The organism is Nocardia veterana NBRC 100344, assembly GCF_000308855.1.
In the GTDB taxonomy this organism is placed as follows: Bacteria; Actinomycetota; Actinomycetes; order Mycobacteriales; family Mycobacteriaceae; genus Nocardia; species Nocardia veterana.
In genome coordinates this window covers 1-57,256 of record NZ_BAGM01000102.1, presented here as the reverse complement: position 1 = coordinate 57,256, position 57,256 = coordinate 1, and the positions used below count along the sequence as shown (strand labels likewise).

At 69.7% G+C, this 57,256-nt stretch carries 27 protein-coding genes and 1 pseudogene; 12 read left to right on the top strand and 16 right to left on the bottom strand.

The window, feature by feature from the left end; translation table 11 throughout:
* The 3 genes and pseudogenes from ON37_RS19790 to ON37_RS19780 all read left to right on the top strand — a co-directional run.
* Positions 1 to 328, top strand: a pseudogene (locus ON37_RS19790) (hypothetical protein); the annotation flags it as partial.
* Entirely contained in the window at positions 329 to 1,501 is a 1,173-nt protein-coding gene (locus ON37_RS19785; RefSeq protein WP_040721317.1) for a WXG100 family type VII secretion target, read from the top strand. It begins immediately after the preceding pseudogene.
* An 18-nt stretch (positions 1,502 to 1,519) separates the two neighbouring features.
* Complete coding sequence (locus ON37_RS19780; protein ID WP_040721315.1) at positions 1,520 to 2,275, top strand: ESX secretion-associated protein EspG; 756 nt, start codon at positions 1,520 to 1,522, stop codon at positions 2,273 to 2,275.
* A 17-nt stretch (positions 2,276 to 2,292) separates the two neighbouring features.
* Here the strand turns inward: ON37_RS19780 and ON37_RS19775 are convergent, their stop codons facing one another.
* Positions 2,293 to 2,757 carry a DUF4254 domain-containing protein gene (locus tag ON37_RS19775; RefSeq protein WP_085997344.1) on the bottom strand — a complete coding sequence of 155 codons (465 nt, stop codon included), beginning with the start codon at positions 2,755 to 2,757 and terminating at the stop codon, positions 2,293 to 2,295.
* Positions 2,754 to 3,044: a hypothetical protein gene (locus ON37_RS19770; protein ID WP_040721313.1), complete on the bottom strand. Its 291-nt coding sequence runs from the start codon at positions 3,042 to 3,044 to the stop codon at positions 2,754 to 2,756. Before ON37_RS19770 ends, ON37_RS19775 begins: the two co-directional genes overlap by 4 nt.
* 170 nt (positions 3,045 to 3,214) lie before the next feature.
* Here ON37_RS19770 and ON37_RS19765 point away from each other — a divergent pair, with 170 nt between their 5' ends.
* Both ON37_RS19765 and ON37_RS19760 read left to right on the top strand, forming a co-directional pair.
* Complete coding sequence (locus ON37_RS19765) at positions 3,215 to 4,084, top strand: helix-turn-helix domain-containing protein (protein WP_040721311.1); 870 nt, start codon at positions 3,215 to 3,217, stop codon at positions 4,082 to 4,084.
* A complete protein-coding gene (locus ON37_RS19760; protein ID WP_040721309.1) occupies positions 4,084 to 4,440 on the top strand; it encodes a DUF397 domain-containing protein in 357 nt (118 codons plus the stop codon). Before ON37_RS19765 ends, ON37_RS19760 begins: the two co-directional genes overlap by 1 nt.
* Positions 4,441 to 4,516: 76 nt before the next feature.
* Here the strand turns inward: ON37_RS19760 and ON37_RS19755 are convergent, their stop codons facing one another.
* The 5 genes from ON37_RS19755 to ON37_RS19735 all read right to left on the bottom strand — a co-directional run bounded on the left by ON37_RS19755 (position 4,517) and on the right by ON37_RS19735 (position 8,292).
* Positions 4,517 to 5,416: a hypothetical protein gene (locus ON37_RS19755; protein ID WP_157171513.1), complete on the bottom strand. Its 900-nt coding sequence runs from the start codon at positions 5,414 to 5,416 to the stop codon at positions 4,517 to 4,519.
* Between the two features lie 139 nt (positions 5,417 to 5,555).
* Positions 5,556 to 6,191, bottom strand: a complete 636-nt coding sequence (locus ON37_RS19750) for a hypothetical protein (RefSeq protein ID WP_040721305.1) — start codon at positions 6,189 to 6,191, stop codon at positions 5,556 to 5,558.
* Positions 6,184 to 7,434, bottom strand: a complete 1,251-nt coding sequence (locus ON37_RS19745) for a hypothetical protein (RefSeq protein ID WP_051031807.1) — start codon at positions 7,432 to 7,434, stop codon at positions 6,184 to 6,186. Before ON37_RS19745 ends, ON37_RS19750 begins: the two co-directional genes overlap by 8 nt.
* Positions 7,431 to 7,757, bottom strand: coding sequence for a hypothetical protein (locus ON37_RS19740; protein ID WP_157171512.1), 327 nt, complete (start codon positions 7,755 to 7,757; stop codon positions 7,431 to 7,433). The genes ON37_RS19745 and ON37_RS19740 overlap by 4 nt, the downstream gene beginning before the upstream one ends.
* Before the next feature lie 139 nt (positions 7,758 to 7,896).
* Positions 7,897 to 8,292: a RidA family protein gene (locus ON37_RS19735; protein ID WP_040721301.1), complete on the bottom strand. Its 396-nt coding sequence runs from the start codon at positions 8,290 to 8,292 to the stop codon at positions 7,897 to 7,899.
* A 99-nt stretch (positions 8,293 to 8,391) separates the two neighbouring features.
* Here ON37_RS19735 and ON37_RS19730 point away from each other — a divergent pair, with 99 nt between their 5' ends.
* The gene (locus ON37_RS19730; protein ID WP_040721326.1) at positions 8,392 to 8,799 is read left to right on the top strand and encodes a MarR family winged helix-turn-helix transcriptional regulator; all 408 of its coding nucleotides are present in this window, start codon (positions 8,392 to 8,394) and stop codon (positions 8,797 to 8,799) included.
* Between the two features lie 18 nt (positions 8,800 to 8,817).
* On the opposite strand, the gene ON37_RS19725 is transcribed toward ON37_RS19730, so the two are convergent.
* The 5 genes from ON37_RS19725 to ON37_RS19705 all read right to left on the bottom strand — a co-directional run bounded on the left by ON37_RS19725 (position 8,818) and on the right by ON37_RS19705 (position 14,821).
* Positions 8,818 to 10,017 (bottom strand): DUF1444 domain-containing protein, encoded by a 1,200-nt coding sequence (locus ON37_RS19725; RefSeq protein ID WP_040721298.1) that lies wholly within the window; start codon positions 10,015 to 10,017, stop codon positions 8,818 to 8,820.
* A 95-nt stretch (positions 10,018 to 10,112) separates the two neighbouring features.
* A complete protein-coding gene (locus ON37_RS19720) occupies positions 10,113 to 10,691 on the bottom strand; it encodes a Uma2 family endonuclease (RefSeq protein ID WP_040721297.1) in 579 nt (192 codons plus the stop codon).
* 101 nt (positions 10,692 to 10,792) lie between these two features.
* Positions 10,793 to 11,794: a ribosome small subunit-dependent GTPase A gene (gene rsgA, locus ON37_RS19715; protein ID WP_040721295.1), complete on the bottom strand. Its 1,002-nt coding sequence runs from the start codon at positions 11,792 to 11,794 to the stop codon at positions 10,793 to 10,795.
* Positions 11,791 to 13,110, bottom strand: a complete 1,320-nt coding sequence (gene aroA / locus ON37_RS19710; RefSeq protein WP_040721293.1) for a 3-phosphoshikimate 1-carboxyvinyltransferase — start codon at positions 13,108 to 13,110, stop codon at positions 11,791 to 11,793. The genes rsgA and aroA overlap by 4 nt, the downstream gene beginning before the upstream one ends.
* A 175-nt stretch (positions 13,111 to 13,285) precedes the next feature.
* Entirely contained in the window at positions 13,286 to 14,821 is a 1,536-nt protein-coding gene (locus tag ON37_RS19705) for an aldehyde dehydrogenase family protein (RefSeq protein ID WP_040721291.1), read from the bottom strand.
* Positions 14,822 to 14,966: 145 nt separating this feature from the next.
* On the opposite strand from ON37_RS19705, the gene ON37_RS19700 reads away from it, so the two are divergent.
* A complete protein-coding gene (locus ON37_RS19700; protein ID WP_040721289.1) occupies positions 14,967 to 15,806 on the top strand; it encodes an SOS response-associated peptidase in 840 nt (279 codons plus the stop codon).
* Between the two features lie 24 nt (positions 15,807 to 15,830).
* On the opposite strand, the gene ON37_RS19695 is transcribed toward ON37_RS19700, so the two are convergent.
* The 3 genes from ON37_RS19695 to ybaK form a co-directional block, all read right to left on the bottom strand.
* Positions 15,831 to 16,136 carry a hypothetical protein gene (locus ON37_RS19695; RefSeq protein ID WP_040721286.1) on the bottom strand — a complete coding sequence of 102 codons (306 nt, stop codon included), beginning with the start codon at positions 16,134 to 16,136 and terminating at the stop codon, positions 15,831 to 15,833.
* A gap of 143 nt (positions 16,137 to 16,279) precedes the next feature.
* Positions 16,280 to 16,795, bottom strand: a complete 516-nt coding sequence (locus tag ON37_RS19690) for a MarR family winged helix-turn-helix transcriptional regulator (RefSeq protein WP_040721285.1) — start codon at positions 16,793 to 16,795, stop codon at positions 16,280 to 16,282.
* Positions 16,796 to 16,931: 136 nt separating this feature from the next.
* Complete coding sequence (gene ybaK, locus ON37_RS19685; protein WP_040721283.1) at positions 16,932 to 17,420, bottom strand: Cys-tRNA(Pro) deacylase; 489 nt, start codon at positions 17,418 to 17,420, stop codon at positions 16,932 to 16,934.
* 445 nt (positions 17,421 to 17,865) lie between these two features.
* On the opposite strand from ybaK, the gene ON37_RS19680 reads away from it, so the two are divergent.
* A complete protein-coding gene (locus ON37_RS19680; protein WP_036504644.1) occupies positions 17,866 to 18,480 on the top strand; it encodes a sigma-70 family RNA polymerase sigma factor in 615 nt (204 codons plus the stop codon).
* A gap of 44 nt (positions 18,481 to 18,524) precedes the next feature.
* The gene (gene rsrA, locus ON37_RS19675) at positions 18,525 to 18,791 is read left to right on the top strand and encodes a mycothiol system anti-sigma-R factor (RefSeq protein WP_040721323.1); all 267 of its coding nucleotides are present in this window, start codon (positions 18,525 to 18,527) and stop codon (positions 18,789 to 18,791) included.
* Between the two features lie 156 nt (positions 18,792 to 18,947).
* On the opposite strand, the gene ON37_RS34740 is transcribed toward rsrA, so the two are convergent.
* A complete protein-coding gene (locus tag ON37_RS34740) occupies positions 18,948 to 19,022 on the bottom strand; it encodes a 50S ribosomal protein bL37 (RefSeq protein WP_373282057.1) in 75 nt (24 codons plus the stop codon).
* Positions 19,023 to 19,815: 793 nt separating this feature from the next.
* Between ON37_RS34740 and ON37_RS33755 the strand changes: the two genes are divergently transcribed.
* From ON37_RS33755 to ON37_RS19660, 3 genes are all read left to right on the top strand, one after another.
* Complete coding sequence (locus ON37_RS33755; protein ID WP_051031806.1) at positions 19,816 to 36,384, top strand: SDR family NAD(P)-dependent oxidoreductase; 16,569 nt, start codon at positions 19,816 to 19,818, stop codon at positions 36,382 to 36,384.
* Between the two features lie 26 nt (positions 36,385 to 36,410).
* Positions 36,411 to 51,998 (top strand): SDR family NAD(P)-dependent oxidoreductase, encoded by a 15,588-nt coding sequence (locus tag ON37_RS34835; protein WP_306306496.1) that lies wholly within the window; start codon positions 36,411 to 36,413, stop codon positions 51,996 to 51,998.
* Between the two features lie 22 nt (positions 51,999 to 52,020).
* On the top strand, positions 52,021 to 57,256 hold a 5,236-nt coding region (locus tag ON37_RS19660; protein ID WP_040721281.1), incomplete at its 3' end, for a type I polyketide synthase.

Here is a 57,256-nt window from a genome sequence, read left to right as displayed (position 1 = left end):
AATGACACGAGTGTCGCAGCAGGATCACTGGGGCTTAGGAGAAGGCCACGTCCCCGACGACGGGCGTGATCTCGTGTCTGCGAAGACAATGGTGAAGCGCTGGCGGGAGAAGTCCAGGGGTTCCGAGAACGGGGTGTGGGAGGTCCTTGATTCGCATCTCCAAACCGTCGACGACTTCCAAACCCTGTTCCGCACCATCCGTGAGCAGATGACCGCCCAGGACGAATCCCTGGCCGCCCGCTATGCCGAGCTGGAAAAGTCGTTGCCGCAACAGAATCCGGCCCCGCAGCGCCTGCTCGGCGCGCTCGGCATGCATTTCGGGGGATAGATGGCCAGAGAGAACGAAAAGCCGCAGATCACAAATCCCGAGAACGTCTTCGGCTGGGATCATTCGCAGATCGAGAACGCCTTCTCCCAGCTCGACCCGTCCGACGCCTACAAGATGGCGCAGAACTATGCCAAGGCCGCTACCGAGTTCGATCAGGGTTTGGAAACCTTCAAACGCTCGGTCGGCAATTCCATTGCCGAAGCCTGGGAGGGTGCTGCGGCGGAGGCGGCGAAGAATGCGATCAAGCAGTACACCGACCACGCCGCGGATCTGACCGATCTGCTGGCCGCCCTGAGCACCGATATCGACGCGGCCGGCACCACCATCATCAATACGAAGAAGGCGATTCCGGCCGCCGCGGCGCATTCGTGGACCGCGAATATCTGGCCGCCCCGGGCACGGGAGGAGGAGCGTTCGCGTTCGAAGGTCACCTCGGATTCGCGAGATGCGATGCAGCAGCACTATGTCGCGGGGTTCACCGGGTTCGATCGCACAGTACCGGTGCTGCCGCCCGCGCTGAATCCCACGCAGCCGGGCGACGGCAGGCCCACCGCATGGCCGGGCGGCCCGAACGGGCCCACTGGGCCTGGTCCCGATGATGGAGGTCAGTGGGATCCGGGCGCGGAGAAGCCGGGGAAAGACGGAAACGGGGAGCAGGACGGGAAGAGCGGAACACCGGACTCGCAAGCTGACAACGGGCCGACCGGCCAAGTCCCGAATTCGACTGGTTCGCAGACCTCCACCAGCGGGGTCGGACCCGACGCCGGTGTCGGTACCTCTGGTTTCGATCCGAATGGTTCGCGAACCACTCCCAGCGGTATGTCGTCCGGCGGTCTGCACACCGGAGGCCCGGGCGGTTCGGGTGGTGGCTTCGGTGCCCTCTCGGGCGGACCCGGCCGCAGTGTGCCGGGTTCGGGAGTCCCGGGGACCGCGCAGAACCCGGCCGCCGCCTCGGGGCGCCCCGGTGCGAGCCCGGGAGCGCCCGGCCTGCCCGGTATGGGTGGGCTGGGTGGTGCCGGCAAGAGTAAGGAAGAGGAACGCACGCACCAGCGCGCCGATTATTTGACCACTGCGGAGAATGCGGCCGAACTGCTCGGCGAGCTGCCGAAGACGCTGCCCGGCGGTGTCATCGGCGGCGATACCCACGACGACAGCGGCGAGACGCGCAGATAGTTCGAAGGTGACAACACAGTGACGGAATGGGCGTGGGAGCCGGACGATTTCGCTGCGCTGTGGCTCGGCGACGCGAACGACCGGATCCCGGAGTTGTTGCGCTTCACCAGCCGTTTCGCGTATCGGAACGAATTCGAGGCGCACCGCGCGACGGTCCGCGAGCGCTACGATTCCGACGAATTCGAGCAGATCCAGCTCGCGCTGCACACCTTGAATACGTCCGTGATGAAAATCGAAATCCTCGGCGGTACAACGAAATACAAGGGCAGCGATGGCACGCAACGGGTCTACCGGATCGTCGGGGCACGTAATCTGTACCACGCGGCCGTGCTGTACCAGTTCACCCAGGGCGACACCGACGGACGAATCCGCCTGCGGCTCTGCCGCCCGGAGAGTCTGGCGGCCGCACTGGCCGCGCCGATACCGCAGCGCGATCCCGGTACCAGTGCACCGATCACGGTTCACCCCGCGGACCTGCGGGACGGGCAGAACGGCCTGACACGCAACACACCTCGGGAGCGCTATCTCGATCTGGTGAACGGCCCGGTGGACGGCGGCGGCTCGGCGTCCTTGCTGGTCGGCGCGTTCCACGCCGACGTGCGGCCATCGAATGTCGTGCAGTGGTACGACCTTCCCGACGGTCGCTACGTCGAGACCCGCGCCGAACAGATAACCGTCCGCCCGCTGCATACCCGAGACCTCGTCACCCGCTTCGACTCCTGGATCGAACGAGCCCTGCAACGCCTGCGTGAGGACGAGTTGGACTCCTGGTGAGCACGCCGGATCGGTGCTCACCTCGCACCGCCGACGGCCGGTATCACCGGATAGGTGAACTCGGGTAGCCGACGATGGCCGCCGGCGAGATCGGCGGCCAAATCGTCGTAGGCCAGCGAGATTTCGGCCAGGGAACGCCATGCGCAGTGCAGGGCCCAGTTGGTGGTGGGCGCGGTCAGAGCAGAGTGGGCCGTGGCGCAGTACCGGGCCAGGCGATCGACCACCATCCCCACGGTCTCGGTGTGCATGGCGGCCCCGCCGTGCGGACGCGGCATCTCGCCGGCCACCCACCGGTCGATGAGGCGTGTCAATCGCGCACGCTCGCAGTCGATGTCGCAGGAGCCGAGGCCGCCGTCCCTGAGCCGATCCCGATGGAGCCGAGCCAGTTGCGATGCGGCGTGCGCTACCGGGTGTGTGCTGGAGATGTCGTCGGCACACACTCGCAACAGCAGATCGCGCGCCGGAAGCCGAGTGCCGATCACCGTCGCGCCTCGAAGACTCGGAAACTGGTGTCCCCCGGCGACTTACGGAGCCGAGACGGCCACAACGCGTAGCCGACCGCCTCCATCGGCGTAAGCCCGATGAACGGTGTCAGCAGCGCCAAATCCACTGTCGCCTCGGCGATTTGCAATGCGGCGACAGCCTGCTGCGTGGTCAAGGTGCGCCCCGGCAGAAAGGACACCGCCCACCAGCCGTCCCCCACGGACCTCGCATGATGCGCCGTCCGATCCCCGCGCATCGAACACCCCGCCACAATCTGCACCGCCATGGCAACCCACTTCCCACCCGAATGGACCGAACTGAGGAGAGCTTGACCGTCGGAACATACCATTGATCGGTCAACATGACCTAGCAATGGATGATTTCCCTGACAGCTCGCTGATCAGCAGATGAACCCTGTACTGTTCGGTCAACGATCTCGGGTGGAAGGAGCTGGGTGTGGCGCCGCTGTCGCCGACGGTCGCACGCTGGGAGCTGACCTCGCGGATACGCATGTACACCGCAGAGCGTGATTTGACCGGTGCGGCCATCGCGAAGCACCTGGGCTTCTCGCCGACGTACTGGAGCAAGTTCGAACGAGACCGCAAAATCCTGTCGGAAGACAAGCTGCAGCTGCTGTTCGGGGTGCTCGATTTGAGTGCTGACGATCGCGAGGATTTGCTCGCGCTTCGTGCTGCGGCGAGTGGTCGCGGATGGTGGGCTGAGTACTCGAACCTGTTCGGCGTCGAGCATCAGCGACTGTGGGGGTTGGAGTTCGGAGCCTCCGAGATCAGCGCTTACGAAAGCCTTCTGATCCCAGGTTTGCTGCAGACCGAGAGCTATGCCCGCGCACTGATCGACCAGGACGACGTGTTCATCCCGAAAAAAGAGGTAGCGCGACGCGTCGAGGTTCGTATGCGTCGTCAGGAGCGCCTCACCGGCGCTGATCCGTTGCGCTTCAACGCCATCGTCAGTCAAGCGGCGCTGCTGCAGCAGGTCGGTGGGCCGGATGTACTCCGCGAACAGTTGCAACATCTGGCCCATCTGATTCGCCGGTACCCGGAAACCCTCGATGTCAGGGTGATGCCCTTCACTTCTCGGAGTGGCTATCTGTTCGGCGGCGCAGCCTTCTATGTGATCGAATTCGATCGGCCGTTCCTGCCGCCGCTCGGCTGGCACGAATCGACGGCCGTCTCGGGAGTGATCGAGAATTCCGATCAGGTCCGTGATCTGACGATCGCGTTCGAGGCCGCCCAGCGCAACGCCTTGGGTAAGCGCGATACGCTGGCCTTGATCGAGGAGTCCGCGGGCAGGTTAGGAACGACGTAATGAGGCAAGCCGGTGAGTTCGGACGGCGCAAGTGGTACAAGTCCTCATTCAGCAAGGACGCCAACAGTTGCGTAGAGGTCCGGTTCACCGGCAACGCGGTCGATGTGCGCGACAGCAAATACGTTGGCCCGGAACAGGATCAACCGATCATCACTGTCCCCGCCGACCAGTGGCCGGCCTTCTTGGGGCTCGTCATGACGAACTCCTCCGGCGTGCTACCCGATGCCGTGGCCGTGGACGTACATGCGGACGGCGGCGCCACGATCACGCACCGCACCACCCGGCTGAACTACAACGCCGACGAATGGGACGCCTTCCTCGAGGGCGTCGCTGACGGCCAGTTCGACCGGTCCTGACGGCCGGTCGGCCGGCAGGCGTCGGTCGGCAGGCGTCGGTCGGCAGCTCCGTCCGGCCGCCACCTGCCGGCGAGGTTCAGGATCGACGCAGGTCACGTCGACGCACGGCAGTCATGAAGTAGTTGCCGGGTCGGTCGGGCCCGGTACCGTCACCGACAACTGCCATCGGCAAATACAAATGAAACCACCAGGTCGCGAACAATCGTCCGAAAGTGGGGAAGCGGCCCGTATCGGGCTGAATCGCCACGAGCCCGAAGACGGCTTTTCCGACAGTCGTGTGAAAGACGGCCTGGAGCAGGACTCGGTCGATGAACGACAGTCCGGCGAAGCAGCACAACGCAATGAAGGGATTGAAACCCAGCTGGTGAAAATCCTGAGTACGCAAGAGTTCCGGTGAGAATCCGGGGCTGAGAACAAGCGCGATCGCGGCACCTCCGCCGGCATGCACAGTCAGGTCGAGCACGAAGCCGCCGACGCGACGCAGGGTGCGCGGAGAAGGGAAGGCGCTGTCGCTCGAGCTCCCGCACCTGACGGGGTTTCCGCGTGCATCCACTGCGGACACGGCCGGCGCAGCCACCTCGGCCGATGGTGGCCGTATCCGTTGCGCGTAGCAGATATCGCCGCCGCCCGGCGTCGAGACGACACCGTGGCGCTGGGGATCGCCGGCGAACCAGATTTCGAATGTCTGAGCATTGATCAATTTGCCCACCTGGGTCGACCACGTACTCAGAATCAGAGTGGAAATAGTTTCCCCCTGCCCGCCGAGCAACTGAACATACTCGTAGCGGCCTTCCTGCAGGTAACGAATCCGATAGGAATACCAGGGAAACCGCTTCAGGCTGCGCACTTTTCGTCGCCGAATCCACAGCATGCTCGCACCGAGAACACCGGCGCAGAAAAGGACTACGGTGCCGAGTGTGACGACAGTGAGGACCGCAGCCGCAGCATCACTGTGGTGTGAATCGCTGATTGTCACAGCGACCACCCAGGCCGGAATGCTGAGGATCCCGAGTATCAGCGTAACCCACGGCCAAGTCCCACCTTTCCGAAGTGCCGCGCGCGTAGCAGGGTGGGCTGCAGCCGGCGGGAGCGATGTTGTGACGATGGCGAGGTCCTTACCAATTCAGGGCGGAGGAGTTGGAGAAATCGCTGTGAAATGCGGCCGATCGTGCCATGTCGAAAATCATCCGCCGAAATTCTGGCCCGTCGTCGATGTAGGCGGTCGACAACTCGACCGCCGCCACCGCTGTACCGGATTCGGCGGGCAGGACCGCTTCCAGCTGGTACGTCGAGGCGGTCTCGGAGTCGTAGGGCGAGCCCGTGAACCGAGGAGAGGGCAGTTCGCGAATCCGCTCCGAGAACAGGATCGGACGCGTATCGACGTCCACGAGTTCGATGCTGCCCAAGTCGTCGCCGGCGGCAAGTCGGGTCTCTACGAGGTCTTTCAGCACGAGCCGCGGGTTGAGCTTGTCACCACCAGTCTCGTACAGGCAGACGGTCAGACACGAGGTGACCGGGGTGCCGCTCGACGCAACATGACGGCCGAACCCGCAGTAACGCACGTCCCACTGTGCGAGACCTTTCAGCAAGATCGAGATTATCGGCAGAACTCCTGCCGCCATCTCTCTTGTTTCCGAGTCGGAGAGACTTTTCGCCGTATTCGCGACCGCGGCGACGTGCCGGTCGATATCGGTGAGCGGTAGCGCGGCGAAGCCTTCCGGTATCCAGATATCCAATTCGACGTCAGTCATCGGCCAGCTCCAAGGTGCCGGTTGTGATCTTGCCGGAGCCCAGCCCGGCCTTCGCCGCCCGCGAAACGAGTTCGATTCCGGAAAGCGATGTCCCGACCCCCGGGCCGAATCCGTTGGCTTTACTCATATCTTGCAACCAGTTCGTCACCCCTTCGGGCCGCGGAATCTTGTCCAGTTTCGTGGACAGGTAACTGGGGGACTGCGCTCCCTCCGCGAACGCCTTGAACACGGCCCCGGACTCCTCCGCGCCCTTGAAGGCGGCTCCGGTGCCCTTCAGCACGCCTCCCGTCCCGGGGATGACAGCCAAGGAATCCAAACCCACGGTGGTGCCGATCTTCATCAGATTGTCCTTGCTGAAATCGCCGTGCAGAACGCCACCGAATGCGTCTTGGACCTCTGGGTCCATGAAATCCATCGCCAGCGCGCCTGCGCCTGAAACCAGCGCTATGGCGCCGAATATCGCATCCGCCGGGAACGGGGTGACCAATGCGAGTAGTCCTGTCACCGCCGATACTCCGGACAGAATGTCGTGGATCTGCTTCTTGTGATCACTGATCCACTTGCCAACCCCCTTCACCGCGTCCGAAATCTTGTCCCAGATGCTCTTGTCGGGCGGGCTGGGCGCGAAATCTTTTGCCGCCGCATCGAGTTCGGCCGCAATGCGTCGTGCGAGACTATTGTGCTCGGTCTCGAGATCGTGCGCGCGCTTGATGATGGCATCGATAGTGCCCTGCGCGTTGTCGACCGCTGCGCTCGCCGAACGTACCTGTGCCGCAGCGGCATCCAACCGGCGCTGTGCGTCGGCCAACTGGTTTCGGTCCGAGAACTGCATGTTGGCCAAGCCCAGGTCAGGATTCGCCTGGGCCTGCCGGAGGGTGGTCTGCGCTTTGGCGTATTCGCCGCGAGCGGTCGCGGCCTCACTTTCCAGTCCTTTTGCGGTCTCCTGGTAGCCGACCAGGGCGGTGTGCCATTCGTCGAGCAAGGCGACGGCGCGCTCGAGCGAGCTCTGGGCGTAGCCGAGATCTTGGGCCAGAGTCGCGTCGAAGGACGCGCGGAACGCGTCGCCCCCGGCGCCGGTCCACACGTTGTCGTGGCTGTTGCGCAAACGGGTCAGTAAGCCATTCGTTTCCTTGACGGCGTCGAAAGCGGAATTGATCTGACCGCGCAGGCCCGCCACATCGGCCGGCGCACCCGGGACCGGGTTGAAGCCCAAGTTGGGGTAGGGATTTGCGGCCGCACTCATGCCTTGATCTCCCCGGAGTCAGGCGACCCGGCAGCCGCTTGCGCGATCACCTGCGCGAACTGATTATCGACCTGCTGATAGACATCGTGGCACTGAGAAATTCCTTCTGCTGTAGTGCCGGCTGCCTCGCCGATACGTTGGATTCCGAAATGCCACCGGCGCTGAAAGCTGTCGGCCGCATCGTTGAGTTCCTTGGTGCCGATGTCCCCATGGCCGTCCCGGGCCATGGCCTTCATCGCATCGTTCAACACCTGTTCCGAGTTGCGCAAAAGCTGGGCCGCCCTACCCAAAGCCTCGATATCAACCTGTAGAAAGCCTGCCACTCCACGCACTCCCTCACCCGCCGACGACCTTGGCACGAGGATCGGTCGCCGGCGCTCGACACCGGTTCGTAAGGGTAGACGGATGTGGTTGGGCGTCGGTTCCGTCGACCGGTCGAGGTGTGGGTGGCGAGGTCGATGGTCAGGGCGCCAGGGCGGTGACTTCTACCTCGATCTGCCAATCGGGCTGGGCGAGCGAAGACACTTCCAGCAGGGTGTCTGCGGGGTAGGGCTCGCGGAGGAACTCCTCGCGGAGGACTTTGATCTTCTCCAGGTTGGCGGCCATGTCGGTGACGAAGATGCCCACCTTCACCACATCGGTGAGGTCGGAACCGGCCTGGGCCAGAACGCGTTGGATGTTGGCGAAGGCCTGCCGTCCCTGCGTCAGGAAATCGTCGGAAACGGTACGCCCCTGTTCATCGATACCTGTTTGCCCCGATACGAACACCAGGCCGTTCGCCTTGATCGCCTGCGAGATCTTGTACGGCTCGTACCAGTCGGGGGTGGTCGCGATCTTTTCGATGCGCTGTGAGGTCATGGCGAACCTTTCTCATCGTTTGTATGTACATACATTAAATGCATGTGCATACAGATGATGTCACCGCATGTATTCTGTTGTCAACGCGGAGGTGTGCTGATGGACGCGGAATTCTGGGATCAGCTGGTGACCCTGCATGCGATGGTGACCCAGCGGCTGGCCAAGGAGATGCAGCGACGCCACGGCATCGGACTGTCGGAATACCAGGCCCTGTGCCGGCTCGCGCGCGCGGACGGCGGTGAACTGCGGATGCAGGAGTTGGCCGAGCTCATCGGTCTCAACCAGAGCTCGGTCAGCCGGCTGGTCGCCAGGCTGGAATCCGGAGGCTTCACCCGCCGTGATCTGTGTCCGGACGACCGCCGAGGCGTCTACACGGTGATCACCGAGGCGGGCCGCGCGCTCCAGCGGCAGGCCGAGCCGACCTATCAGGACGCCCTGAACCGGGCTCTGGACGAGGCCTCCGGCGACGCCCGGGTGAGCGAATGCGTCGCCAAGCTCATCGCCTGATCGCCCGTTCCGGACAGGTCAGGCCAGCACCACGTCGGCGCGTACCAGCGCCGCGAGGGTATCGCGATCCGGCCAGTGCCGGGCCTCGTAGCGGGGCGGGGTGAGCCCGGGGACCGGGGTTATTCCGGTGAGCTCGATCGCGGTGGTGAACGGGACGGTGCACAGGGTGGTGATTTCCTCCTGCTCGTCCATGACGCAGAAGGCGATGTAATCCGCTCGGGGCAGGAGGTATTCCACCCCTTCGCCCCAGGTGGTGACGGTCCGCGGACCGGATTCGTCCTCGTGGACGTACGGGGTGGCGATGAAGGCGGGGGCGAGGTCGAGTTCGTCGATGTCCGACCCGTCGTCGAAACGTGTTCGGAGCCAATCGGCTTGGATGGAGTACTCGGTGACGGCCAAGCCGGTGGCGGCGCGGCGGGCGGCCGGCAGGAGAGCGTGCGGGCCGGCTGTGTCGAACGGGACCACGACGCCGTGGGCGTCGAGCGTGTAGGCCTGAGGGGAGAGGGGTCGGGTGGCCTCGCGATACTGGTCTTCGGCCATCTCGAACAACGAGCCGAGGAGTTCGGGGTCGTCCGGCGCGACGATCAGCGTGTCCACATCCGGAACGAAGGCGACCGGGCGGGTGTCCGGCCCGGCCAGTCCGGCCAGCCAGTCGGGGTCCAGCAGGTACGAGCTGAAATAGCCGTTGCCGTCGTCGACGAAACGGATTATCGAGCCGGGCTCCAAATCCATCGGCGCGATCCCGTTCCGGAGGTTGGCGCGAGCCTGGGCGAAGATGTCCTCGCTCGGCACGCCCCATTTTTCGGCATCGCTGACGGTGACGATGGCGCGGCTGTCGGGTCGGTCGATCGCGACCATCTCGACCGTGAACGGGAACGCCGCCCGCGTGAGTGGCCGTGCCCCGTCCTCGGCGATGCCGTAGGTCGCGGGACGCAGAATCGGCCGCAAACGCTCCCGGACCTCGTCCCAGGTATTCTCCGGCGGCGCCGGTCGCAGCATGGCCGAGACGAACCGGTCGATTCGCGCATCGCGGTCCGCGCCGTCCATGTCGGCCGTCTCGTGAAACAGATTGCCCAGGTAGAGAACATGGTCGTCGCCGACCTCGATGGCGAACTCCTCGGGCTGGCACCGCAACCGAGCCGAGCCCGCTGCCCTGGATTTGGCCAGCCGCAACACCACATGCTGCGCGAACGCATATTGCTGATCTTGTAACCCCACGGGAGCCGAACTCTAGCCCAGGGCGGGGACACCTCCCACGGAAATATTCCCCCGGCGGGGAACTTCGAGTGGCCGTGCGGACCCCGCGGCGTGGATCACATCCGCTGATATTCGGTCAGGTCGATATCGAGGCCGAAGGGGACCGACAACGTCAGCCGGTCATGATGGATCCCGGTCGGTGCGTAGACGTTCGTCGCCGGGTCCAGTTCGTAGATGTAGACAACGGCCCGCCCGTTGTCGTTCTCCACGCGCCAGAAGTGGGGAATCCCGGCGCGCGCGTACAGCTGTGGCTTACGCTCCCGGTCGCGCACAATCGAATCCGGCGAAACGACCTCGACCGCCAGCACGACGTCCTCGGGCCGATACGTGGTTTGGTCGGGCCCTCGATCCGCCGATTCGTGAACGACGATGACGTCCGGCTCGGGGCGCTGCCGCGGTCCCAATGTCACCGTCATCTCGCGCCGAACCCGAAGAGCCGGCGGCGCGGACGAGCGTAGCGCCAGGACGAGCAGATCGATCACCAACGCGTGGAATCTCATCTGCGGGCTCACGAAGACGAGGCTCCCGTCGATCAGCTCGGTATGTGCCGGCAGGTCGGGCAGTCTGTCCAGGTCATCCGCGGTGTAGCCGCCGGGCGGCGGGACGGCCCAGGCGGGTAGTGGATCCGCGCTCATCGGGCTCCCTCCTGATTCGAACGACTATTGCGGGCGGCGTCCGGCTGCAATGTCAAGTATTGCATTCCGGTGGGCCCGGCCGGCTGCGGTGCGCTGCGCCGTCAGTTGCTGCCGACCGTCCACGGGTCGTTGGAGTTCAGTGCGGTCAGCAGCAATCGGATGGCGGCCACCCGGCGCTCCTTGCCGGGCAGTTCGTCCAGGGCGCATTCCGGGTCGGCGGGCGGGCCGAGGTGGGTGCAGCCGCGCGGGCAGTCCTCGATGGCCTCGGACAGGTCGGGGAAGGCGGCGATCACGTCGTCGGGGGAGATGTGGGCGAGACCGAAGGAGCGAATGCCCGGAGTGTCGATCACCCAACCGCCGCCCGGGAGCGGGAGCGCCACCGACTGGGTGGAGGTGTGGCGGCCCTTGCCGACGCCGGAGACCGTGCCGACGGCTCGATCCGCCTCGGGGACAAGGCGATTCACCAGGGTCGATTTGCCGACGCCGGAATGGCCGAGCAGGCAGGTCAGGGAATCGCGGAGCAGGTCGCGGATCGGTTCCAGCGGATCGTCGCGGCCGCCGTAGACGATGGTCAGGTCCAGATCGGCGAACTCCGCGGCGAATTCGGAATCTGCGGCCAGGTCGTGTTTGGTCAGGCACAGAATCGGTTGCAGCCCACCGGCATACGCGGCCACCATGGCGCGCTCGACGAATCCGGTGCGCGGCGGCGGGTCGGCCAGCGCCACCACGATGAACAGTTGTTCGGCGTTCGAGACCACGATGCGTTCGAACGGGTCGGTGTCGTCGGCGGTGCGGCGGAGGACGGTTCGTCGCTCGGCGACCCGCACGATGCGGGCGAGGGTGTCGGGCTTGCCGGACAGGTCGCCCACCACATCGACCCGATCACCGACGACGATCGGAGTGCGACCCAGTTCCCGGGCCCGCATCGCCACCACCGGCCGGTCGGGATCGCCGTCCAGCACACAACCCCAGCGTCCGCGATCGACCGAAACGACCATGGCCGACACCGCATCTCGATGTTCGGGGCGGGTCTTGGTGCGCGGACGCGAGCCCTTGCCCGGGCGCACCCGGACATCGGACTCGTCGTACTCGCGCCGCCTCAGTGGGCCGCTCCTTCACCCGACAACGCGCCGGCGCCCGCCAGCATCGACTCCCACAGGCCGACGAATTCCGGCAGCGTCTTGGCCGTGGTGCCGATGTCCTCGATACTCACTCCGGGCACGCGCAGACCGAGAATCGCACCGGCGGTGGCCATTCGATGATCGGCGTAGGAATGCCACTGCCCGCCGCGCAGCGGCGCGGGCTCGATGTGCAGCCCGTCCTCGGTTTCGGTGACGTTGCCGCCGAGGCGGTTGATCTCGGTGGTCAGCGCGGCCAGGCGATCGGTCTCGTGGCCACGCAGGTGGGCGATGCCGCGCAGTCGCGACGGTGAATCCGCCAGTGCCGCCAGCGCGGCGACGGTCGGGGTCAGCTCGCCGACATCGTGCAGATCGATGTCGATACCGGCCAGGCGCTGCGGCCCGCGCACGGTGAGCTTGCCGTCGAAGCGGCGTGCCTCCGCGCCCATCCGGACCAGGATCTCGCGGATCACGTCACCGGCCTGGGTGGTCAGCTGTGGCCAATGCGGGATGGTGACCTCGCCACCGGTCACCGCGGCGGCGGCGAGGAACGGCGTGGCATTGGACAGATCCGGTTCGACCTCCCAGTCGACGGCGTGGATCGGCCCCGGCTCGACGGTCCAGAGCTGTTCCTTGCGCGGATCCGCCGGCGCCTGTACCCGCACCCCGGCCTGCTGCAGCATCTGCACCGTCATCTCGATGTGCGGCATGGACGGTAGCGGGGCGCCCGCGTGGTGGACGGTGATGCCCTCCTCGAAATGCGCCGCCGACAGCAGCAGACCGGAGACGAACTGCGAGGAACCGGACGCGTCGATGGTGACCCGGCCGCCGCGCAGCGAACCGGTGCCGTGCACGACGAACGGCAGGGTGTCACCGTCGATGTCCACGCCCAGGCTGCGCAGCGCGTCGAGGATCGTGTTCAACGGCCGCAGCCGGGCCTGTTCGTCGCCGAAGAAGGCCACGTCACCGTGCGCGAGAGCGGCGACCGGCGGCAGGAACCGCATGACGGTGCCGGCCAACCCGCAGTCGACGGTGGCGTTGTGCAGCTGGTCGGCGGGGGTGACGGCGAGGGTGTCCCCGTCGCCGGTGATCTCGGTGCCCATCGCGCGCAGCGCCGCGATCATCAGCTCGGTGTCCCGGCTGCGCAGGGCACCGGTGATCGTCGAGGGGCGGTCGGCGAGTGCGGCGAGAATCAGTGCCCGGTTGGTGATCGATTTCGACCCGGGCAGGGTGACGGTCGCGTGCACGGCATGGTCGATGTGGGGCGCGGGCCAGAAACTCACCGGACCATCTTCGCGCATGAGAGCCGAACCCGTGTGCAGGGAGCGCGGTTTTGTGATTTCCGACGTATGGCCGTTTATCAGCCGAATTCGGACATTTGCGGCCTCGGTCGGTTTCCGCAGGTCCAGAGGACGGGCCGGAGAACGCGGCCGGGCCCGCACCGTGCGGTGCGGGCCCGGATCCGAGAGACGGCATTTACTTGTTGCGCCCGTGCAGCAGCGGAACCACCTTGCGCAGCAGCTTCATGGTGCCCTCCGTGCGCTTGTAGCTCAGCAGTGCCATGCCCGGAATCGCGAAGCGCTGCACCGCGATCGAGTGCGGGCTGGAGAATTCCAGCAGGCCCTGGGCGCCGTGGATGCGGCCGATACCGGAATCGCCGACCCCGCCGAACGGCAGCGCGGCGATGGCCGCGAAACCCAGCACCGAGTTCACGGAGGTGGCCCCCGCCCGCAGCCGGCGCGCGATCTCCAGGCCGTGTTTACGGGAGTAGACCGCCGAACCCAGTCCGTACTTGGACCGGTTCGCCAGCTCGATTGCCTCGTCCACGTTCTCGACCGTGCGGATGGTGACCGTCGGGCCGAAGGTCTCCTCGCAGACGGCCTCGGAATTCTCGTCGACGTCGACCAGGACGACCGGCTCGATATAGGGCGCGTGCACCGATTCCGGCCCGCCCAGGACGGCGGTGCCGCCGCTGGCGAGCGCCGATTCGATGTGGCGGCGCACGATGTCCACCTGCGAGGGCATGGTCATCGGACCGTAGGAGGCCTTGTCGTCGGAGCCCGCGCGCACATCGGCCAGGATCTTTTTGACCTCGGCGACGAACGGTTCCCGGATCGACTTGTCGACGTAGACGCGTTCGACGCCGGCGCAGGTCTGGCCGCTGTTCATGGTGGCGCCGTAGGCGACGGCATCGGCGGCGGCGGCGATATCGGCGTCGGCGGCGACGATGACCGCATCCTTACCGCCGCATTCCAGCAGCACTGGGGTCAGGGATTCGGCCGCGGCGGCCATGATCTTCTTCCCGGTCGCGGTGGAGCCGGTGAAGGCAATCTTGTCCACCCCGGCCCGCACGAGTGCGGCGCCGGTCGCGCCGTAGCCGTTGATCGTGACGAAGACGCCGTCGGGCAGGTCGGGGTTGGCGTCGACGAAGGCCTGTCCGACGAAATTGCCGATGCTGGTGGAATATTCACTCGGCTTGAACACCACCGTATTACCCGCGGCGAGGGCATAGGCCAGCGAGCCGTTCGGCGTGTAGACGGGGTAGTTCCACGGCCCGATCACCCCGACCACGCCGAGCGGGCGCTGCTCGATCGAGGCCGAGAAGTTCGACATCAGCGCGCCGGGGGAGACCTTCTTCGGTTTGAGGACCTTCTCGGCGTTCTTCGCCGCCCAGGCGATGTGCTCGAGTGCCAGCATCAGTTCCAGATAGGCGTCGTCGCGCGGTTTGCCGTTCTCGGCGTGGATCAGATCGCAGAATTCGTCGGCGCGCGCGACCAGGCGGCTGGACCAGCGCAGCAGTGCCCGCTTGCGGTCGGCGAAGCCGAGTCCACCCCAGACGGCCGCGGCCGCGCGGGCCTTGTCGACGGCCGCGCGCACCGCCTCGTCGTCGGCGATGGGATGGGTGGCGATGACCTCGCCGGTCGCCGGATCGACCGACGAGAACTCGGTAGGCGGTGCGGTGTCGGATGCTGTCGCCGATGCTGCGGCGGCGGTGGACTCGGTGGTGGACATGATTCGGCGACCCCTAATGAGAGAGTTACGGCAAGAAGTTCTCACACCCGAGATGTGATGTCAACCGCCTTCAGTTGGAATTGCTCGTCGCGCGGATAGGTCCGAGTTTACGGAGACTGTCGGTAGCGGATGGCAGCATGGAGATATGTGCGGCAGATATGCGACCACCGCGAATCCGGCCAGGTTGGCGGTCGAACTCGACGCCCTCGACGAGACCGGTGACGGGTCCGCGAACGCCGCGTCGGCCGCGGCCGGCGCATCGGCCACCGAGGTGCCCGCGGCGCGCGACGGCGCGAACTACAACGTCGCGCCCACCAATCAGGTGCTGACCGTGGTCCGCCGGCACGATCACGACCATCCCGACGACGATCCGGCGTTGCGGATCCGGCGGATGCGCTGGGGGCTGATCCCGGTGTGGACGAAGGCGGCGGAACCCGGCGTACCCGCGAAGGGAAAGCCGCTGTTCAACGCGCGCGCCGATCGTGCCGCCACTGCGCCCTCGTTCCGGGATGCGGTGAAGAAGCGGCGCTGTCTGGTGCCGATGGACGGCTGGTACGAATGGTTGACCGAACCGCATCCGACCGGATCGGGAAAGGCCGTCAAACAGCCGTACTACATGTCCGACGCCGACGGTAACCGCCTGTATATGGCCGGCTTGTGGTCGGTTTGGCGCGATCCGGCGCAGCGGGATATGCGCCCCCTGCTGTCGTGCACGATCCTGACCACCGACGCGGTGGGCGATCTGACCCGCATTCACGATCGGATGCCGCTGATGATGCCGCGCGAGCACTGGGACGCCTGGCTCGATCCCGATCATCCGGCGCCGCACGAACTCCTGGAAACGCCTGCGCCGCAGGTGGTTTCGTCGATCGTGGCGCGGCCGGTCTCGCCGCTGGTGAATTCGGTGCGCAACAACGGGCCGCAGTTGCTGGACCCGGTGCCGGGTGCCGACAGCGAAGAGGCCGGGCAGATCAGCTTGATCTGAACCCGGCCTCGGAGTGCTCGGCGGCTATTCACATTTCACGGTCGGCGCCACGATGTTGAGCCCGCACTTCAAGATGTTCGCGCCCATTTCGATCAGCTTGGTGACGGTGTTGCCGCCCAGCTTCTCGGCCTTCTCCGCGCGCTGGTCGCGCTGCGGCGCACCCGGGTGCTCGGTATCCCCGCCCAGGGGATAGTTCGGGTTGTGGACGGGCATCACCACGGCGGGCGCCGCGTTCGCGGGCGCTGCGACCAGGAGTCCGGGGCTCAGCGCGAGTAGTGCGGTACCGACGCCGGTGGCGATCAGGGTGCGCAGACGTGGACGGTGGGTCATTTCGCATCACATCCTCGGTTCGAAACGAATCGGGGGTCGAACGAACTGCTCGACAAGTAACGCACAGATACCGGTGTGATTGGAGTGATTTATGTGAATGAGGGGCGATCCCGGCGTGCCCGGCCGCGATGGGTCGGCGGTGATCAGCGCTCGGCGGGCGTCGAGGCTTCCTGGGTCGGAGGCTCCGGACGCGGATCCGGGGCGGTGAGGATGGCCGGCCGCGCGGATTCGTAATCGTCGACGAACCGGTGCAGCAGGGTCGCGAACTGCTCGCGATCGGCCTGGTTCCAGTCGGTCAGAATTCGGGCGATCATGTCGTTGCGGCGCGCTCGCAGCTGGGTCGCCATCTCGCGACCGTCCTCCGTGACGATGAGTACGCTCGCGCGGCCGTCGTTGGGGTCGGCCTCGCGGCGGACCAGGCCGCGTTTGACCAGCCCGGCGACCTGGCGACTGATGGTGGAGGCGTCGGAGTACAGGGCCTCCGCCAGGGCTCCGGAACGCATGGGGCCGTCGGCGAGCAGATGGAAGATGATGCGGTAGGCCGACAGGTCGATCTCACCGTGCGAGGCCGCGGCGACCTGTGCGTTCGTCCGCTCCCGAATCCGTCCGAGCCGAATCAGTTGCTGGCCGATAAGATCGGTGACCTGCTCGCCGTCCATATCGGACCTCCTGGTTCCGTCGCGGGCCCGACCGCGCAGTACGCGGCAAACTACTTGCATCCAACAACTACTTGTATACACCAAGCAGTTGTGGACAACAAATATTTCCGATCACGGTGGTCCGATCGGGTCGCCGTCAGGCGACGATCGGCGCGGTGGTCGCGCCGGTGAGGGCGATCAGATCGTCGGGTGCGAGTTCGATCTCCAGTCCGCGCTTACCGGCGCTGCACAGAATGCGGTCCCAGCCACGCGCCGATTCGTCGATCACGGTCGGCAGCGCGCGCTTCTGTCCCAGCGGGGAGACCCCGCCCAGGACGTACCCGGTGATGCGCTGGGCCTTGGCCTTGTCGGCCATGGCCGCCTTCGGTGCCCCGAGGGCAGCGGCGGCGGCTTTGAGCGACAGTGAATGCGGGACCGGCAGGACGGCTACCGCGGGCGTACCGGTCGACAGCTCGATGATCAGTGTCTTGAAGATCTGGGCGGCCACCACCCCGAGGCGCTCCGACAGCGCAGCGACCGCCTCGTCGCCGTAGGAATCGCTGCGCGGGTCGTGTGGATAGGAGTGCACCACGTGCGGCACCTTCGCCTGCGTCAGCGCCCGGATCGCCGGTGTCGATGCGGCCATGCCGCACACCCTAACGACGCTCGTCCCGGCCCGGCAATCGGTTTTCCGCCGGTCGCGCCCGGATCGGGAACACAGCGGTCGTTCGTCCTGTTGCACTGTTCCGCCAGCACAGCACGGCGGCAATCGCAGCCGTTCGACAATCAGAAGTCCGGAGGAGGCACCGGTGACCGTTCTCGTCGACGAACGTCCGGTAGCGACCGTCGAGTCGTGGTACCCGCTGATCGACACCGTCAGCGCGAACACCGGGTTCGGTCGTGACGTCTCGCGCGCGGTAGATTCAACTGCTACGGCGACCGAAGGGATTTCCGTGACGAGCGACGACGAATTGGCGGCCGATCGCCCCCAGGGTGATACCGCGGGCGGTTCGCGACCGGAGGATATCGAGATCCCCGACGACCCCGTGGAGGACGACTTCGCCTCGGCCGACGACGAGGGCGCCGGCACCGTGCGCAGCACGGCCGACGAGGCCGAACTCGCCCGGCGCTTCGAACGCGACGCACTGCCGCTGCTGGATCAGCTCTACGGTGCGGCCCTGCGGATGACCCGCAATCCGGCCGACGCCGAGGATCTGGTGCAGGAGACCTTCGCCAAGGCCTATCAGGGCTTCCGGTCCTTCCGGGAGGGCACGAACCTGCGGGCCTGGCTGTATCGGATCCTGACCAACACCTACATCAACTCCTATCGCAAGAAGCAACGCCAGCCCGCGCAGTACCCCACCGACGAGATCACCGACTGGCAGCTCGCCGCGACGGCCGAGCACACCTCCACCGGTCTGCGGTCGGCGGAGATGGAAGCGCTGGAGGCGTTGCCCGACGACGACATCAAGGCGGCACTGCAGTCGCTGCCGGAGGAATTCCGGATGGCGGTGTACTACGCCGACGTGGAGGGCTTCCCCTACAAGGAGATCGCCGACATCATGGGGACTCCGATCGGCACCGTCATGTCCCGGCTGCACCGCGGGCGCAAACAGCTCAAGGGGCTGTTGGCCGATGTCGCGCACGAGCGGGGGTTCGACCGGAACCGAACGGGCAACGGGGCGCGTCAGGAGGTAACCCAGTGAGTACCAGTGGGCACGAGCAGGACGAACGGTCCGCCGGGGACGAGATGGAACTGGACTGTTCGGCGGTTCTCACCGATGTCTGGCTGATGCTCGACGGTGAGTGCGACGAGGCCACGCGGGCGCGATTGCAGCACCACATGGACCACTGCTCACCGTGTATCGAGCAGTACGGGCTGGAGGAGAAGCTCAAGCGGTTGCTGAGTCGCAAATGCGGCGGGGATCGTGCCCCGGAATCGCTGCGGGAGCGGCTCACGCTCGATATCCGCCGCTCGATCACGGTCACCGAAACCCGGGTCGAACGCGAATCCTGAACAGCGCGGTCCGCACCCGGCCACCGCGGCCGGTCGGTTGCCTGCGCTTCGAACGACGAATGCGGCACGCCATCGCAGGATGGCGTGCCGCATTCGTCGTCTTATCGGCTGTGCTCCGGGTCCGTCACGCGGACCCCGAGCGCACGGCGCGACGGCTCAGGAGTTCGGCCGCTTGCCGTGGTTGGCCGCGCTCTTACGGCGGCTGCGCTTCTTACGCCCACGCTTACCCATCGGTATCTCCCTTCTGACCACACCAGGCTGGGGTGAACCCGCCAGTGGTGCGAGTTCCTGGGAGAAAAGGTTACATGCGCCCGGCTCGTGCCCGGCAATCGGCTGGTGGGTGACGTTCCACCTGAACTTGGATCGAGCTCCAGGTGACGGACCGGTGTGTCGCGATCGTCACCCGGGCCGGCTATTCCCTGTGCTGGCGATAGTAATTGTGAACATTTGCGCAATAATGGTATGGCCCCGGTTTATGCGAAGTGCGTATCCGGATTGTGGCGCACCGGAGAAGTCGTCGTGAAGAATTCCGTCAACGGTTGCGGGAATTCGATTCGACTGGCAGGCTAACCCTCAGCGCAATCTGGACACTCGTCCTGCGACTGTTGTTTGGCGATGAGAGATTTTGGGTGAGCGATGATTTCGTCCTTTCAACAGGGGGAACAGGGGTACGTTCTGTGCGTGGCGGTCGACGCGCCGGCGCCGTGGCTGTCCGTCTACTCGACGTATGGGTGAAAAGTAACGCCAATCGGGCGAATCGGTGACGTGCGGGCAAACTTCCATATACCGAATTGCCCGGCATATCTTTTCTGATCTTGCGCGCATTCCGTTCATTCGCGTAATGGCCCTGTTCAGGTCGAATACGACCGAACCGGATTCACCGATAATCCTGTCTTTGCCGTGGTCGTGAACATATGCCGACCACTCGTTCAACCCGCACCGCATCTGGGTGCCGGGTCTGTTTGTCAACCCCGAAAACTGGATGTGAGACGTGGACACAAGCGCCGGTGGTTCGTCCGACCGCATGATGGAGTACCTGAAGAAGGTCACGGTCGAGCTCATGACGACCCGCGACGACCTGACGCGGTTGCGGGAGAAGCAGGACGAGCCGATCGCGATCGTCGGGATGAGCTGCCGGTATCCCGGTGGGGTCGAGTCGCCGGAGCAGCTGTGGGAACTGGTCGCCTCCGGGACCGACGCCGTCGGTGACTTCCCGCGTGACCGTGGGTGGGATCTCGACAATCTCTACGATCCCGACCCGGACCGATTCGGGAAGGTCTATACCCGGGCCGGCGGGTTCCTGCACGGCGCGGGTGATTTCGATGCGGGGTTCTTCGGGATCGGGCCGCGGGAGGCGGCGGCGATGGATCCGCAGCAGCGGTTGTTGTTGGAGGCGTCGTGGGAGGCGTTGGAGTCGGCGGGGATAGATCCGACGTCGTTGCGCGGCACCGACACCGGCGTTTTCGCGGGTGTCATGTACGAGGACTACGAACACACCGCCCGGGCGGCGGGCCCGATCGCCGAGGGCTATGCGGGAGTCGGGTCCACCGGCAGTGTCGTGTCGGGCCGGGTCGCCTACTCGCTGGGGCTGGAGGGTCCCGCGATTTCCGTGGATACGGCCTGTTCGTCGTCGCTGGTGGCCATCCATCTGGCCTGTCAGGCCTTGCGCCGCGGGGAGACGTCGCTGGTCTTGGCCGGCGGCGTCACCGTGATGTCGACGCCCTTCCTGTTCGTGGAGTTCTCCCGCCAGCGCGGGCTCTCGCCCGACGGCCGGTGCAAATCCTTCTCGGGCTCCGCGGATGGGGTGGGGTGGGCCGAGGGTGTGGGTGTGTTGGTGTTGGAGCGGTTGTCGGATGCGCGGCGGTTGGGTCATGAGGTGTTGGCGGTGGTGCGGGGGAGTGCTGTCAATCAGGATGGTGCGTCGAATGGTTTGACGGCGCCGAATGGTCCGTCGCAGGAGCGGGTGATTGCGGCGGCGTTGGCGAGTGCGGGGTTGGCGCCGGGGGATGTGGATGCGGTCGAAGCCCACGGCACCGGGACCACACTGGGGGATCCGATCGAGGCCCAGGCGCTGATCGCCGCGTATGGGCACAACCGGGCGCAGCCCCTGCTGCTGGGTTCGTTGAAGTCGAATATCGGCCATGCGCAGGCGGCGGCCGGTGTGGCCGGTGTGATCAAGATGGTGGAGGCGCTGCGGCACGAGACGCTGCCGCGGACGCTGCACGTGGACGCGCCGTCGCCGCATGTGGATTGGTCGGCCGGCGCGGTCCGCTTGCTGACGCAGGAGCAGCACTGGCCGGCGAGCGAGCGGGTGCGCCGGGCAGGTGTGTCCTCCTTCGGGATCAGCGGGACCAACGCCCACCTGATCCTGGAGGAGGCGCCGCAACCCGCCCCGCGGGCCGCCGAGGATTCGGAGCCCGCCACCGGGGTGGCGGTCGCGCCGCTGCTCATCTCGGCGAAGACCGATGATGCGCTGCGCGCCCAGGCGGCGCGACTGCGGCGCTGGCTGGCCGACCACCCGGAGGTGGATCTGTGGCGGGTGGCGGCGACGCTCACCGAACACCGGGCCCAGCTCGGCCACCGCGGCGCGGTCGTCGGCCGGGACCACAACGAACTGCTGGCCGGACTGGACGAACTGGCATCCGGTCGGTCGGCGCCGGGTACCGCGGTGGGGCGAGCGGGTACCGGGAAGACGGCATTCCTGTTCACCGGACAGGGGGCGCAACGGGTGCGGATGGGCGCCGAACTCGCCGCGGCCTTCCCGGTTTTCGACGCGGCCCTGTCCGAGGTGTGCGCCGAGCTGGACCGGCATCTCGACGGTCACCTCCGTGACGTCCTGAACGGCACGGATGGACACCTGGACCGCACGGAATGGACCCAACCGGCGTTGTTCGCCTTCGAGGTGGCCCTGTTCCGGCTCCTGGAATCCTTCGGGGTGCGCGCCGATGTGCTGGTCGGCCATTCGATCGGTGAGCTGGTCGCGGCGTACGTCGCCGGGGTGTGGTCGTTGGCGGATGCCTGTGCGCTGGTGGCCGCGCGCGGCCGGCTGATGGGTGCGCTGCCGGCGGGCGGCGCCATGCTCGCGGCGGCGATCGGGGAGCGACGCGCCCTCGAGCTCCTCGCCGCGGCCGATGACCGGATTTCGATCGCGGCGGTGAACGGTCCGGCCGCGGTCGTCTTCTCCGGTGACACGGCGGCGATCGACACGATCGCGCAGCGGCTGTCCGACGAGGGTGTCAAGACCTCGCGGCTGCGGGTCAGCCATGCGTTCCACTCGGCGCACATGGATCCCATGCTGGACGAATTCCGCGCTGTCGCACGGCGTCTCACCTACCACGCACCGACGGTTCCGATCGTCTCCGATGTCCTGGGCACCGAGGCCGGTGCCGAACTCACCGATCCCGAGTACTGGGTGCGGCAGGTGCGTGAGGGCGTGCGCTTCGCACCGGGGATCGAGACGTTGGCCGGCAGTGGGGTGCGGACCTTCGTCGAGGTCGGCCCCGATGCCGTCCTCGCGGCGATGACCCGGCAGTGCCTGGCCGAATCACCCGAGCCCGAAGCGGAACACGTGGTGGTGGCCACCGCCCGGCGCAGCGGCGACGAGGTCGGCCGATACCTGTCCGCGCTGACGCAGCTCCATGTGGCGGGTGTGAACGTCGACTGGCGACCGCTGTACCGCGGCCGTGATTGCGACCGAGTCGCGTTGCCCACCTACGCCTTTCAGCGGCAACGGTATTGGCTGGAACCGCTGGCCCGGGAAGGGGCCGGTGGATCGGATCATCCGATCCTGACCGGGGTGGTGTCGCCCGCGGGCCGCGACGAACGGCTGTTCACCGGCCGGGTGTCGGTGCAGGCCCAACCGTGGCTCAACGATCACGCCGTCTTCGGGTCGGTTCTGCTGCCCGGGGCCGCCTTCGTGGACCTGGCGTTGACCGCCGGCGAGCGGATCGGCGCCGGTTTCATCGAAGAATTGCTCCTGCAGTCGCCCCTGCCGATCACCGAGGAGCCGATCGAGCTCCAGCTCGTGGCCGACCCAGCCGACGACGACGGTCGCCGTCGATTCGCGATCTATTCGCGACCACTCACGGCGGATACCGCACCGGCCGAGTGGGTTTCGCACGCGCACGGGGTCCTCGCCCCGGTGCCGGACGCCGGGCCGGATGCGGATTTCGACGGCCCGTGGCCGCCGGCCGAGGCGGAGCCCGTGTCGGTCGACGAACTCTACGACCGGCTCGCCGAGCTGGGGCTGGCCTACGGTCCCGTATTCCAGCGCGTCGGCGCCGCCTGGCGTGACGGCGGCGCGGTGTCGGCCGAGTTGTCGGAGTTGCCGGACACCGGCGAAACCGGAGCCGTCTCAGCCGGTTTCGGAATTCACCCCGCCCTGCTCGACGCCGCGTTCCACGCGGGAATCACCGAGCTCGCGGCGGATATACCGGCGGGCCGGGTGCCGCTGCCGTTCTCCTTCACCGGTATCCGTCTGCATCGACCCGGGGCGCGTGCTGCCCGGGTCCGGCTCGAACGGCTCGGTGCGGGACGGATCCGGGTGGCCATCGCCGACGAATCGGGCGCCCCGGTGCTGGATCTCGAATCGCTGACGATCCGGCCGATGGCGGCCGGGGCACTGGACACCGGTGCGCTGCGGCGCGCGACGCTGTCCGAGCTCGAGTGGGTCGCACTGGGTGCGCCGGCCGACCACGGCATCGACGTGAGCGAGGTCGCGGCCCTCGGCGGTGCCCGCATCACGGGTGTCGACACCGCCGGTGAGCTGGACGAGTTGCTCGACGGCCGGAAGCCGCCGCGGCTCGTCGTCTGGTCGCCTGCGGGCGAGCCGGACGGTGACATTCCGGCTCGCACCGAGGCGTGGGTCCGGTCCGCGCTCCGGTTGCTGCGGGCGTGGCAGTCCGAGACCCGGTGGAGCGATACGCGTTTGGTGGTCGCCACCCGCGGCGCGGTCGGCGTCGGCGCCGAAGTGCCCGACCTCCCGGCAGCAGCCGTCCAGGGTCTGGTCAGGAGCGCGCAGGCCGAAGCTCCGGGGCGAATCATTCTGCTGGACGACGAAATCGACGGTCCAGCGGAGTTGGCGTTCGCCACCGTGGCCGCGGCCGCGGCCACGGATGAACCGCAACTGGTTTCGCGGGGTGGCGCGCTGCTGGTGCCCCGATTGCGTAAAACCGGCGTTGCCACGGGCGATCCGGCGGTTTTCGGCGCCGGCGCGGTGCTGATCACCGGTGGCACCGGTGGCCTGGGCGCGGAGGTGGCCCGTCATCTCGTGGCCGCGCACGGTGTGCGCCGCCTGGTGCTGGTGTCGCGGCGCGGTGAACGTGCCGCGGGCTGCTCGGAATTGGTCGCGGAGCTGACCGCGGCCGGTGCGTGGGTGCGAGTGGAGGCGTGCGATGTCGGGGACCGGCACGCCCTGACGTCGATGCTGGCCGGCCTACCGGCGGACTTCACGCCGGAGGCGGTGATCCACTCGGCGGGTGTCCTCGATGACGGAACCATCGAAACCCTGTCCGACGAACAGGTTTCGCGGGTGCTGTCCGCGAAGGCGGACGCCGCGTGGTATCTGCACGAGGCGACGCGAGGCGCGAATCTGTCCGCCTTCGTGCTGTTCTCCTCGATCGCGGGCGTGGCGGCGACCGCGGGGCAGGGCAACTACGCCGCCGCGAATGCCTTCCTCGACGCGCTGGCGGTGCGCCGCCGCGCCGAAGGGCTGCCGGCGGTGTCGATCGCTTGGGGCTCGTGGCATCAGGGCGGCGGGATGACCAGCGGTTTGGATGCCGCCGCGATGGCGCGCCTGAACCGGCTGGGGATTCGTCCGCTGGCGACGGCCGACGGTCTGGCCTTGTTCGACCGCGCGCTCGCCGCGCCGGCGGCGGCCGTGGTCGCCACCGAATTCGACCACGAAGCCCTTGCCGTACAAGCCCGCGAGGGCACCCTGCCGAGCCTGCTGCGATCGCTGGTGTCGGTGCCCGTGCGCCGGTCTCAGGGCGCGGACGCGACGCTGGCGCGGCGATTGGCCCAGGCACCCGAGACCGAGCATGCGGCGATCGTGCTCGACCTCGTGCGGGAACAGGTGGCCGGTGTGCTCGGGCACGTCTCGGGCGAGGCCGTCGATCCCACCGCACCGTTCAGCGATCTGGGCTTCGATTCCCTTGCGGGCGTGGAATTCCGGAACCGGCTCAGCCGCGCCACAGGCGTGCAGTTGCCCTCGACTCTGGTCTTCGATCACCCCACCGCGGCGGCGGTCGCGGCACTGGTGCGCGAGCGGGTGGCCGGCGCCGCGCAGCGTCCGGTCCGCGCCGCCCGGCGCGTCCGCACCGATGAGCCGATCGCGATCGTCGGGATGAGCTGCCGGTATCCCGGTGGCGTCGGTTCGCCGCAGGAGTTGTGGCAGCTGGTGGCCGCGGGCACCGATGCCATCGGGGAGTTTCCGCGTGATCGCGGCTGGGACCTGGATGCGCTGTTCCATCCGGACCCCTCGCATTCGGGCACGTCCTACCTGGACCGTGGTGGATTCCTGTCCGGCGTCGGTGATTTCGATGCGGGGTTCTTCGGGATCGGGCCGCGGGAGGCGGCGGCGATGGATCCGCAGCAGCGGTTGTTGTTGGAGGCGTCGTGGGAGGCGTTGGAGTCGGCGGGGATCGATCCGACGTCGTTGCGGGGCAGCGACACCGCCGTGTTCACCGGCGTCTCTTATCAGGACTACGAGGAGATCGCCAAGGCCGCGGGCGCGGCCGCCGAGGGATATGTCGGCACCGGGTCGACCAGCAGCGTGCTGTCGGGTCGGGTGGCCTACACCCTCGGGCTGGAAGGCCCGGCGGTCACCGTCGATACGGCCTGTTCGTCGTCGCTGGTGGCCATTCATCTGGCCTGCCAGGCGCTGCGTCAGGGCGAGACGTCGCTGGTGCTGGCCGGTGGCGCCCAGGTGATGTCGACGCCGTTCATGTTCGTGGAGTTCTCCCGCCAGCGCGGGCTGTCCCGGGACGGACGATGCAAGGCGTTCTCGGGCTCCGCGGATGGGGTGGGGTGGGCCGAGGGTGTGGGTGTGTTGGTGTTGGAGCGGTTGTCGGATGCGCGGCGGTTGGGTCATGAGGTGTTGGCGGTGGTGCGGGGGAGTGCTGTCAATCAGGATGGTGCGTCGAATGGTTTGACGGCGCCGAATGGTCCGTCGCAGGAGCGGGTGATTGCGGCGGCGTTGGCGAGTGCGGGGTTGGCGCCGGGGGATGTGGATGCGGTCGAAGCTCACGGCACGGGCACTCCGCTCGGTGATCCGATCGAGGCGCAGGCGCTGATCGCCACCTACGGGCAGGACCGCGCCGACGCGCTGTGGGTCGGTTCGTTGAAGTCGAATATCGGCCATGCACAGGCGGCGGCCGGCGTGGGTGGCGTGATCAAGATGGTGGAGGCGCTGCGGCACGAGACGCTGCCGCGGACGCTGCACGTGGATGCGCCGTCGCCGCATGTGGATTGGTCGGCCGGCGCGGTGCGGCTGCTCACCGAGGACCGCCCGTGGCCGGCATCGCCGGAACGGGTGCGGCGGGCGGGTGTGTCCGCCTTCGGAATCAGCGGCACCAACGCGCACGTCATCCTGGAAGAGGCTCCGGCCCGGCCCGGGCGCGCCGCCTCCGGGGAGACCGTTGGAGCACCCGTCGCGGACGGTCTGCTTCCGGTGCTGCTGTCGGCCAAAACCGAAGCGGGACTGCGTGCTCAGGCCGCGCGGCTGCACGACTGGCTGGCCGAACGACCGGATCTGGAGCCGGTGGATGTCGCCTATTCGCTGCTCACCACCCGCACCCGATTCGAGCGGCGGGCCGTGGTGGTGGCGGCCGACCGGGAGACGATGCTGGCCGGTCTGGCCGATATCGCGTCCGGGAAGTCCGGCCCGACAACCGTCGAAGGCGGTGTGGTTTCGGGTCGGGTGGGGTTGTTGTTTTCGGGTCAGGGTGCGCAGTGGGTGGGGATGGGTGCTGGGTTGTATGAGGCGTTTCCGGTGTTTGCGGAGGCGTTGGATGAGGTGTGTGGGGTTTTCGATGGGTTGTTGGGTTTGCCGGTGGGGGTGGGGTTGCGGGATGTGATGTTCGGTGTGGTGGGTGGGGGTTTGTTGGATCGGACGGAGGTGACGCAGCCGGCGTTGTTTGCGTTCGAGGTGGCGTTGGTGCGGTTGTTGGAGTCGTTCGGTGTGGTGGGGGATGTGTTGGTGGGTCATTCGGTGGGGGAGTTGGTGGCGGCGTGTGTGGCGGGGGTGTGGTCGTTGGTGGATGGGTGTGGTGTGGTGGCGGTTCGGGGTCGGTTGATGGGTGGGTTGCCGTCGGGTGGTGCGATGGTGGCGGTGGGTGTGTCGGAGGCCGACGCCGACCGACTCCTCACCGAGTACCGCGGCCGGGTAGCCCTCGCGGCCGTGAACGGCCCTGCGGCCGTGGTGCTTTCCGGTGTCGAGGAGGCGATCGCCGAGCTGGAGACCAGGCTGCGCGCGGACGGGGTGAAAACCTCGCGACTGCGGGTCAGCCATGCCTTCCACTCGCCGCTGATGGACCCGATCCTGCCGGAATTCGAGGCATTCGCGGCCGGGCTGACCTACGGCAGCACCCTGCTGCCGGTAATTTCGAACGTCTTCGCCGTCCCGGGCGGTGACGCGTTCTCCGATTCCCTGTACTGGGCGGGACATATCCGGGACACGGTGCGTTACGCGCCCAGCGTGCAGACGCTGGTGGACATGGGCGTCCGGCGCTTCGTCGAGGTGGGACCCGACGCGGTGCTGACCGCGATGACCCGGCAGTGCCTGCCCCCCGAGATCGAGTCGCGATCGATGATCGCGGCGGCGTCGCGCCGCGATGCCGACGAGGTCCGCCGTCTGGTCACCCTGCTCGCCGAGGCGGAGGTCGCCGGGATCGAGGTGAACTGGGAGCCGCTGTTCGCCGGCCGGGCGCCGACTCGAATCCCGTTGCCCACCTATGCCTTCCAGCGTCGCCGCTACTGGCTGACCGCGAACCGGGCGCCGATGGGCGGGCTCGACCATCCGGTGCTCCGGGCCGCCGTGCCGGTGGCGGGCACCGACGAATGGCTGTTCACCGGCAGCGTGTCGGCCGACCGGCACAGCTGGGTCGCCGACCATCCGGTGTTCGGGACTCCGGTGGTGCCGGCCACCGCGCATCTTGAGCTGGCCTCGGCGATCGGTGCCCGGCTCGGCCTGCCGGTGGTGGACCGGGCATCGTTCGACATCCCGCTGGTGCTGGGCGAGAGCGAGGTCGAGCTGCAGGTCGCGGTCGCGGCCGCCGATGCCGAGCGCGGGCGGGAGTTCACGATCTATTCGCGGCCGGCGGGCCGCGACACCGGCGCGGACTGGGTGGCGCACGCGACCGGAACGCTGTCCGCCGCTCCCGGCGACTCGGCCGAGGTCGGCTGGGATCGGCTGTGGCCGCCGGAGGACGCCGAACCGCTCGACGTGACCACGGTGTACCGGCGGGTGGCCGGCCTGGGCATGGCCTACGGGCCGTCCTTCCGCGGTATGCGTGCGCTGTGGCGGCGCGGCGACGAGGTGTTCGCCGAGGTGTCGTTGGATGCGGACGCCTCGGCGCAGGCGAGCGGTTTCGGGATTCATCCGGCGCTGTTCGACGCCTGCCTGCATCCGGCGCTCGATTTCGTCATGGACGAGCTGCCCGCCGGCCGGGTTCCGCTGCCGGTGTCGTTCCACGAACTGCGCCTGACGCGGGCCGGGTCGGGATCGGTGCGGGCGCGGGCGATCATGCTGGGCGACAACCGGATCCGGCTCGATGTGGTCGACGAGTCCGGTGCGCCGGTGCTGAGCGCCGCCACGATCGAGGTTCATCCGGTCGAGCGGCGAACGGTGGAACGGGTGCGCGCGGGGGTGGCGACCGTGCCGCTGCACCACGTGGAGTGGATCCGGGCGGCCGGCGGCGCGGCGGCGGGCGAACCGACGCCGTGCGTCGTGCTGGGCGACGGCACCGTGCGTGGAATCGATCGGCGGATAACGGAACCGGCCGAGATCACCGCGGGCGACACCGCGGTCTGGGTGGCCGGCGACGCTGTCGGGCCGGCGGACGCCGACGATCCGGAAGCTGTCGCCGAGCACGGCCGGCATACCGTGGCCGCCGCCCTCGACCTCCTGCGTTCATGGCTGACCGCACCCGAGACCGCGGATGCGCGGCTGGTGGTGGCGACCCGCAACGGCTGGGGGCCGGGGGAGAGCTGCGATCCCGTCGCGGCGGCGGTGGCGGGTCTGGTCCGCAGCGCCCAGGCCGAACATCCGGGCCGGATCGTGCTGCTCGACAGCGACGAGGAGTGCGACGCCGCAACGGTTTTCCGCGCGATCGCCACGGCGGAACCGCAGCTGGCGCTGCGGGCGGGTGGGTTGTTCGCGGCTCGGGTCCGCCGGACGACCGCTCCGGCGCGCACCGGCGACCCGGCCGTGCCCTGGCAGGCGGGAACGGTGCTCGTCACCGGCGGTACCGCCGGACTCGGCGCACTGGTCGCCCGGCATCTGGCCGCCGAATACGGGGTGCGCCGGTTGCTGCTGGTATCCCGGCGTGGACGGGCCGGTGCCGGGGTGGCCGAGCTGGTCGCGCAGCTGTCCGCCCTGGGCGCCGACGCCGAGGTGGCGGCGTGCGATGTGAGCGATGCGGCGGCGGTCGCCGAACTCGTCGCCGCCCTTCCGGCGGACCGGCCGCTGTCGGCGATCGTGCACGCGGCGGGCGTGGCCGAGGACGGCACCGTGGAAACCCTGTCGGCCGAGCAACTGGATCGGGTGCTGCGGCCGAAGGTCGACGGCACCTGGGCGCTGCATCGGGCGAGCGCCGCGAACGGCGCCGCGTTGATCGTCTTCTCGTCGGTGGCCGGTCTGGCCGGGGCGCCCGGCCAGAGCAACTACGCCGCGGCCAACGCCTTCGCCGACGCCGTCGTGCGGATGCGGCGTGGGCAGGGCCTGCCCGGCGTCTCGGTGGCGTGGGGGCCGTGGCAGGCCAGCCACGGCATGACGGGCGAACTCGGTGCGGCTGGCCTGGACCGGTTGCGCCGCTTGGGTTTCCGGGCGCTGGACGAGCGGATCGGCCTGTCGCTGTTCGACGCGGCGGTGCGGGCCGACGCCGAACTCGTCGTCGCCGCCGATTTCGACACCACCGGTTTGGCCGAACAGGCCGAGGCGGGCGCGTTGCCGAAGGTACTGAGTTCGCTGATCGCGACGACCGCGACCGCCGCGACCCCGGCGGGCACCGCGACCGGCCGGCTCGCCGCGGCCACACCGCAAGAGCAGCCGGAGGTCGCGCTGGCCCTCGTCCGCGAGGCCGCCGCCGCGGTTCTCGGGCATTCGTCGCCGACCGCTGTCGATCCCGAAACCGCTTTCACCGAGCTGGGTTTCGACTCGCTCGCCGGGGTCGAGTTCCGCAACCGCCTGGCCAAGGCCACCGGGATGACGCTGCCCGCGACGCTGGTGTTCGACCACCCGACGGCGAGCGCGGTGGCGGCCTATCTGCTGTCTCGCCTCGCGGATGCGCCGCGCCCCGCCGTCGCCGCGCGGGCCCCGCGCCGGGCCCGCGTCGACGAACCGATCGCGGTGGTCGGGATGAGCTGCCGCTATCCGGGTGGGGTGAGCTCGCCGGAGCAGCTGTGGGACCTGGTGGCGGCCGGGACGGACGCCATCGCGCCGTTCCCCACCGACCGCGGCTGGGATCTCGACCGGTTGATCGATCCGGACCCCGACAAACCCGGTACCACCTATGTGCGGGAAGGCGGATTCCTGGCCGACGCCGGAGCTTTCGATCCCGGATTCTTCGGGATCAGCCCGCGCGAAGCGGTGGCGATGGACCCGCAGCAGCGCCTGATGCTCGAATCCTGCTGGGAGGCATTGGAGAGCGCGGGCATAGATCCGACCTCGCTGCGAGGCAGCGGAACCGGGATCTTCGTCGGCGCTACGCCGTCCGGCTACGCGGAACGGGTGACCGGCCGCTACGAGGGTTTCCGGATGACCGGTAACTCCGACAGTGTGACCTCGGGCCGCGTCGCCTATGTGCTGGGCCTGCAGGGGCCCGCGATGACCGTGGACACCGCCTGCTCGTCGTCGTTGGTCGCCCTGCACCTGGCCTGTCAGGCCCTGCGCAACGGCGAGACCGATCTGGCGCTGACCGGTGGTGTGTCGGTCTCCGGCAGTCCGGAACTGTACGTGGACTTCGCCCGCCAGCGGGGGCTGGCGGCGGATGGGCGCTGCAAATCGTTCTCCGCCGACGCCGACGGGGTCGGCTGGTCGGAAGGAGTGGGAGTCCTCGTCCTGGAACGGCTTTCGGACGCCCGTCGGCGTGGGCACGAGGTCCTGGCGGTCCTGCGCGGCAGCGCGGTGAACTCCGACGGCGCCTCGAACGGGCTCACCGCACCCAACGGTCCCTCGCAGGAGCGGGTGATCAACGCGGCCCTGGCCGCCGCCGGACTGGAACCCGCCGATATCGACGCGGTCGAAGCGCACGGCACCGGCACGCCGCTGGGTGATCCGATCGAGGCGCAGGCGCTGATCGCCACCTACGGCCAGGGCCGCACCGAGCCGGTGCGGATCGGCTCGCTGAAGTCGAATATCGGACATTCGGTGGCGGCGTCCGGGGTCGGTGGGGTGATCAAGATGGTGCAGGCGCTGCGGCACCAGGTGCTGCCCGCGACCCTGCATGTGGGCACGCCGTCGCCGCACGTCGATTGGTCGGCGGGAGCGGTGGAACTGCTGACCGAGGCGCGGCCCTGGCCGGCCGGCGCCCGGGTACGACGGGCCGGCGTGTCCTCCTTCGGGATCAGCGGCACCAACGCCCACGTGATCGTGGAAGAGGCGCCGGCGGTCGAGAAGCCGGTTCGCACAACGGAACCGGCTCCCGCCCTCGCCTGGGTGCTGTCGGCGAAATCCGAGGCGGGCCTGCGTGCGCAGGCGCGGCGGCTACGCGACTGGGTGGCCGACCGGCCCGATGCCGATCCGGCGGATATCGCCCGGTCTCTGGTCGAGACCCGTGCGCATCTGGAGCATCGCGCCGCTGTCGTCGGCCGCGATCGGCACGAACTGCTGACCGCCCTGGGCGACCTGGCCGAGGGCCGCACGACGCCGAATGCGTTGAGCGGCGGTGTGGTTTCGGGTCGGGTGGGGTTGTTGTTTTCGGGTCAGGGTGCGCAGTGGGTGGGGATGGGTGCTGGGTTGTATGAGGCGTTTCCGGTGTTTGCGGAGGCGTTGGATGAGGTGTGTGGGGTTTTCGATGGGTTGTTGGGTTTGCCGGTGGGGGTGGGGTTGCGGGATGTGATGTTCGGTGTGGTGGGTGGGGGTTTGTTGGATCGGACGGAGGTGACGCAGCCGGCGTTGTTTGCGTTCGAGGTGGCGTTGGTGCGGTTGTTGGAGTCGTTCGGTGTGGTGGGGGATGTGTTGGTGGGTCATTCGGTGGGGGAGTTGGTGGCGGCGTGTGTGGCGGGGGTGTGGTCGTTGGTGGATGGGTGTGGTGTGGTGGCGGTTCGGGGTCGGTTGATGGGTGGGTTGCCGTCGGGTGGTGCGATGGTGGCGGTGGGTGTGTCGGAGGCCGACGCCGAGCGACTCCTCACCGAATTCGGTACCCGCTTGACGATCGCGGCGGTCAACGCCCCCGATTCGGTCGTCCTTTCCGGGGACGCCGACGCGGTCGACGAGGTACAGCGCATGCTGTCCGAGCGTGGCCACAAGACATCGCGACTGTCGGTGAGCCACGCCTTCCACTCGGCCCGGCTGGATCCGGTGCTGGACGAATTCCGTTCGGCCGCGAGCCGAGTCGAGTATCGGGAGCCACTGCTGCCGATCGTGTCCAACCTGGACGGTGCGATCGGTGCGCGATTCACCGATCCCGACTATTGGGTTGCGCAGATGCGCGGAACCGTGCGGTTCGCCGACGCGATAGCGACGATGCGCGACAGCGGCGTCGGACGATTCATCGAGATCGGACCGGATGCGGTGCTGACGGCGCTGACTCGCCGCTGCCTCGACGACGACCCCGATCCGAACCGGGTGACTGTCGCCACCGGCCGTCGCAGCGGTTCGGCCCCCGTACACCTCGTCGCGGCATTGGCGCAGGCCCATATCGCGGGGATCGCGGTGGACTGGAACGGACTGCCCGGGTATCGGTCGGCTAGGCGAATTCCCCTGCCCACCTACGCCTTCCAGCACGAGAGCTACTGGCTTCCCGTCGCGCCCCGCACCGCCGGACCGCAGCACTCCGGTCTGGACGAGGTCGACCATCCGCTGCTGAGCGCGTCGGTCCGGCTGCCCGGATCCGATGCCGTGATCGGGACCGGCAGCCTGTCCCTGCGCAGCCATCCCTGGTTGGGCGACCACATGATCGGCGGCGCGGTGGTGCTGCCCGGCACCGCCTTCACCGACCTGGCTCTGCACCTCGGGGCACTGGCCGGTACCCCGCGACTCGGCGAGTTGATCGTCACCACACCCCTGGTGATCCCCGGCGACGCCGCGGTGGACCTGCGGGTCGTCGCCGAGGGACCGGATGCCGCCGGAACGCGGGCCCTCGCGGTGTATTCGCGCCGCGGCGGCGACCCGGACGCCGAGTGGAGCAGGCACGCGACCGGGACACTGACAGCCGGAGGCGCCACGGCGCCGGTGGCCACCGTGGCGGCCTGGCCACCGGCGGACACGAGGCCCGTCGACATCGACGCGATGTACGCCGAGTTGTCCGCGCACGGATACGGTCACGGCCCGCTGTTCCGCGGGCTCACCGCGGTGTGGACCGGTGCCGACGCCGTCTTCGCCGAGGTGAATCTGCCGGAGAACGACCATGTTTCGGCCGACCGCTTCGGCATTCATCCGGCGCTGCTGGACGCGGCGCTGCACGCGATCCGGTTCGTCGACACCGGTCGCGACCCGGGCGCCGACGAGATCTTCGTTCCCTACTCGTGGGAGAACGTCGAGCTGCACGCGGTGGGCGCCGATGCGGTCCGGGTCCGGGTCGAGCCCGCCGCGGCGGACGCCGGGGCCGACAGTCGACGAGTCACCGTGCAACTCACCGATATTCACGATCAGCCCGTGGTGACGATCGGTGCGCTGACGATGCGTCCGATCCCGATCGACACGCTGCGCGACACTCGGGCCGGCCGCCCCGGCTATCGGATCGACTGGGTTCGGCTCGCCTCGCCGCCGGACGCCGATTCCGTGATGTGGTCGACGGCCGGCGCCGTGGAAACGGTGGCCGTCGCCGGGGAAAAGGTTGCGGTGCTCGGCCCCGTGGCCGCGCCGGAGACCGAGCGGCCGCCGGCCGCGGTGCTCGACCGCCTCACCCGATTGGCGGCCGAGCTTCCCGACCTGCTGTCCCGCTACGACCGGGTCGTCGTCGTCACGGAATGCGCGGCGGCCGTCGAATCCGGACCGCCGGTGGACCTCGTCGCGGCCGCCACGGCGGGCCTGGTGCGGAGCGCGGCGCACGAATACCCGGGCCGCGTCACGGTGGTCGATGTGGCCCGCGGCCAGGATCACCACCCGGCCGTCGCGGCGTCGCTGGCCGTTGCGGGCGAACCCCAGCTGGCCTGGCGCGACGGCGCCGTGCACGTCCCGCGCGTGGTTCCCGCGCCCGCGCGGACCGCAACCGCCGCGGCGCGACCGGACCCTGCGGGGACGGTCCTGATCACCGGCGGCACCGGCGGACTGGGCGCGCTCATCGCCCGGCATCTGGTGGTGGCCTACGGGATTCGCCGGCTGCTGCTGATCGGTCGCCGCGGTGCGGACGCACCCGGCGTCCGGGAGTTGGTGGCCGACCTGTCGGCACTCGGGGCGCAGGTCGAGGTCGTCGCGTGTGACGTCGGCGACCGGCAGGCGCTGGACGCGGTGCTGGCGACCATCCCGCCCGAGCATCCGCTGACCGGTGTCGTCCATGCCGCGGGTGTGCTGGACGACGGATTGCTGGCGGGCATGACCCCGCAGCGCCTGGCGACAGTGTTGCGCCCCAAGGTGGATGCGGCGTGGCACCTGCACGAGGCGACCGCGGCGATGCCGCTGTCGATGTTCGTCCTCTATTCCTCGTTCGCGGGAACGGTGGGCAGTCCCGGACAGGCGAATTACGCCGCGGCGAATGCGTTCCTGGACGCGCTCGCCGAGCGGCGCCGGCACGACGGCCTGCCCGCCACCGCACTGGCCTGGGGGACGTGGAGCGCCGACACCGGGATGACCAGCACCCTGACCGCCGCGGAGCTGGCGCGCCTGCGCCGCGAGGGGATGGTGCCCCTCGACGCGGATCATGCGATGCCGCTGTTCGACACCGCGATCGCCGGGGATGCGCCCACCACCCTGGCGGTGCGATTCGATACCGCCGCGCTGGCGGCGCGCGCCCGGGCGGGCACGCTTCCCGCGGTACTGAGCGCCCTGGTTCCGGCCGGCCCACGCCGTGCGGCCACCCGCACCCTGGCACAGCAACTGTCGGTGGCGGCGGAAGCGGAACGCGCGGATCTCGTGCTCGCGGCGGTGCGCGACCACGTCGCCGCCAGCCTCGGGCACGGCTCCGGTGATCGCATCGATCCGCACGCGCCGTTCACCGAACTGGGATTCGACTCCCTGGCCGGCGTGGAGTTCCGCAACCGGCTCGCCCGGGCCACCGGGCTCACCCTCCCGTCCACGCTGGTCTTCGACTACCCGACGGCGGCCGAATTGGCCGCCTACTTGGGAACCCGCGTCGCGGAAATGATTGCCGCCGAATCGGATTCCGGTCCGAATTCCCCGCCGAGTCCGGCGCCGGTGGCCGACGTCGTGGCGGAAGTCCGCCCGGCGGCGCCGACCGCGACGGGAGTTCGCGGCGGGCTGACCGAGTTGGTCCTCGCGGCCCACCGGCGGGGCCGGGTCGAGGACGCGATACCGATGCTGCTCGCGAGCGCGGGCCTGGTGGAAACCTTCGAGACGGTCGCCGACGCCCCGCTCGCGTCCCCGATACCGTTGCGCCGCGGCACCGGCGGGCCCGCGCTGGTATGCGTCCCGTCCTTCGTCGTGGGCACCGGACCGCACCAATTCGCCGGGCTGGCACGGGAACTCGGCACGGACGGCCCGATCACCGCACTGCGGCTGCCGGGCACCGTACCCGGCGAGGCGCTGCCGGCGACCTGGGATGTGCTGATCGACCAGCTGGCCGCGGCCGCCGGCGCCGCCGGTGACGAGGTCGTGCTCGTCGGCTATTCGGCGGGCGGCGCGATCGCGCACGCGGTGGCGCATCGGCTCGAGCGGACCGGGGCGACGCCCGCGGCGGTCGTCCTGCTCGACACCTACTGCCCGGACGAGTTCGAGGCGAATCGGCGCGTTCTGATCAGCGCCGTCGAATCGGTGATCGACCTGGCCGACGGTGTCACCGAGATCGGCGATCACGGCCTGGTCGCGATGGCGAAGTACGCCGAACTGTTCGACCAGCGCGGCCGGGCGCCGATCACCGCGCCGACTCTCGATCTGCGGGCCACCCGGCGGTTGCCCGGCGTGGATCTCGCCGAGCCGGTACCGGCCTGGCTGCACACCGGCGCCACGGTCGAGATCGACGCCGATCACTTCTCGATCATCGGCACCGCATCGGCCCGCGCCGCCGCCGAGATCCGGCAGTGGCTGGCCGAGCTGTGACGGCGGACCGGCGGGACGGCAGCGGGATGACACCACGGCAGACGCCACAGCGGCACAGAGCAACGAACAAGCTGGACAGAGGAACTTCCATGGTCGAACGGGCGAGCGACATCGCGATTGTCGGAATGTCGTGCAGAATGCCGGGGGCTCGTGATCTCGACGCCTTCTGGGCGTTGCTCCGGGACGGGCGTGACGCGGTCGGCTCCGCGCCCGCGGACCGGCCGGGAATCGACGAGATCGCCGGATTCCTGGATTCGGCAACGGAATTCGACGCCGAATTCTTCGGGGTGCCGCCGAACGAGGCCCGGGCGCTCGACCCGCAGCAGCTGCTCGGGCTCGAATTGAGCTGGGAGGCGCTGGAGGACGCCGGATACCCGGATGCCGCCGGCCTGCGCGCGGGTGTCTTTTTGGGCAGTACCGGCACCGACTTCGCCGAACTCGTTGCCGCACAGGGTAAGCCGGGTGTGGGCCGGCATTCGCTGTGGGCGGTGGGGCGCGGTGTCCTCGCCAACCGGATCTCCAATCACTACGGATTCACCGGCCCGAGCCTGGTCGTCGACAGCGGGCAGTCGTCGTCGCTGCTGGCCGTCCATCTGGCCGTCGAGGCCCTGCGTAGCGGCGAATGCGAGGTGGCGCTGGCCGGCGGGATCAACCTGATCCTGTCGCCGCTCAGCGGCGAGCGGATCGAGCAGTTCGGCGCGCATTCGCCGACCGGCCGGTGCCGGACCTTCGACGAACGTGCCGACGGCATCGTGCGCGGTGAGGGTGGCGGTCTCGTCGTTCTCAAGCCGTTGGCCGCGGCGCTGGCGGACGGCGACCGGGTGCACGCGGTCATCCGGGGCAGTTCGGTCAACAACGGCAACGAGCGCAAAGTCCTCAGCGCGCCCAGCGCGGACGCGCAGATCGCGGTGATCCGATCGGCATTGGCCGCCGCCGAGGTGGCACCGGAATCGGTGCAGTACGTCGAATTGCACGGCACCGGGACGCCCGCGGGGGATCCGGTCGAGGCCGCGGCCCTGGGCGACACCTACGGCGCCGGCCGGCCCGTGGGCGATGCGCTCGCGGTCGGATCGGTCAAAACCAATATCGGTCATCTCGAGGGCGCGGCGGGCGTCGCCGGGCTGATCAAGACCGTGCTGTGCCTGCGGAAACGCGAGTTGGTGCCCAGTTTGCACTTCCGCCGACCGAATCCGCGTATCGCGCTGGAGGATCTGGGCCTCGAGGTGGTCACCGCGCGACGCGAGTGGGCGGAAACGGCGGTGCGCCGGGCCGCGGTGTCGGCCTTCGGAATGGGCGGCACCAATGTGCACGTCGTCCTCGAGCAGGCGCCGGTGTCGGCCGAGTCGTCGGTGGAGTCGGGCGGACGGTCCGGCGGCGCGACCGCGGCACCCGATGCCGGGACCGCGACCGGCGACTCGATCTGGCTGATCTCCGCCCGCACCGAGGCGGCGTTGCGCGCGCAAGCGGCCCGGTTGAGCGACTGGTCGGCGGCACATCCCGACGCCGATCCCGCGGATATCGCCTGGTCGCTGGCACACACCCGAGCGCGGCTGGAATGGCGCGGCGCGGTCGTCGGCGGCGGAGCCGAGGATCTGCGTGCGGGACTGGACCGGCTCGCCGGCCGTACCGAGGAGCCGGGCGGGTCCGCGATCGACCACGACGGCGGCGAAACCACCGGTCCGGCAGTGGTTTCCGGCCGTGCGGCGCATCACAAGGTGGCCTTCGTCTTTCCCGGGCAGGGCAGTCAGTGGCGGGCCATGGCGGCCGGATTGCTCGACAGCGAACCGGTTTTCGCCGCCGCGGTCGCGGAATGCGAGGCAGCCCTGGCTCCGTTCGTCGAGTGGTCGCTGACCGAGGTGCTGCGCGGCGAATCCGACCTGTCGGACTTCGAACGCGTCGATGTGGTGCAACCGGCGCTGTTCGCGATGATGGTGTCGCTCGCGCGGTTGTGGCGGTCCCGGGGTGTGGAACCCGATGTGGTCGTCGGACATTCACAGGGCGAGGTCGCCGCGGCCGTCGTGATCGGCGCCCTGTCGCTGTCGGACGGCGCGCGCGTGATCGCCCTGCGTTCGCGGGCCGGAGCGGAGCTGCTCGGCGACCGTGGCGGGATGGCCGCGGTCGGACTGTCCCCGGACGCGGTGCGGGAGATGCTGCTGCCGTTCGGCGATCGGCTGTCGCTGGCCGCGATCAACGGTCCCACCCAGACCGTCGTCTCCGGCGAGATCGATGCGGTCCGGGAGTTCGTCGGCCGGTGCGCCGACCGGGGCGTCTGGGCCCGGATCGTGCCCGCGGCATGGGCCGGCCATTCGAAACTCACCGAGGTGGTGCGGGAGCGGCTGCTCGCCGAACTGGCGCCGGTCCGGCCCCGGCGCAGCTCGATTCCGTTCTTCTCGACCGTGATCGCCGACTACCTCGACACCTCGACCCTGGACGCCGAGTACTGGTATCGGTCGTTGCGTGAGCCGGTCCGCTTCGCCGAGTCGGTCGAGGCGTTGATGCGGTCGGGTACAACGGGTTTCATCGAGCTGAGCCCGCATCCGGTGGTCGCCATGGCGATGGGGCTGACCGCCGAATCGATCGGTTTCGCCGATCGAGTCGCCATCCTCACCACCCTGGAACGCGGGCACGGTGCGGCCCGGCATTTCCGCGCCGCGCTGGCCCGGGCCGTCTGTGCCGGAATCGAGGTGCCGGCCGACGTCCTGGGCGGAACCGGCGGGCGGATCGATCTACCCACCTATGCCTTCGACCGCCGGCGGTGGTGGTCTCCCGACGCGGCGAGCGTCGCGGCCGCGGGCGATGTGAGCCGGGCCGGGCTGATCCGTTCGGATCATCCGATCCTGGCCGCCGCCGTCTCGGTGGCCGGGCGCGACGAATGGTTGTTCACCGGACGTCTCACCCGGGCCGCCCATCCCTGGCTGGCCGAATTCTCGGCATCGGGCAGCGGTGCGGTGTCTCCGGCAGTCCTGCTGGAACTGGCGCTGGCCACGGCCGCGCGGGTGGGCGCCGGCGCCGTCGCCGAACTGCGCCTCGAGACTCCGTTGCCCGAGGTGGCGGAGACGGTGGACGTCCAGGTGCTCGTCTCCGCACCCGACGACGATGGCCTGCGCCGGTTCACCGTATCCGCCGCGACGGTGGACGACGCCGAAAACATCGGTCCCTGGGTGCCTTTCGCGACCGGCGCGCTGGCGCCGGAGAACGGTGCGCAACCGCAGCCGGTCGACGGCGACTGGCCACCCGCGGCGGCCGAACCGCTGTCGGTGAGCGATCTCTACGATCGTCTCGCCGCGCGTGGACTCGGGTACGGCCCGGTCTGGCAGGGCGTCACGGCGGCCTGGCAGCGTGGGCACGAGGTGTATGCCGAGGTGTCCCTCGAAGCGCCGCCCGCCGAGGCGGTCGCGCCGTTCGGAATTCATCCCGCCCTGGCCGATGCGCTGCTGCATCCGGCGATCGATCGGCTGGCCGACGGCGCGGACAGCGCCGGTGAGCAGTCGCTCGTCCTGCCGGTGGCCTACACCGATATCCGCCTGCACGGGGCGGCGGCCGCGGTGCGGGTCCGCATCGAGCGAACCGACACCGCCACCGTTCGGGTGTCGGCCTTCGACGAGGCGGGCCTCCCGGTCCTGACCATCCGGTCGGTATCGCTGCGGCCGGTCGAGATCGCCGGAGCACGGGCCGCGGCGGTGACGCTCGCGACCACGCCGCGCCGCCGGAGCGTTTCCGCCGGATCGCTGGCGGCCAGGGTCCTGGCCGCGCCGGACGCGGAACGGGATGCGCTGGTCCTCGCGGTGGTGCGCGACCATGCCGCGGGAGTGGTCGGGCACGATTCCGTCGATGCCATCGATCCGGATCAGCCGTTCACCGATTTCGGTTTCGATTCCCTGAGCGGACAACAACTTCGGAACCGGCTGGTGCAGGCGGCCGGTGTCGACCTACCGACCACGCTGGTATTCGACCACCCGACACCGCGCGCGGTGATGCGGCTGATCCGGTCGCGGCTGGAGGGGACCGCCCCGGCCGCCGTGCGGTCCGCGCGCCGCAGCCGGTCGGACGAACCGATCGCGATCGTCGGCATCGGCTGTCGCTTCCCCGGCGCGGTCGGATCGGCGCAACAGCTGTGGGATCTCGTCGCCGAAGGGCGCGACGCCATTTCCGGATTCCCCACCGATCGCGGCTGGGATCTCGACCGGCTCTTCGATCCGGACCCCGACAAGCCGGGCACGGTGTACAGCCGTGAGGGCGGCTTCCTCACCGGCGCAGCGGATTTCGACGCCGCCTTCTTCGGCATCGGGCCGCGCGAGGCCGCGGCGATGGATCCGCAACAGCGATTGATGCTCGAAGTCGCCTGGGAGGCGCTCGAGGACGCCGGTATCGACCCGGCCGCGCTGCGCGGCACCGACACCGGTGTGTTCGTCGGCGCCAGCGGCTCGGGATACTCCCGCGCGGTGGTCGGCGAATACGAAGGTTTCCGGTTGACCGGGACGTCGCAGAGCGTGATCTCCGGCCGGGTCGCCTATCTGCTCGGTCTCGAGGGACCCGCGGTCACCGTGGACACCGCCTGCTCGTCCTCGCTCGTCGCCCTGCATCTGGCCTGCCAGGCGCTGCGGCGCGGAGAGGCGTCGCTGGTCTTGGCCGGCGGTGTGAGCGTCGCCGCGAGTCCGGCGTTGTTCGTCGATTTCGCCCGGCAGCGCGGACTGGCGGCCGACGGCCGGTGCAAACCGTTCTCGGCCGCCGCCGACGGTGTCACCTGGGCCGAGGGCGTCGGCGTGCTGGCCGTGCAGCGGCTGTCGGACGCGCAGCGTGCCGGCCATCGGATTCTGGCGGTGATCCGCGGCAGCGCGATCAACCAGGACGGCGCATCGAACGGGTTGACCGCGCCGAACGGCCCCTCCCAGCAGCGGGTGATCGCCGCCGCACTCGCGGACGCGGGCCTGCAGCCGGCGGATGTCGATGCGGTCGAGGCACACGGCACCGGCACCGCGCTGGGCGATCCGATCGAGGCGCAGGCACTGATCAACGCCTACGGGCAGGATCGGGCGCAGCCGTTGCGGATCGGGTCGATCAAGTCGAATATCGGCCACGCCGTCGCCGCGGCGGGGGTCGGTGGCGTCATCAAGATGGTGCAGGCGCTGCGGCACGAGATGTTGCCCAAGTCGCTGCACATCGACGCGCCCAGCCCGCATGTGGATTGGTCGGCGGGCGCGGTCGAGTTGCTGACCGAGCCGGTGGCGTGGCCGGCGGGTGACCGGCCCCGGCGCGCTGCGGTGTCGTCGTTCGGCATCAGCGGCACCAACGCGCACCTGATTCTGGAGGAGGCGCCGGCCTCGGCGGACCGCGCGACCACCGACGAGCCGGTGGCGCCGGCCGCTGCCACCGATCTCGTGCCGCTGGCGATTTCGGCGAAATCGGCCGAAGCGCTGCGCGCCCAAGCGGATCGGCTGCGGCAGTGGTTGTCCGACCGGCCCGAGGTGGATCTGCCGAGCGTCGCGCATTCGCTGTATACGACCCGCTCGCAGCTTCCGCACCGCGCCGTGGTCGTCGGGTCCCGCCGCGACGACCTGCTGGCCGCGCTGGCCGAGGTCGCCGCCGCGGCCGAGGGGCCGGCGATCGTCTCCGGCCGGGTGCATGCGGGCACGACCGCCTTCCTGTTCACCGGACAGGGCGCACAGCGAGCCGGCATGGGCGCCGAACTCGCCCGGACGTTCCCGGCCTTTGCCGCCGCCCTCGATCGGGTATGTGCGGAATTCGATGCGCTGCTGGGTATTTCGTTGCGCACCGTGATGTTCGACGATCCCGACGGGGTCATCGACCGTACCGAATTCACCCAGCCGGCCTTGTTCGCGTTCGAAGTGGCGCTGTATCGCCTGGTCGAATCCTTCGGTGTCACACCGGATGTGCTGATCGGGCATTCGATCGGCGAACTCGCCGCGGCGCATGTGGCCGGGGTGTGGTCGCTCCCGGACGCCTGCGCCCTGGTCGCCGCCCGCGGCCGGCTGATGGGCGCGCTCGAGCCGGGCGGGGCGATGCTCGCGGTGGCCGTCGACGCGGCCCGTGCGCGGACGCTGCTCGAGGGCGTCGGCGATCGGGTGTCGATCGCCGCCCTGAACGATCCGGCGTCCACGGTGTTGTCCGGTGACACCGAAGCCATCGCCGAGATCGAACGGCGAGCGGCCGCCGACGGGGTGAAGACCACCCGGCTGCGGGTCAGCCATGCGTTCCATTCCGCTCGAATGGATCCGATGCTCGACGAATTCCATTCCGTCGCAACCGGGATCGAGTATCACCCGCCGCGGATTCCGCTGATCGCCACGGGGACGGGCGAGTCCGCGGACGTGACCGCGCCGGAGTACTGGGTCGAGCAGGTGCGCAGCACGGTCCGGTTCGCCCCGGGTATCGACGCGGCCGTCGCATCGGGAGTGCGGAACTTCCTCGAGATCGGACCGGATGCCGTACTGGCGGCGCTGACCCGCCGGTGCCTGTCGGCGGACCTGGAAGCCGGGTGCACGGTGGCCGCGGCCGCCCGCCGGGCCACCGACGAGGTCACCCAGGTGGTCACAGCGCTGGCGCAGCTGCACACCGCCGGGGTGGACGTGCAATGGCAGCCGCTGTTCGCCGGGCGGACGCCGCAGCGAATTCCATTGCCCACCTACGCATTCCAACATCGTCGTTTCTGGTTGCAGCCCCGGGCGGCCGGCGCCGCCACCGATCATCCGATTCTGACCGGGGTGCTGCCGCTGGCCGGGTCCGACGAATGGTTGTTCACCGGCCGCTTCTCGCTGCGCACCCATCCGTGGATCGCCGATCACATGACCTACGGCGTCGTGGTGGTCCCCAGCGCGACCCTCATCGAATTCCTGCTGGTGGCCGGTGAACGCATCGGGTGCGGCGTGGTCGAGGAACTCACCCTGCAGGCCCCGATCCTGCCGACCGCCACCGCCGACATCGAGCTCCAGGTGCTGGTGCGCGCCGCGGACCCGAGCGGGCTGCGGCAATTCGAGTTCTACTTCCGGTCCGGCGCGGACGGCGAATGGGTACACAACGCCACCGGCGCGCTGGCCGAGCGGTGGGACGGCGATTCCGACCTGCTGACCCGGCTGCGTGCGGAGGCCTGGCCGCCGGCCGATGCCGAACCGATCGACCCCGCCTGGATTCCCGCGCAGATCGCCAAGGGGTCGGGACTGGAGTACGGGCCGGCCTTCCTCGGCGTGCAGGCGGCATGGCATCGTGACGGGACGGTGTTCTCCGAGATCGCGCTCGACACCGACGCGGCCACCGATGTGCGGCGCCACGACCTGCATCCGGCCCTGCTCGATCTGGTGATGCACAGCGGGCTGGCCCAATTGGCATGGCGGGAACTGGATGTCGACCCCGACGCCGGACGGCTGCTGTTCCGGTGGGGCGGGGCCCGGTTGCACAAGGGCGCCGGCGAATGGCCGGCCGAAGTGATCTCGCTGCGGGTGATCGCCATCGCCACCGGTGCCGAAACGGTGTCGGTAGCGACGGTGGATCCCGACGGCAATCCCATCGTGTCGGTCGACGCCGTGGTGATGCGTCCCTACGACGTCAAGGAGTTCCGCCGCACGCTGGTCCGGGACCAGGCCGCGCTGTACCGGCTCGGCTGGGTCGACGCCACCGCCCGCACCGATATCGGCACCCCGGCCCTGGCGCTGCTCGGCGACACCACGATCGCGGGCATCGACGCCCAGGGATCGTCGCCGGCGGAGCTGTCGGCCGGGCCGCGGCCGGATGTGGTGGTGTGGCGCGCCGATGCTCCGGACGCCGCGGCGACGGACGAGCCCGCCGCGGTGGGCGAGCGGGTGCGGCACACCCTCGCGACGCTCACCGCCTGGTTGGCCGAACCGGCACTGGCGGATTCGACGCTGGTCGTGGTCGTCACGGGCGGGTCGGGCCGTGCCGGGGAGACGGTGGCTCCGGTGGCGGCGGCGATCGCGGGACTCGTCCGCAGCGCGCAGAGCGAACACCCGGGACGTTTCGTCCTCGTCGACGAGGACCCGGCACGACCCCTGGATCGGGAGCAACTCGACGCCGTACTGCGCAGCGGTGAACCGCAGGTCGCCGTCCGCGACTCCGCGGTACTGGTGCCGAGACTGATGCGGATCCACACCGAACCGGGCACGCCCGCACCGCATTTCGACGCGGAGACGGTGCTGGTGACCGGCGGCACCGGTGGACTCGGCGCGCTGGTCGCCCGTCATCTGGTCGCCGTCCACGGCGTGCGCCGGCTGGTGCTGACGTCGCGTCGCGGCGCCGCCGCGCCCGGTGCGGCGGAACTCGCCGCCGACCTCGAGCGGGCCGGGGCGCAGGTGCGCGTCGTCGCCTGCGATGTGGCGGACGCGGCCGCCGTGCGCGCCGTCGTCGCCGAACTGGGCGCCGGTCCGATCGCGATCGTGCACGCCGCCGGCGTCCTCGACGACGGCACGGTGCAGAATCTCACCGCCGAACAGGTCGATCGAGTGCTCGCGCCGAAGGTGCGCGGTGCTTGGAATCTGCACGAGGCGACGCGGGATCGGGCGGTCTCGGCCTTCGTGGTGTTCTCGTCGGTCGCGGCCCTGCTCGGCTCGTCCGGTCAGGGCAATTACGCCGCCGGCAACGGTTATCTGGACGCCCTGATGGTTCGCCGCCGGGCGGCCGGGCTGCCCGGTATCGCGTTGGCATGGGGGCCGTGGCATCAGGGCAGCGGGATGACCGGCGGTCTGAACCGGGCGGCGCTGGCCCGCTGGGACCGGATGGGGCTGGGGCAACTCGGTGACGAGGAGGGGCTGCGACTGTTCGACGCGGCCCTGGCCGCCGGGCATCCGGCGGTGGCGCCGCTGCGATTCGACCCGACCGCACTGCGTCGCGAATCCGATGACGCCGCGGTGCCGGCGGTGCTGCGCGGCTTCCTCCCGCGCCCACCGGCGACCACGGAACGTGCGCAGGCGTCGGCGGCGGGCGCGCTGAGCGCGCGGCTGGCCGAGGTGCCCCCGGCGCGCCACGAGGAAATCGTCCTGGATGTCGTTCTCGCCCAGGCGGCCGCGGTCCTCGGCCACGATTCACCCGATGACATCCGCCCCGACCAGCGCTTCGACGAGATCGGCTTCGATTCGCTGGGCGGTGTGGAATTCCGCAATCGGTTGGCCAAGGCCACCGGTCTGCAGCTGCCATCCACCCTGGTGTTCGATCACCCGACGGTCGCGGCGGTGGCGGCGCTGATTCGCTCGCGGGTCGCTCCGGCGCCCGCGACCGCACCCGCGAAACAGGTGGTCCGGCGGAAGCGGACGGACGAGCCGATCGCGATCGTCGGCATGAGCTGCCGGCTCCCCGGCGCCGCCTCGCCCGAGGAGTTGTGGCGGCTGCTGGCCGCGGGAACCGATGCGACCGGTGATTTCCCCTCCGATCGCGGGTGGGATCTGGAACGACTGATCGACCCGGACCCGGACAAGCCCGGCACCGTGTACGCCGGTCGCGGTGGATTCCTCGCCGGCGCAGCGGATTTCGATGCCGGATTCTTCGGCATCGGGCCGAGTGAGGCGGCGGCGATGGATCCCCAGCAGCGGCTGCTGCTCGAAGCCGTCTGGGAGGCGTTCGAGGATGCGGGGATCGATCCGAACTCCCTGCGCGGCAGCGATACCGGTGTGTTCGCCGGAGCCTGCTACTCCGGCTATTTCGACCGGGTGACCGGGGAGCTGGAGGGCTATCGCCTCACCGGCACCACGCACAGCGTGATCTCCGGGCGCGTCTCCTACGTCTTCGGTCTCGAGGGCCCGGCGGTCACGGTGGACACCGCATGTTCGTCGTCGCTGGTCGCCCTGCATCAGGCGTGCCGCGCGCTGCGACAGGGCGAGACCTCGCTGGCGCTGGCCGCCGGTGTCACGGTGGCCGCCAGTCCGTATCTGTACGTCGATTTCGCCCGCCAGCGCGGACTTTCGCCCGACGGCCGCTGCAAATCCTTCGCCGCCGGCGCCGACGGGGTCGCCTTCTCCGAGGGCGTGGGGGTACTGGTGCTCGAGCGTTTGTCCGAAGCACGGCGGCTCGGCCACCGGGTGCTCGCGGTGGTCCGCGGTACGGCGGTGAATCAGGACGGTGCGTCGAACGGTCTGACCGCCCCCAACGGCCCGTCCCAGGAGCGGGTCATCGCGGCGGCGCTGGCGGATGCGGGCCTGGCGCCCAGCGATGTGGACGCCGTCGAGGCCCACGGCACCGGGACCACCCTGGGCGATCCGATCGAGGCGCAGGCGCTGATCAACGCCTACGGTGCCGATCGATCCCGGCCGCTGCGCATCGGATCGATCAAATCGAATATCGGACACACCGTGGCCGCCGCGGGTGTCGCGGGTGTGATCAAGATGGTGCAGGCGCTGCGGCACGAGATGCTGCCGAAGTCGCTGCACCTCGATGCGCCGACGCCGCATGTGGATTGGTCGGCCGGAACGGTGGAACTGCTGTCGCAGGCGCAGCCCTGGCCGTCCGGCGGACGGGTGCGCCGGGCCGGGGTGTCCTCGTTCGGGGTCAGTGGCACCAACGCGCACGCGGTCATCGAGGAGGCTCCGGCGGAGGTCGCCGCGCCGGTGACGGCGGCGGTTCGGCCCGAGCCGCTGGCCTGGCTGCTCTCGGCGAATACGCCGGCCGGTTTGCGGGCGCAGGCGGAGCGGTTGCGGCAGTGGGTGCTCGACGATCCGGACATCGATGTCCGCGATCTCGCGCACGCCCTCGTCGCTACCCGGGCTCGTCTCGATCGGCGCGCGGCGGTGGTCGGCTACGGCCGCGACGAGCTGCTGACCGGTCTGGCCGATCTGGCCGCCGGGGCGTCGGGCGTGCTGGAAGGCAGTGCCGGGACCGGGAAGACCGCTTTCCTGTTCACCGGTCAGGGCGCGCAGCGGTCGGGGATGGGCGCCCGGATGTACCGCGAGTTCCCGGTCTTCGCAACGGCTTTCGACGAGGTGTGCGAGCAGATGGACCAACTGCTCGGGCGCTCGCTGCGCGAGGTGATGGTCGAACCGGAGCACGCCGAGCTGCTCGATCGGACCGAATACACCCAGCCCGCACTGTTCGCCTTCGAGGTGGCCACCTACCGGTTGCTGGAGTCGTTCGGCCTCACCCCCGACGTGCTGATCGGTCATTCGATCGGAGAGCTGGCGGCGGCCCACGTCGCCGGTGTCTGGGATCTGGCCGACGCGTGTGCCCTGGTGGTGGCGCGGGGCCGGTTGATGGGCGCGCTGCCGTCGGGCGGCGCGATGCTCGCGGCGGCGATCGACGAGGAGGGGGCGCAGGCGGCGCTGGCCGGATTTGGCGGGCGGATCTCGCTGGCGGCGGTGAACGGCCCGGCGTCGGTGGTGGTGTCCGGGGCGGCGACGGCGATCGACGAGCTCACCGAGGAGTTCACCCGGCGCGGGGTGCGGATCACGCGGCTGCGGGTCTCCCATGCCTTCCATTCCGCGCTGATGGAACCGATGCTGGACGAATTCCGGGCGGTGGCGGCGGGATTGAGCTACCATGAGCCGCGGGTGCCGATGGTGTCCGGGGTGACGGGTAGGCAGGCGGGAGCGGAGATACTCGACCCCGAATACTGGGTCGATCAGGTGCGCGCCTGTGTCCGGTTCGCCCCCGGTATCTCGACCGCGGTCGACCTGGGCGCGCGGCGGTTCGTCGAACTCGGTCCCGACGCCGCACTCACCGCGATGGTGCGGGAATGCCTGGCCGAGACGCCGGTGGAGGCCCGGGTGACCACGGTGGCCACGGCCCGGCGCGGTACCGCGGAGCCGATCCAGTTCCTCTCCGCCCTGGCCGGGCTGGACGTGGCGGGTACCTCCGTGAACTGGCCCGCACTGTTCACCGAGCGCCCCGTGCGCCGGGTTGCGTTGCCCACCTACGCGTTCCGGCACCAGCGCTACTGGCTGCAACCGAGCGTGCCCGCTGATGTCCGGCGTTCCGGATTGGACGAGGCCGCCCATCCTCTGCTGGGTGCGACGGTCCGGATTCCGGACTCGTCGGATGTGGTGTTCACGGGCCGGCTGTCGCGGGAGGATCAGCAGTGGCTGGCCGATCACACCGTCGGTGGCGTGACGCTGCTCCCCGGTGCGGCATTCGTGGATCTGATCGGCCATATCGGCGCCTCCCTGGATTGCCCGCGGCTGGCCGAGTTGGTGCTCGAGGCTCCGCTGCCCGTTCCGGCGACCGGCGGCGCCGAATTGCGCGTGGTGGCCACCGGCCCCGACGAGGGCGGGGCACGAACGGTATCGGTCTATTCCCGCAATCCCGCCTCGGACTCCGATGCGGCGCAGGCGGATTCGCATCCTTCCGAGTGGGTCCGGCATGCGGTGGCAACCGTCGCGGAACTCGGGGAACCGCATCCGGCGCCGGCAACGGGTGCCGACGCACCGTGGCCGCCGGTGGACGCGGTCGCGGTGCCGCTGACCGATGCCTACGCGGAACTCGGCGCCCGAGGCTACGAATACGGCCCGGCCTTCCAGGGGCTGACCGCCCTGTGGCGGCGCGACGGTGAGGTGTTCGCCGAACTCGCGCTCCCGCCGGCCGGGCGGGTGGCCGGCGCGCGGTTCGGGATACATCCGGCAATGCTGGACGCCGCACTGCACGCGATCCTGGTCGCCGGGCAGGCGCCGGGTAGCGAATCCGGTCTGGTGGTTCCGTTCTCGTGGGAGGACGTGGTGTTCCACGCCGTCGCCGGAGACACGCTCCGGGTCCGGGCCGCGGTGTCGGATTCGGCGCCCGATCGAATCGCGTTGTCGCTCATGGCCTCCGACGGCACACCGGTGCTCGAGGTGGGCGCTCTCACGCTGCGTGTCCTCACCGCGACCGCGAGTCGTGCCGGTGGCCTCGGGTATGCGGTGGACTGGGTGGCGATCGATCCGCGGCCGGTGTCCGAGGTGATCTGGTCCCCGGCCGAGGGCCACGAAACCGTGACCGTCGGCAGCCGGCACGCGGTCGTCGTCCGGATCGACACTCCGTCCGGCGCCGACGTTCCGGCGTCGGCCCGAGACGTGCTCACGGCGACGACCACCCGGTTGCAGGAATTGTTGGCGCAGGACCGTGACCTCGTCGTGGTGACCTCCCGGGCGGTGGCGATCCATGCCGGTGAACCGGTCGATCCGGCCGCGGCCTCGGTCTGGGGCCTGGTGCGCACCGCGCAGAGCGAGTATCCGGACCGGGTACGCATCGTCGACGTCGAATTCCGGGACGGCTACCGCGATGCGGCGGTCGGCGCGCTGGCGGGTGACGAACCGCAGCTCGCGCTGCGGGGTTCCGCCGCGTTCGTCCCGAGACTGCGCAGCGAGGCGAACGCCGAGCACGGTCCGCTGGCCGGCGCGGACCTGCTGAGCCCGACCGCACCGCAGCAGGAGTGGGCGCTGACCCTGAACGACAAGGGCACGCTCACCGCCGACAATTTCGGTCTGCGCCCGGATCCGGCGAGTGCCGCGCCGCTCGCGCCGGGCCAGGTCCGGGTCCGGATGCGGGCGGTCGGACTCAACTTCCGGGATGTGCTCGTCGCGCTCGGAACCTATCCCGATCCCACCGCCGGCATCGGCGGCGAGGGCGCCGGAGTGGTGACCGAGGTGGCCGCGGACGTGACCGAATTCGCCCCCGGCGACCGGGTTTTCGGCTTCGTCACCGGCGTCGGTTCGCTGGCGGTCACCGATCACCGGCTGCTGGCGCCGATGCCGGCGGAGTGGACGTTCGCGCAGGCCGCCGCGGTGCCGGTGGTGTATGCGACGGCCTATTACGGCCTGGTCGATCTCGCCGGGGCGCGGGCGGGACAGACCCTGCTCCTGCATGCCGCGACCGGCGGTGTCGGCATGGCGGCCGTCCAGCTCGCGCGGCACCTGGGGCTGCGCCTGCTGGTGACCGCCAGCCGGGCGAAATGGAACGTGCTGCGGGACATGGGTTTCGACGACACGCAGATCGCCGACTCCCGCACCCTCGAGTTCGAGGAGAAGTTCCGCGCGCAGACCGGCGGAGCGGGCGTGGATATCGTGCTCGACTCGCTGGCCGGTGAATTCGTCGACGCCTCACTGCGTTTGCTGCCGCGCGGCGGACGGTTCGTGGAAATGGGCATGATCGACCGCCGCGATCCGGACGAGGTGGCGGCCGCGCATCCGGGCGTGCACTACCACGGCTTCATGCTGATGGACGTGGCCCCCGAACGGCTCCAGCAGATCCTGCGGAGCCTGGTGGAGCTCTTCGCGGCGGGAACGCTGACGCATTCGCCGCTCACCGCATGGGATCTGCAGCGGGCGCCGGAGGCGTTCCGTCACCTCAGTCAGGCCCGGCATGTCGGCAAGAACGTGCTGACCCTGCCGGCGCCGTGGAATCCGGAGGGCACCGTGCTGATCACCGGCGGCACCGGCGGGCTGGGGGTGGTGGCCGCACGGCACCTGGTCGCCACGTACGGCGTGCGCCGGCTGCTACTCGCGAGCCGGCGCGGTCCGGCGGCGCCGGATGCCGATCGGGTGCGCGCGGAACTCACCGCGCTCGGCGCCACCGTCGACATCGTGGCCTGCGATGCGGCCGACCCGGACGCGGTGCGCGCGCTGCTGGCCGCGATTCCGGCGCAGCATCCGCTCACGGCGGTCGTGCACACGGCCGGTGTGCTGTCCGACGGTGTGCTGAGCGCGCTGACTCCGGAACGGCTCGCCACCGTGCTGCGCCCGAAGGTCGACGCCGCCTGGAATCTGCACGAGGCGACCAGCCGGCTGGATCTGGCCGCCTTCGTGCTCTACTCCTCGATCGCCGGTGTGATCGGCAGCGCGGGGCAGGCCAATTACGCTGCGGCCAACGTGTTTTCCGACGCACTGGCCCAGTACCGGCAGGTACGGGGCTTGCCCGCCACATCGCTGGCGTGGGGGCCGTGGCGAGACAGCACCGGGATGACGGAGGCGTTGAGCGCGGCGGACCTGGCCCGGTGGCAGCGCGAGGGTTTCGTGCCGCTGGCGGCGGCCGAGGCGATGGCGATGTTCGATGCGGCGCTGGTCGCCGGCCGCGCACAGGCCGTGACGGCCCGCATCGACCGCAACGCCCTCGCCGCGGTCGACGAGCACCGGCTGCGGCCGGTGCTGCGGGGACTGTCGGGTCCGCCGCGTCCGCGCGGCGGGCAGGGGACGGCCACCCCGAACGTGACGGCGCGGTTGGCCGGACTCACGCCCGCGGAACAGACCGACCTCATCGTCGAGGTGATTCGGGAACAGGCCGCGGCGGTACTGGGTCTCGACACCGCAGACGAGGTCGAGCCACAACGGCCGTTCAGCCGCACCGGATTCGATTCGCTGGGCGTGATGGAGTTCCGGAACAGGTTGAAAACCGCGGTGGGCGTGCAGGTTCCGGCGACCGCGATGTTCGACCATCCGACCCCGGTCGCGCTGGCCGAATACTTGCGTACCCAGCTCGCGCCCGTCGACCGGACCGGCGAGCGCCTCACCGCGGAGGTGGAGGCACTGGCCCGGGCCTGTGCGGCCGCCGAACTGGATGCGGATCAGCGCGCGGCGCTCGCCGAACGGCTGCGGGCGCTGAGCCGAGAGCTCGACGACGGCGGGGCCGACGCCGACGACCCGCTCGACGCCGCGGACGACCGCGAGCTCTTCGACTTCATCGACAACCTCAGCTGACGGCACGACCAGGAGCCCACCGATGGCCGACAACGACGAACTCCGCCGGTACCTGAAGAAGACCGCCAAGGAGCTTTCCGAAACCAAGCAGCAACTGCGCGAACTCACCGAGCGGGTGGGCAGCCCCATCGCGATCGTCGGAATGGCGTGTCGCTACCCGGGCGGAGTGCACTCGCCCGAACAGCTGTGGCAGCTGGTGGCCGACGGTGTCGACGCCGTCGGCGACTATCCGACCGACCGTGGCTGGGATCTGCGGCGGCTGTTCGACCCGAATCCGGATGTGCCGGGAACCATCTACACCCGGCAGGGCGGATTCCTGGACGCGGTGGGCGATTTCGATCCCGGCTTCTTCGACATCAGCCCGCGCGAGGCCGCGGCGATGGATCCGCAGCAGCGGCTGATGCTCGAGGCGGCCTGGGAGGCGCTCGAGGACGCCGGCATCGACCCGGTGTCGCTGCGAGGCAGTGATACCGGCGTCTTCGCCGGGGTGATCCACCAGCACTACGGCCCACGGGTCGGGTCCCCGCAGCTCACCGCCGAGGCGGAAGGCCATGCCTACCTGGGGGTTTCCAACAGCGTGCTGTCCGGCCGGATCGCCTACACGCTGGGTTTCCAGGGGCCGGCGATCTCGATCGACACCGCGTGCTCCTCCTCGCTGGTCGCACTGCACCTGGCCTGCCGGGCCCTGCGTCAGGGCGAGACCGATCTGGCGTTGGCCGGCGGGGTCACCGTGATGTCGGATCCGTCGCTGCTGATCGCCTTCGCCCGGCAGCGCGCCCTGTCCGCGGATGCGCGCTGCAAGGCGTTCGCGGCCGCCGCGGACGGCACCGGCTTCTCCGAGGGCCTCGGAATGGTTGTGCTGGAACGGTTGTCCGACGCGCAGCGGCACGGCCATCGGGTGCTGGCGGTCATTCGCGGCAGCGCGGTCAATCAGGACGGGGCGAGCAACGGACTCACCGCCCCGAACGGGCCGTCGCAGGAACGGGTCATCCGGCAGGCGCTGTCGGACGCGGGCCTCACCCCCGCCGATATCGACGCGGTGGAAGCGCACGGCACCGGGACCAGACTGGGCGACCCGATCGAGGCGACGGCGCTGATCGGCGTCTACGGGCAGGGTCGTGCGCAGCCGCTGCGCCTGGGTTCGCTGAAATCCAATGTGGGACACACGTCCGCGGCCGCCGGTGTCGGTGGGGTGATCAAGATGGTGCAGGCGTTGCGTCATCGGATGCTGCCCAAGACCCTGCACGTGGACGAGCCCACCCCGCATGTGGACTGGTCCGCGGGTGCGGTCCGGCTCCTGCTCGACAACGAACCCTGGGAGCCGGGTGCGCGGGTCCGGCGGGCGGGTGTGTCGTCGTTCGGTGCCAGCGGCACGAACGCCCATCTGATCCTGGAGGAGGCGCCGGCCGAGGAACCGGCTATCAGCGATGCTGCCGAATCCTCCGCTCCGGCAGGCGGTGTGGTCGCGTTGATGGTGTCGGCGCCCACCGAGCAGGGCCTGGCCGGGCAGGCCGATCGGTTGCGGCAGTGGCTGCTCGACCATCCCGACGCCGACCCGCGCGACGTGGCCGGTTCCCTGCTCACCACGCGGACGCGCTGGAACCGGCGCGGGGGTGTGGTGGGCCGCGACCGGGCCGAACTGCTCGCGGGCCTGGCGACACTGGCCGGTGATTCGGCGACCGGCGGCGCCGAGGTGGTGCGGGGATCGGTCGGCTCCGGTCGCACCGCGTTCCTGTTCACCGGACAGGGTGCGCAGCGCGCCGGGATGGGCCGCGGGTTGTACCGGTCCTTCCCGGTCTTCGCCGCCGCCGTCGACGAGATCTGCGCCGAATTCGATCCGCTGCTGGGGCGGTCGCTGCGCGCGCTGATGTTCGATGACGACAGCGGACTGCTGGACCGGACCGAATACACCCAGCCCGCGCTGTTCACCTTCGAGGTGGCCGTGTGCCGGCTGCTCGAATCATTCGGTCTCACACCGGATCTGGTGGTCGGGCATTCCATCGGCGAACTGGCGGCGGCCTACCGCGCGGGCGTGTGGTCGCTGCCGGACGCGTGCGCGCTGGTGGCGGCGCGCGGCCGGTTGATGGGTGCGCTCCCCGCGGGTGGGGCGATGCTGGCGGTGGCCGCCGATGCGGATGCCGTCGCCCCGGTACTGGCCGAGTCCGCCGGGCGACTGTCGCTCGCCGCGGTGAACGGCCCGGCCGCGGTGGTGCTCTCCGGGGACGCCGAGGCGGTGGCCGAGGCGGAACAGCGATTCGGGCACCAGGGGGTGAAGACGAATCGGCTCCGGGTCGGCCATGCCTTCCACTCGGCGCATATGGACGGGATGCTCGAGGAGTTCCATCGGGTGGCCGCGGGCCTGACGTACCGGGCCCCGTCGATTCCGGTGGTGTCCAATGTGTCCGGCGAACTCGCCGAGCGCGAGCTGACCGATCCGGCGTACTGGGTGCGTCAGGTGCGCTCCGCTGTTCTGTTCGAGCCGGGGGTGCGGGCGCTGACCGGCGCCGGTGTGCGGCGATTCGTCGAGGTGGGCCCGGACGCCGTGCTCACCGCCCTCACCCGGCGTTGCCTTGCCGAACAGCCGGACATCGACGGCCGCTCGGTCGTCGCGGCCGCCGGTCGCCGCACCGTGGACGAAACCGTCCAGCTGCTGACCTGCCTCGCCGGCGCCTGGGTCGCCGGCCTCGACGTCGATCTGGAGCGGGCACACGGTGATCGGCCCGCCCGTCGAATCACGCTGCCCACCTACGCGTTTCAGCGGCAGCGGTACTGGGTGGCGCCGACCGACGGGCTCGGCGATCTGCGCCGGGCCGGCCTGGTCGCGGTCGATCACCCGATGCTGGGCGCGGCGGTCTCGGTCGCGGGTAAGGACGAATGGCTGTTCACCGGCCGGCTGTCGACGGCCACCCAGAGCTGGGTCGCCGACCACACCGTCTTCGGCACCGTCCTGCTGCCGGGCACCGGGTTCGTCGAATTGGCCGCGACCGTCGGCGCCCGCCTGGGGCTCGAGCTGGTGGACGAGGTCGTACTGCAGACCCCGCTCGTCGTCGCCGGCGACGCCGAGATCGATATCCAGATCGGCGTCGACGCTCCCGACGATGCCGGCCGTCGGCGGTTCACCGTCACCTCGCGGCTCGCCGGTGACCACGATGCGGGCACCGAGACGACCACTCATGCGCACGGCGTGCTCGCTCCGGACACGCTCGACGAACCGCCCGTCGCCGACCCCGTGGACCTCCCGGCGGACGCGGCGAGCACCGCGGCGGCCCGGTACGACGAACTCGCCGCGCGCGGACTGGAATACGGCCCGGCGTTCCGCGGCGTCCGCGCGGTTCGTCGCGCCGCGGGCGAGGTCGTGGCCGAGCTGGCGCTGCCCGATGCCGCCGGGACCGACGGGCCGAGTTTCGGGCTGCACCCGGCGCTGCTCGACGCCGCCCTGCACGCGGCGGCCGACGAGCTCGCCGCCGATCTGCCCGCCGGCACCGTCCCGCTGCCGTTCTCCTTCCACGGGGTGCGGGTGTACCGGGCCGGTGTCACGGCAGCGCGGGTCCGGATCCGCCGGATCGATGCCGACGGTGTGCGCTTGGACCTCGTCGACGCCGACGGGGCACCAGTGGCCGTGGTGGCCGCGGTGCGCATCCGCGCGGTGGACCGCCGCTCGCTGGACGACGGCCGGTCGATCGCCCGTCGGTCGCTGTATGAAATGCATTGGGAGCCGGTGGAATCGGACGCCACGGTCGCCGATACCGGCGTGGTCGTCGCGGTCGGGGCGAGATCGGATGCCGGCTTCCGCGAACACCACCCGGATATGGCCGCACTGGCCGCCGGCGGACACGACACCGGCGAAGCCGGCACGGTCGTCTGGTTCGCCCCGGTCGAGCCCGGCAGCGCGCTGTCCGCCACGGCGGTGCACGCCGGCGTGCACACCGCGCTGACCGCGCTGCGGACCTGGCTGGCGTGGGCCGGAGGATCCGAGTCCCGGCTGGTGGTCGTGACCCGGCGGGGCGCCGATCTGCCGGACGAGACACCGGCTCCGGCCGCGGCGGCGATCGCCGGCCTGGTGCGCAGTGCCCAGGCCGAATATCCGGGCCGGATCACCCTGCTGGACTGCGGCAGCGAGGCCGAGGTGACCGACACGACCGTCGGGGCCGCCCTGGCCACCGGTGAGCCCCGGTTGGCCTTGCGCAACGGACGATTCCATGCGCCCCGGCTCCGGCGGCACACGTCGAACCCGGTCGCCGCGGTCGATCTCGGATCGGGTGCGGTGCTGATCACCGGCGGAACCGGCGGACTCGGCGCCGCGGTCGCGCGGCATCTGGCCGCCGACCACGGGATCGGCGACCTGGTGCTCGTGTCGCGACGCGGCCCGGACGCCCCGGGAGCGCGCGAGCTCGTCACGCAGCTGACCGAACTCGGTGCCAGGCCGCGCGTCATCGCCTGCGACCTGGGTACCCGCGAGGCGGTCGCGGGGCTGCTCGAACAGTTGGCCGACGGCCCCGCCCTCACCGCCGTGATCCACGCGGCCGGCGTCCTGGACGACGGGACCGTCGAGACCCTGACCCCGGAGCGGATCGATCGGGTACTCACCCCCAAAATCGATGCGGCGCTGCACCTGCACGAGCTGACCGCCGACCGCGAGCTGTCGGCCTTCGTGCTGTTCTCGTCGATCTCGGCGGTATTCGGTTCGGCCGGACAGGGCAACTACGCCGCCGCGAACGCCGCCCTGGACGCGCTGGCCCGGCATCGGACGGCCGCCGGCCTGCCCGCGGTGTCGGTGGCGTGGGGTCCGTGGGACACCGCGGGCGGCATGACCTCGGCGCTCTCCGCCGCGGCCGTTACCCGGCTGGCGCGCATGGGTTTTCGTCCCATCGCGCAGGCCGACGGCCTCGCTGTGTTCGACGCCGTATGCGGTCTGAACGCGTCGTACGTGGCCGCTGTCGATTTCGATATGGCAAGCCTGTCGACCCAGGCGCACACCGGGGAGCTACCGGCACTGCTGCGGGCGCTGGTGCCCGCGGCGCGCCGCGGCGCCGGCACCGGTGAACTGGCCCGGCGGCTGGCCGGGGCACCGGTGGAATCTCACGACGCCATCGTGCTGGGGTTCGTCCGGACCCAGGTGGCCGACGTCCTGGGCCACCCCTCCGGGGACGCGATCGACGCCGAGAAGCCGTTCAGCGAACTGGGTTTCGACTCGCTCGGGGTGGTGGAGCTGCGTAATCGCCTGACCAAGGCGACCGGCCTGTCCTTGCCGACCACAC

What these genes read in the sequence shown, in the direction of transcription:
- ON37_RS19760 (WP_040721309.1), top strand. Translation starts at nt 4,084, where the DNA reads ATGAGGCAAGCCGGTGAGTTCGGACGGCGCAAGTGGTACAAGTCCTCA.
- ON37_RS19730 (WP_040721326.1), top strand. Translation starts at nt 8,392, where the DNA reads ATGGACGCGGAATTCTGGGATCAGCTGGTGACCCTGCATGCGATGGTG.
- ON37_RS19770 (WP_040721313.1), bottom strand. Translation starts at nt 3,044, where the DNA reads ATGGCGGTGCAGATTGTGGCGGGGTGTTCGATGCGCGGGGATCGGACG.
- ON37_RS19785 (WP_040721317.1), top strand. Translation starts at nt 329, where the DNA reads ATGGCCAGAGAGAACGAAAAGCCGCAGATCACAAATCCCGAGAACGTC.
- ON37_RS19720 (WP_040721297.1), bottom strand. Translation starts at nt 10,691, where the DNA reads ATGAGCGCGGATCCACTACCCGCCTGGGCCGTCCCGCCGCCCGGCGGC.
- ON37_RS19690 (WP_040721285.1), bottom strand. Translation starts at nt 16,795, where the DNA reads ATGGACGGCGAGCAGGTCACCGATCTTATCGGCCAGCAACTGATTCGG.
- ON37_RS19700 (WP_040721289.1), top strand. Translation starts at nt 14,967, where the DNA reads ATGTGCGGCAGATATGCGACCACCGCGAATCCGGCCAGGTTGGCGGTC.
- ON37_RS33755 (WP_051031806.1), top strand. Translation starts at nt 19,816, where the DNA reads ATGATGGAGTACCTGAAGAAGGTCACGGTCGAGCTCATGACGACCCGC.
- ybaK (WP_040721283.1), bottom strand. Translation starts at nt 17,420, where the DNA reads ATGGCCGCATCGACACCGGCGATCCGGGCGCTGACGCAGGCGAAGGTG.
- ON37_RS19750 (WP_040721305.1), bottom strand. Translation starts at nt 6,191, where the DNA reads ATGACTGACGTCGAATTGGATATCTGGATACCGGAAGGCTTCGCCGCG.
- ON37_RS19705 (WP_040721291.1), bottom strand. Translation starts at nt 14,821, where the DNA reads ATGTCCACCACCGAGTCCACCGCCGCCGCAGCATCGGCGACAGCATCC.
- rsrA (WP_040721323.1), top strand. Translation starts at nt 18,525, where the DNA reads ATGGAACTGGACTGTTCGGCGGTTCTCACCGATGTCTGGCTGATGCTC.
- aroA (WP_040721293.1), bottom strand. Translation starts at nt 13,110, where the DNA reads ATGCGCGAAGATGGTCCGGTGAGTTTCTGGCCCGCGCCCCACATCGAC.
- ON37_RS19745 (WP_051031807.1), bottom strand. Translation starts at nt 7,434, where the DNA reads ATGAGTGCGGCCGCAAATCCCTACCCCAACTTGGGCTTCAACCCGGTC.
- ON37_RS19695 (WP_040721286.1), bottom strand. Translation starts at nt 16,136, where the DNA reads ATGACCCACCGTCCACGTCTGCGCACCCTGATCGCCACCGGCGTCGGT.
- ON37_RS34835 (WP_306306496.1), top strand. Translation starts at nt 36,411, where the DNA reads ATGACACCACGGCAGACGCCACAGCGGCACAGAGCAACGAACAAGCTG.
- ON37_RS19735 (WP_040721301.1), bottom strand. Translation starts at nt 8,292, where the DNA reads ATGACCTCACAGCGCATCGAAAAGATCGCGACCACCCCCGACTGGTAC.